Raw genomic sequence first — 57,671 nt, 5'->3', positions numbered from 1 at the left:
CCGGGAATACGGAGCGAAGACGCACGCCGTCCTGGCGTCGATCGGGGCGCGGAGACGCGCGGCGGGATCACGTTGCTGCCCGAACCGACCGTATAACCATATGCCGAAAAGCCGAAAGCCGACCGCAGGGTCGGCTTTTCGTGCTGGGCGCGAAATCGCCGGGAAACATCCGTCCCTGCGCGAACGGTCCGGGAGTCTCCCGAAAGCGGGGGAAGCGTCCGGCAGCCTATTCCGCGAACGAGAAAGCGTCCGTCTTCGGAACCAGAGCGCGGCAGTCGAAAGCGGGATACGCGGTGATTATCGGTCTTTATGACGAATTACAGCGAATTATGTCAATTAAGATAACATAGATGGCGAAAATTAAGGCGATATTTTCATGAAACGTTAAAAAAATAAATATATTGACTCTCTTAAATCCGCGAATATATAATCTTCTCATAAATTGGATAGATTTTGTCAGATTTACTGACATGATTTCCAGTTTTTCATCATCAGGGGTCGGACTCCGGCCTAGCCGGACGGTAGCCGGCAAGCCGCGGGGCGAACAACCGGAGAAGAGGTGGTCATGACGCGAAGGGCCGTGGCGAGCTTCCGGTCGGCGATGCGGGCAGCGCGCGCGGAGGGTTATTTCGCGGGCTACACTTACTAACTGGTAAGTAAGCAACTTTTCTTAAAAGCGCTTTCAAGATCGTTCGGTAGTCATTATTCATTATTAGGCGAAGGAAGTGACAGGGCTTGACCAGAAAAAGCAAGAAAATGGCGGCTGCGCTCTTCTCGGCGATGCTGGCGTTCGGAGTCGTAACGCCGGCTTTGGCCATGCAATCCCAGCACCGCGAACCGCTGCGAAAAAGCCAAATGAACGAAGAATCACCCGCGCTTGACCCCGCAAGCCCCGCGAGTTCCGCAAGCCCGAACGCGAACGCCGCGGCCGGTCAAGCGTCCCCCGGGCAGCCCGCGTTCGCGGGCACGCTGCCTGCCGAACCCGAATACGCCCCCGGCCGGGTCATCGTGAAGTACCGGTCATCCGACGCTTCCGTTCAGGCGGAATCGCTGTCCGCGCAAATTACAGGCGCCGCCCCGCTGCCGGTTCCGAACGCGGAGCTGCTGAAGCTGGCGGAGGGCGCCGACGTACATAGCGTCATCGAAGAGCTGTTGAAGAACCCGAACGTACTCTACGCGGAGCCCGACTACAAGGTCTCCTCCGCCTTGAACCCGCGGACGTTCCGCCCGGCCGAAGACGCCGCGCCGGCTTCGGCGGCGACCGCACCGGCGTCCGCCGCGCAAGCGGACGAATCCCCGATCCTGCCGAACGACCCGCTGTTCCACGAGCAATGGGGATTGAACAACACCGGACAAGACCTGAACGACGGCTCGGTTCCGGGCGGCACGCCCGACGTCGACATGGATCTTCCGGAAGCCTGGGCGATCACGCAGGGCAGCAAAGACGTCACCGTCGCCGTCATCGGCAACGGCGCCAAGACCGACGTGCCAGACTTGGTCGGCCAAATTTGGACCAACGCGAACGAAATTCCGGATAACGGCGCGGACGACGACGGCAACGGGCTCGTCGACGACGTGAACGGCTGGGACTTCCTGCACGACGACAATACGGTGTTCGATACGAGCGACGGGCTGAGCGACCTGTACGGCACGACGGTCGCCGGTCAGATCGCCGCGGCGATGAACAACGGCGAAGGCATCGCCGGCGTCGCGCCGAACGCGAGCGTCATGCCGCTCAAGGTCGTATCGCCGGACGGCGGCTACTTCACCGACGTGGTGGACGCGATCGAATACGCCGAAGCGCACGGCGCGAAGATCGCCACGCTCGGCATCGTGTACACCTACCGAAGCAAGTTGATCGAAGATGCGATCAATGCCTCCGGCATGCTCTTCGTCGCGCCGGCTGGCGAGAGCTCGGGCATGTTCGGCCAAACCTTGAACCTCGACGTGAATCCGGTGTACCCGGCCGCTTACCCGAGTCCGAACGTGCTGTCGGTGACCGGCGTCGACATTCTCGGCAACCTGGCGCTCGACAACGCGATCGGCCAACAGTCCGTGGACGTCGCCGCGCCGTCGGAGCTGATCATCTCGACCGTGCCCGACATCGATGCCGGCTACGCGGCCCAAATCGACAACGGCACGTACAAAGCCTACTACAACGGCATCGGCTTCGAGGAAATCCCGATCGACGATCCGCAATACGCCGGCCAGCGGCAGGACATGTTCGACCGCGCCATGAACTTCCTCAAGCCGGAAGGCGGCGAAGCGCCGAGCATCCTGCTCGTGAATGACAGCCAGCGCAACCAGGGCGGCGGCGTCGGCCCGATGTACGAGAGCGATCAGATGGCGGTTTACGAAGGGCTGCTCCAGCACGCCGGCTACGCGTACGACAAGGTCACGACCCAAGACGAGACCTTCGACGGGCCGCCGCTCGAGCAGATGAAGAATTATGACATCGTCGTGTGGTTCACCGGTACGGCAGCGACTCAGGACGGCGACAAGCTCATTACCGACGCGGACCAGGCCAACCTGACGGCCTACCTGAACGGCGGCGGGCATCTGATGCTGACGGGGCAGGACGCTATCGACCAAAGCGCGACCTCTCCGTTCGTGCGGGACGTGCTCGGCCTGACGATCGTGAAGGAAGGCGGGTACATTTTCAAGGGCTGGGGCGTGCCGGGCACCATCTACGACGGCCAAACGTATAGGCTGATGGATTTCGCGCTCTTCTACGATACGGTCATCAGCAATAAACCGGGCATGACGAAGATCAACATCAAGAACAGCAACGGCAAGTATTCCTACTCGCAAGGGACGCTGTTCGCGGCCGCATACGCGGCGGGCGTGGCCGCGCTGGTGCAGGGCGAATATCCGGAGCTGAGCGCCGCGGACGTCAAGCAGCGCGTCGTGACGAGCGGCAAGCCGCTGGACAGCCTCAAGATGAGCACGGCGAGCGGCAGGCTGATCAGCGCGTACCACGCGCTGGGGAACAAGGATATTCCGGGCATGACGCTGATCGACCCATCCGTGACCGGGAAGCTGGATCAGGCGGCCGATCCGAACCATGTTTACGCCGTCGAGCTGAACGCCGGCGAGGAAGCGACCTTCTCGCTGACCGGCGCGAAGGGCACGGATTTCGATCTCATTCTGTACGATTCCTCCGCCACGACGGTGGCAAGCCGGGAAGGCGCCGTGGCGTTCTCCGAGACGCCGGGGACGTCCGCCGAGACGATCAAGTACCGCGCGGCCGGGAAAGGCACGTACTACATCAACGTCTATGCCGTTGCCGGCGCCGGCGCGTACACGCTGAACGTCGACTACGGCAATACGTCGGGCAAGTTCGAGGACGACGACGCGTCGCTGACGTACGAGGGCGACTGGACGACGGTGACGGACGCTTCCTATTCGGGCGGCACCATGAAGCAATTGACCGGCGAGGGGGTCGTCAAATTCGGCTTCCGCGGCAATCTGTTCGAATGGATCGGCACGAAGGACGAGAACCTGGGCGTCGCCGAGATCCGGATCGACGGATTCCCGGCGGGCTACGCCGACCTCAGCAGCAAGACGCGGCAAACGCAGCAGTCGCTGTTCAAAATGGTCATCCCGAACGGGCATCACGACGTCGAGATCCGCGCCGCGAAGGGCGCGAACGCGGTCCTGGCCATCAATCTCGACGCGGTCGCCTTCTCCAGCTTGATCTCGCCGACGTCGAAAGCCGCGAACTATACCGGTCCGTGGGCGTTCAAATACGGCAAGAAATACCCGGACGGCTCCGAGAGCTACACGACGACGCCGGGCAGCGCGGTCGAATTCCCGTTTACGGGAACGAAGGTGACGCTCTGGGCCACGACGGGCAGCAACCGCGGCAAGGTGAAGATCTACATCGACGGCCGGTCGGTAACGCCGACGCCGGTCGATCTGTACAGCGAGACGACGCGGTACCAGGTGCCGGTCTTCACGTCGGGCGAGCTGGCCGGCGGCACGCATAAGATCAAGATCGAGCATGCGGGCGAATCCAATCCGAAGTCGAGCGGCGGCATCGTCACGATCGACGGTCTGGACGTCCTGAACCTGAGCTAGCCCGAGAGACAGCTATTATTCCGATCCGAAATGGGGTACCTGAACGTGAATCGATCACTACTCAAAAAGTCGCTTTCCCTCGCGGCGGTCTCGGTGCTGGCCGGCAGCGTCGTCTCGACGGGCGTGCCGACGGCGCATGCCGTTCCGGGAGATAAAAGCTTCATCACCGAGGAAGGCTTGCAGGCGGTCACCCGCCTGCTGCAGGAGGCCGGGCCGGAAGCCGGAGCGGGCGCGGCGGCGCCGGGCCAGGCGTTCGTGGCCGAAGACATCAATACGAAGTCCGCGGACGAGATCAACGTCATCGTGCAGCTCAGCGGCCAGCCGGCGGCCGTCGGCCGCTATGCGGCCAAGCTCGGCTTCAAAGCCTTGGCCGCGGAATCCACCGAGGCGAAGGTGCGGTCCGAGCAGGATGCGTTCGTTCGGAGCGCGCAGGCAAGCAGCGTGACGTTCAAGGTCGACCGCCGCTTCGATACCGTTCTGAACGGGATGGAGATCACGATCCGCGCGGACGCCGTCCCGCAGCTGGCCAAGCTGACGGGCGTGAAGGCCATCCATAAGAACATCCGCTATTATCCGGCCGACGTGGCCGACAGCTATCAATCCGCCGCGGCCGGATCGTCCGCGATCGACACGGTGCCGCTCGAGCAAATCGGCGTTCTGAAAGCCTGGGAGCGCGGGTACACGGGCAAAGGACTGAAGGTCGGCGTCATCGATACCGGCATCGACTACCTGCATCCCGATCTCGCCGGCAATTACGTCGAGGGCGGCTACGATGCCATCAACCAAGACGACGATCCGTACGAGGACTTGCCGGAAGGCGATTACGAAGGGTCCTACCACGGGACGCACGTATCCGGCACCATCGCCGGGACGGCGTCGAACAAGGCGGCCGACCATGTGCAGAAGGGCGTCGCCTACGACGCCAAGCTGTACGCGTATAAGGTGCTCGGGCCGGAGGGCGGCACGTCCGCGCAGGTCATCGACGGCATCGAGCATGCCGTCGAGGACAAGATGGACGTCATTAACCTGTCCCTCGGCAGCGACCTGGAGAAGGATCCGAACTCGCCCGACGCCATCGCGGTGAACAACGCCGTCCTGGCGGGCGTCGTCGCCGTCGTCGCGAACGGCAACGCCGGCGCGGGCAATCAATATTATTATTCCATGGGCTCCCCGGCATCGGCGCAGCTCGCCATCTCCGTCGGCGCGGTCACGAGCGAGAGCATCCGCGTCGCGGGCCGGGTGCGCAGCGAGGTCGGCACCACGGCGAACGAAGCGCACATGGACTTGATGAGCTGGACGACGGACAAGGAGAACTTCAACGAGATGTTCGGCGACGCCCCGATCAAGGGCGTGTACGTCGGACTCGGGTCGAACGACGAATACCAGGGCCTCACCAAGGAATACCTGGCCGACAAAATCGTCTTCATCTCCCGGGGCAACCTCACCTTCGACGAGAAGGTGAAGATCGCCGCCAAGCACGGCGCGAAGGCCGCGGTCATCTTCAACGGCAACGCGATCGATCCGAACATCAACGAACCCGATCTCTCGGAGGATATCAAGGACCGTAACGGCCCGATCGGTCCGGTAGGCTTCCTCGGGGACAGCTACGATTACATCCCGACGTTCGACATGGCGGGCAATACGGGGCGCATGTTGGCCCGCGAGCTGAAGGCGCATCCGGACGAGACGCTGCAGTTCACGATGAAGAACGATTTCGAGAAGACGCCCGCGGCGGGCGACTTCATGGCGGACTTCAGCTCGAGAGGCCCGAACTCGGACGGCAATTACGGCATCAAGCCGGACCTGAGCGCGCCGGGCGTGCAAATCTTCTCGTCCGTGCCGGCCTACGGCAAGGCGAATCCCGATGCGAGCTACGATCAAGCGTACGCCAAGCTGAGCGGCACGAGCATGGCGACGCCGCACGTGGCCGGTCTCGCCCTGCTGCTCAAGCAGGCGCATCCGGCATGGACCCCGACCGACATCCGCGCGGCGCTGGCGAATACGGCCGAGGAGATCGTCGACCAGGACGGCACGCCGTACGACGTCTATTCGCAAGGCGCGGGCCGGGTCGACGTCATGAACGCGATCGATACGCGCGCGATCATCGAATCGCTGGACGAGATCACGATCTATGACGACAAGATGAGCCAGACGGTCATTCCGAGCGAGGCGAGCAGCGTCAGCTTCGGCCTGATGCAGCCGGGGGAAGAAGCGGCGAAGCCGCTCCGCGTCAAGAACCTGTCGGACGCGTCCGTGATGTACAGCGCTGAGGTCGTCCTGCATCCGTCGGTCACGTCGGACCCGCACGACCCGATTCCGACGCCGGATACCGGCAAGATCGCGGCGAAGCTGACCGGCCTCGCGGGCGATCAAGTGACGGTGGCCAAGGACGGGGAAATCGACCTCGGCTTGACGGCGACCGTGAGCCCGGAGGCGAAGGTCGGCGTGTACGAGGGCGAAGTGCTGCTGAAGAGCGCCGGCCTTCCGTCTCTGCATCTGCCGTTCGCGATTCATGTCGGCAAAGGGTCGGAGGACAACGACTTCCCGATTCAGAACGTGACGCTCAGCAGCACGACCGTATCGAAGGACGAGCCGATCGACATCGCGGCGTCGCTTCCGCTCGGCGAAATCAACCACCTGTACGCGGCGATCTACGACCTGAACGACCAGCCGCTCGGCATTCTGGCCGAATACTACGATCTGGACGAGGACAAGGACGTCCTGAAGCCGCTCCCGTCCGACTTCGTCATCCCGGAATTCGACGGTTCGTACAACGTCGGCATTTGGCTGAACGACGGCAATAAGTACAACGAGCAGCTGCCGGAAGGGCGGTACAAAATCGTCCTGGTCGGTTCGGTCTACGACGCGAATTACAATCTCGTCGATCAATCCGCGGCGTTCAAAACGTTCTATGTGAGCGACGGAGGGACGACCCCGCCGCCGACGCCGCCGACGGATCCGGGCTCGTACCCGAGCTTCCCGGTTCAGCCTAACGGCGCGGCGTACAACAAGGACGTGGCCGCTTCCGTGATCGAGAAGGGCCAGACAAGCGTTGCCGTCGCGGCGCAATCGAGCCTGGAAGGCGCGCAATTGTCCGTCACCGTCAACGACGCCGATCTGCAAGCGGCGCTGAAGGACGCGAAGCCGCCGGTCGCGCTGACCATCGGCGCGGCTTCCAAGGACGCGTCCTCCGCGACGCTGGCGCTGACGGCCGCGCAGGCGAAGCTGCTGAAGGACGCGGGATTGACCGGCACGCTCGTCTTCGCCTGGAACGACGCCTCCGTCTCCTTGCCGCTGTCGGCCTTGACGCGCGCGGCGGAAGGCGCGGACATCGTGATGACGATCAAGCAGGACGAAGGCAGCAAAGCCGAGTTCGCGAAGCAAGCGGCGGACGCGACGGTTCTGGGGACGCCTTACGTCTTCGAAGCCGCCATGGTCAGCGGCGGCACGCCTTCTCCGCTGAAGCTGAACGCGGACGAAGCCGCGGTCCGCTCGTTCCTCGTCGCCGGCGACGCGGGCACGGCCGGCGCGCTGTACCTTGAGGGCGGCAAGGTCTATCCGGTTCCGGCCGCGATGACCAAGACCGCGGGCGGCGATACCATCGCGACGATCCGCCGTCCGGGCTTCTCGACGTACGCGGCGGCCGCGCGCCATGTCGCGTTCGCCGATACCGGCAAGTCCTGGGCGAAGGAGCAGATCCAGTCGCTCGCGGACAAATTCCTGCTGAACGGCACGACCGCGACGACGTTCTCGCCGAAGACGGACGTCACCCGCGCGCAGTTCGCGTCCATGCTCGTCCGGGCGCTCGGCCTGCAGGCGCAGGGTACGGCGGCGCCGTTCGGCGACGTGAAGAGCGGCGACTGGTTCGCGTCCGACGTGGCGACGGCGTACGCGGCCGGTCTCGTCACCGGAGCGGACGGGCAGTTCAAGCCGAACGCGACGATCGCGCGCCAAGACTTGACGGTCATGCTGGCGCGGGCGATCAAGCTCGTCGGCCTGCAGCCATCGGGCACGGCCGGCACGCGCGCCTACGCCGATGCCGCGCAGTTCGGCGGCTACGCGAAGGACAGCATCCGCATCGTCACGGACGCCGGCCTGATGCAGGGCGTCGAAGAGAAAGGCGGCACCTACTTCCGTCCGGCCGACGCGACGACGCGCGAAGCCGCGGCGAAAGTGCTGCACGACCTGCTGCAAGCCTCCGGGCGCATTCGTTAATAGCGTGAATGATTAAGCGAAGAAAAGGCTGCCGAGCTTGGCTCGGCAGCCTTTTTTGTGTTGAGGAAGGGAGGCGGTGGCCGGGTGCGTTCGGAGCCGCCGTCGCGGTTGGAACGGCGGAGCGGCCGGGGAGGCGGAGGCGCGAGGGTGGCGGGAGGCGGAGCGGCGGCCGGAGGAGCGAAGGAGGCGGGAGCCGGGCCAAGTCCGCGCATCGAGGCGGCTTACAGCGCCTCGATGATGTCGCCGGCGATCAGGGCGGCTTCCGTCGCGCGGGCGGCGGAAGCCCGGTCGCCGGCTTCGCCGTGCAGGTACACGCCGGCCGCGGCCGCTTGCTCCGCGGTCAGCCCTTGCGCGAGCAGGCCGCCGATGATGCCGGCGAGCACGTCGCCCGAGCCGCCCGTCGCCATGCCGGGATTGCCGGTCGCGTTCACGTACGCCGACCCGTCCGGCGTCGCGACGACGGTGCCGGCGCCCTTGAGCGCGAGCGTGACGCCGTGCCGCTCGGCGAAGCGCTGCGCGAGGCCGATCCGGTCGCGCAGCACCTCGCGGACGGACAGGCCGCAGAGCCGCGCCATCTCGCCGGGATGCGGCGTCAGCACGACCGGCGCTTTGCGGCGCGGCCATGCGGCGAAGGGCTCGCCGCCGCCATGTTCGCCGGCGGCGGCCAGCATGTTCAAGGCGTCGGCGTCCGCGACCAGCGGGACGCCGTCCGCCGCTTCCCAGACGGCGCGCAGCCAGGCGCCGTCGCCGTCCCATCGGCCGAGCCCCGGGCCGATGACGAGCGCTTGCTTGCCGGCGGCCAGCGCGGCAAGCGCCTCGGGCGGCGCGGCGCGCCAATCGCCGCGCCCGTCGTCGGGCACGCCGTGCAGCATCGCTTCCGGCAGCCGCCCGGCCATGGGCAGGGCGAGCGCCTCCGGCAGCGCCCAGCTGACGAGCCCGCTCCCGGCGCGCAGCGCCGCCTTCGCGGCGAGCAGCCCCGCGCCGCTCATCGCGCGCGAGCCCGCGGCGACCAGCGCGTGGCCGTACGTGCCCTTGTGCGCGTCGGCTTGGCGGCGCAGCGGCCACGCGAGGCCGAGCTTCTCGCGGAAGGCCCGCTCGCCGAGCGCGAACGCGCGCACGTCCATCGCCGCGGCCAGCGCTTCCGGGATGCCGATGGGCCGCACGACGACGCGGCCGGCCGCCTCCGCGCCGGGATGCTGCTGCAGCCCGCGCTTCGCCAGCGCGAGCGCGACGGTGACGGCCGCGCGGATGCACGGCTCGGCCGTCTCGCCGGTGTCGGCGTTCAAACCGCTCGGGATGTCCGCCGCCACGATCGGCAGCCCGCTCGCGTTCGCCGCGCGGATCAACGCGGCGTACGGCGCCCGCGGCGCGCCGGCCGTGCCGGTGCCGAGCAGCGCGTCGACGAGGCCGTCGCAGCCGTCCCAAGCGGCGGCGCCCGCGTCCGCGAACGCGCGTGCGGGGATGCCGAGCCGCTCGGCAATGTCGCGCTGCGCGGCCGCGTCGCCGGCCAGTTGCTCCGGCGGCACGGCGTAGACGAGCACGGCGTCGTGGCCGAGCTCCCGCAGATGCCGCGCGCAGACGAGGCCGTCGCCGCCGTTGTTGCCCTTGCCGACGAGAATCGCCCATTTGGCCCGGCGCTTGCCCGTCTCGGCAAGCAGCCGGATCGCCTCCTCGGCGATGGCCCGGCCCGCGTTCTCCATGAGCGCGAGGGCCGGAATGCCGAGCTCGCCGATCGTTTGCCGGTCCAGCCGGCGCATTTCTTCGGACGTGACCAGGTACATGGCAGGTCCTCCTATCGCTTCGATTGTCGCGGTTCCATCTGATTGCTGCATGTTCCCGCTTGCGCCTATTCTTCTTTTTGCGCGTCTTCTTCGAGCAGCGCGTTTCCATCTCATGGTACGCTTCATGGTTCGCGCGTTCCGTTGATTCGATCTTACTCTTTTACCCGGCCGGGAACAATGGGACGCGCAAGCCGCGCAACCGGGGGCGGCCGCGAAAGCGAGCATCGAAAAAGCCGGCCGTCTCGGAGGCTGGCTTCGTGGCGTAGCAAAGCGGAAAGCGGAAGGCGGAGCGGCGGAACCGGTGCGGAACGAGGCGGAGGAGGCGGAGGATGGGAGGATGGGGAGCGTTGAAACGCCGGACCGGCGAGGGAGCGGGCCGCCTTACGACGCCAGCGCCTCCCGGGTAATCTGCTCGATGTCGATCGGAGACTTGACGCCCTCGCGGACGAGATCGGGCAGGATATGCCGGAGGAAATAATCGACGCAGTGCAGGCGGATCGATTTGATTTTGATCAGCGCGTGCCGGTACATGACGATGAATTCCTTCTCGAGGTTGCCCCGCTGCAACTCCGCGAAGGCTTCGTAGATCTGATCGAGTTTGTCCGCGACCTCGAGGATCTGCCCTTCGACCGAGTCGTTCTTCCCTTCGCGCAGCTGCCGGCGGAAGATCGGCTTGAACGCCTCGGGGATGTGCTCGTCGATGAAGTGCGCGACCATGCCTTCCTCGACCTGCTGCAGCATCGCGCGCAGCTCCAGCGAGTAGTGCTTCACGGGCGTCTTGATGTCGCCGATGAAGATCTCGCCGTAATCGTGGCTGCTCGTGATCTCGTACAGCTTCTTCCAGTCTACGGCGACGCCGTTGCTTTCCTCGATGTCCGCCAGCGTTTTGGCGTATTGGACGACTTTCCAGGAATGGGCGGAGACGCTGTGCGCTTGAAACTTGAACTTGCCGGGGCAGCGGATGATCCGCTCCAGATCGGTTAACGATTGAAAGTACGTATGAATGCCCATCGTTCGCAGTCCTTTCCGTGTTGAAGTCGGCGTGCGGCATAGGCTCAGTATACAGGCGAACTGTTAATGGATCGTTAACGCCGCGCGGAGGAGCCGCCGATGGGGCAAATGGATATCTTTTACGTGCTTCCTTGTCCGCCTCATGCTATGATTAGGGCTATAGAACTATAATAACGGCGAGGTGATCCTGTGACTTTAGAACTTCCCGTAGCCCATTGTCCCGTCTGCGGCGACGTGTACCGGAAGAACCTGCGTGGCTTGTGCGCGGACTGCTCGTCGGCGGAGGACGGGCAGGTAGACGCGATCGAGCGCGCGCTGAAACGGGACCGCCGCTTGACGAACGAGCAGGCGGCCGAGCTTGCCGCGGTTCCGGCGGCGCGCATCCGGACGCTGATTCGCCGGGGCCGGCTGAAGCTGTACGCTTATCCGAACCTGGCCGACGCCTGCGACCTCTGCGGGGCGCCGATCCGGGAGGGCAAGCTGTGCGGCGGCTGCTTGAAGAATCTGCGGGTCCAGATCGCCGAGGACCGGGAGAAGCAGCTTAAGCAGAAGCGGGAGCACATCTACTTGACGAAGCGGATTTGAGACGCGAGGCGTCGCGTTCGGCCTTGCTTAACGGCGCGAAACGTTCATGCCAAAAACAAAAACAGGGATCTCCCCGCGGGGGATCCCTGTTTTGCGCGTTTCAGCGCTTCCGGCTCTCGCCTACGTCCACTGTTCGATCAGCCGCTGCGCGTCCGCGCCCAGCGCCGCTTTGGCGCTTTCGGACGCGTTTTTGGCCATGGCCGGGTTGTTCAGGTGCTTCAGGAAATCCTGCAGATGCTTGACCGCTTGCTTCGGCTTGCCGCCGTCCAGCTGGTGCCGCGCCTGGTCGAGCGCGTTGCTGAGCTGCGGGACGAGCGGGCCGCTCAGGTCGCCGGAGGCTTGGAAGCGGGCGACGAGCCGTTTCATGGCGTCGACGCCCGTTACGACCTGGAAGCCGAACGTCTGCCGGATCGAAACGCCGGCATAATCCGTGAAGACGATCGTCGCCGTCTTGGTGCCGGTCAGCCCGGCGAAGTCCAGCTCGGCGGTCGGATGCGCCGCGTCGACCGCGTACGTGCGGCCGTCGACCGTGATCGCGGCGGACCGAACGGCCGTCAGGCCGGCCTGCAGCCGGAACGTCAGCGGCCGGTCGTCCGGAGCCGCGCCGCCCTCCGGCAGCGCCGTTCCGTTCGCTTCGAGCGCGAAGGCCGGATCGACCGGAAGCAGCACGCCGTGCGAGACGTTCCCCGCCTGATCGACCGATTTGATCGATACCGTATACGTGCCGCCGTTCTCGATGCCCGGAAGGACGGCGCTCTGGACGCCGCGCTTCACCTCGATCATGCCGCCGACTTGCTGGCTGCCCTTCAACAAGGCAAGCTGCACCTTCTCGGCGTCGGTATCGTACGGGCCGTCCCAATACAGCTTCAACTGGTCATCGCCGCGCACGACCTGCACGTGCGTCGCGTCGCCCGGCGCGACGTGGTCCTCCGCCGGCGGCGCCGGCGGCGTCGGCGCGTCGAATACGGCAGGATCGCCGAACGTGAATTTGTCGAGGTTGTACAGATAGTCCCCGCCTTTGAACAACAGGAACACGATATGCTTGCCGGTGACCGGCGCCGTTACGTTCGCCGTGAACCGCTTGAACGTCTGCCAGCCGCCCGTTCCCGTCACGGTGCCGGTTGCGATCAGCGGGCCGCTCAAGCTATCGAGGCGCACCTCGATCGTGCCGCCGCCCGTGTCGCTCGCGGCGTTGACGGTGAACGCCGTCGGGCTCGCGCTGCCGAAATCGACGTAATTGTACATGGCGTACGGCCCGTTCGGCCCGTAGACGCCGGCGAGGTACGTTTGTCCGCCGCCGTTCTCCCGGCCGACCGCCACGGCGGTCGTATAGTTCTCCGCTTCCAGCTTGCCGTACGCGTCCCGCGCCTGTCCCTTCACCGTCGAGAAGGTGAACCAGTCGAGGTTGAGCGGGTAGTCGCTGCCGTTCGCCCCGCGGAATACGAGGTAGACGTCGTGAATGCCCTTGGCCCGCGTGTCGTCGAGATTGCCCATGATGTCGACCCACTTGTCCCACGTGCCCAGCGCCGGGATGTCGACCGTGCCGGCGACCGGGCCGTCCAAGCCGTCGAGCCGCACCTCGATCGTGCCGCCCTGGCTGCCGCTCGCGACGTGGAACGTCGCGCCGGCGGCGCCGGCGCCGAAGTCGATGCCGCGGTAGACGGCATGCGCGCCGTTCGTAATGCCGTCGAGGAAGCCGAATTCGGCGTTCTTGCCCAGCCCCGCGGCATCGTCGTAGTTGCCGGCCTTCAGCCGGGCGTAGGCGTCCGTGCGCGTCGGATCGGTAGTCGTGAACTTGAACCAGTTCAGGTTGAACAGATATTGGTCGTTCGTCTTCGTAAAGACCAGATAGACGTCATGCTTGCCGGTCACGACGCTCGGCTGTCCCTGATCGTCCGTCAGCAGCCCGACGGCGTCCGAGAAATTGTTCCAGCCGCCGGTGCCTTGCACGTTCAAGGTGCCGACCTTGGGGCCGTCCGGCGCGTCCAGCCGGATCTCGATGTTGCCGCCGCCGGTGGCGCTCGCCGCCCGGGCGATGAAGCCCTTGGCCCCGCCGGCGCCGAAATCGACGTTCCGGTACGCCGCGTACATGCCCGGCTGAATGCCGCCGAGCTGGATCGTTCCGTCCGTGCTGTCCTCCATCACGAAGCCGCTGCCGATGTTGTATTTCTCCGCTTCCATGCGGTTGAACGGGTTCTTGTCCGCGTAGCGTACCTGCGCCGTTCGCGGCTCCAGCACGGACAGCGCCTCGACGGCGCCGGAGGCCGACCACGATTCGTACGTGCCGGCGAGCAGCTGCCCCGCCCAGTTGCCGTCGACGACGCCGTCCGGATTGCGGTTGCTCCACGCCGTCTCCGCGTTGAAGGCCAGCCAATCGGCCAGGTCGCCGCGCGCCTGAACGTAGGAGCCGTCGGTTTGCGGCTTCAGCGCCTCGAGCAGATAAGCCAGGTTGCGGATCAGGATCGTTTTGCCGCCCTTCAAATCCCCGTTCGGGCCTTCGAAGCGGAGCAGTCCGTTCTCGTCGGTCAGGTCGCGCTTGGTGTAGGCCGCGGCTTTCACGGCATCGTCCAGATACGTCGGGTCACCGGTCAGCCGGTACAGGCCGGACGCCGCGCCGATGAACGTGCCTTGATTGTAGTGCGTCGCGCCGCCGGCGGTGCCGTTTGCGACCTCGAGGCGGTCGTACACCTTGCCGTTGCCGTCCGTCAGCATCGTTTTGCCCCACGTATAGATCCGGTTCGCGGCTTGCAGGTAGCGGTCGTCCTTCGTGACGTCGTACAGGAATACGGCCGCTTCGGCCGCGGGGAAGTTGATGCACGCGTTCTTGCTGTCGTGCTCGCTGTTCATCCACCAGATGCCGCCGCCCGCGAACGCGTCGTCCCACTGCGTGTCGTAGACGAAGTCGAAATAATACTTGGCTTTCTCCAGGTAGCGCGGCTCTTGGGTGATCGCATACGCCCGCGCGCTCGCCATCGCCCACCACATGATGTCGTCGTTGAAGTGGTTGTTCGTCCAGTCGGCGCCGTACTTGGCGACCGTGCCGTCGAAGACGTCGTCGATCTGGGTCCGGAGCTGGGCCTTCAGCGCCGGGTCGGCGGTGTGCAGGTACGCGTCCATGACCGTCTCCCACAGCTCCGCTTCCACCCAGAAGCCTTGATAGTTGTCGGCTTGCTTGGAATTGGTCCGGAAATACTTCGCGCCGCCGTCCCAAAAAGCCGCGTTGAACGCCTTGATGGCCGTGTCGGCGTCCGTAGACGCGTAGGCGCGCGCCTTGGGAGCGGGGCCCATGGCCGTGAGGGGAGCGAGCACCAGCGAGCAGGCGGCGGCGAGCGCCATGAACCGTAAGGATGTCGATTTGTTTCGCACCGTCATGTAACCTCCATTGCAAAAGGATTGTTCGGCTGCTTCCGCGCTGCGGATGGACCGGGTAAAATTGGGTATGAAGCGCTTTCAACAACACTATAATTCGCTCGTCAATGGGATGTCAATATATTAATGTTTATTAAAATGATATATCATTTAGTCGGGCGTGCGTCTGCATGGCGCGGGATACCGGCCGTTCTAACCCGCAGCTCCCGTCATGGTTCGCTCGCGGCCCGTGCCCGCGCGATCCGTTGAAGGCCGGCGAGCGGCTTTCGCGGAGGGCCGTCCGGCGGCCGATCCGAAACAGGCATCGCTAAATCGGGCCTGCTGTGGTATAATGTAAGTCTCGTATAAGAATCGGAATGCCGCGTACTTGAAAAGGCAGCAGAGCTGCTTTGTTTCGATAGGCGGCTTTTTTGAAGAGCGATAAGGAGGCTTGCGCCCGTGTATAATTCCCGCAAAAGAATCCCGGTGGAGTATCCGACCGAAATGACCGCCATCTGGTCGTGCACGAAGGATGACTGCAACGGCTGGATGCGCCAGCGTTATTCGTTCGAGGATTCGCCCGTCTGCGCGCAGTGCGGGTCCCCGATGGAGGCGTGCGAGAAGGAATTGCCGATTTTGTACGATTCGGGGCTCGATCGGAAAGCCGCCGAAAAAAATTCGAAGACGAAGGATCCTGAGCCGGATGGACCGCTCGATGACCGGACATAGCGCGAGAACGCGCCGAACACGCAAAAAAGACAGCTGCGCGCAGCTGTCTTTTTTGCGTGTTCGGCAGGCGTCAGGCGCTCCCGCCCGACTTGTATTGTTTGACATACCCGAATCCCCTTAATTGCTTGCGATGTTCATCCCAGATCCGGAACCGCAAGGATTTCAGGCTGGACCACAGCGTAACGGGCCGGGCGCTTTGCAGCGTCTCGTTCTCGTCATGCGTGCGTTCCAAATAATAATTGGGCACCCGTGGGCTCAGGTGATGAATATGGTGATACCCGATGTTTCCGGAGAACCATTGCAAAATCTTGGGTAATTTATAGAATGAGCTTCCGTGCAGGGCGGCATCGACGTAGCTCCAGTTCTCGTCCTTCTCGAAATAACTATCTTCGAACTGATGCTGGACGTAGAAGAGCCAGAAGCCGGCCACCCCCGAGACAAGGAAGATCGGCGCTTGAATGAGCACGAATGCCTGCCAGCCGACCGCCTGGCACAGCAGCGCGGCGAGAGCGGCGATGCCCAGATTCGTGATATGCGTATTCAGGCGTTCGGCGGTTTTCGCTTTTTTGCGATTAAACCGATAGTCGATCAGGAAAACGTAGATCGGACCTAAGCCGAAGAGGATCAGCGGATTCCGGTAAACGCGGTAGCCGATTCGCTTGAGCAAGGGCAGGGCCACATATTCGTCGACCGTCAGCGTCCAGATATCGCCCGTTCCCCGCCGGTCCAAATTGCCGTTGGTCGCATGATGGACGGCGTGGCTGGACCGCCACTGACGAAACGGACTGAAGGTCAACACGCCCGCCAACGTGCCGATGATTTCGTTTGCCGTTCGGTTCGTGAAGAACGAGCCGTGGCAGCAGTCATGGAAAATGATGAAAACCCGAACCATGAGTCCGGCGGCGACCAAGGCGATCGCGAGCGTAAGCAAGTAGGAGACGGAAAGACTTCGATACGCTCCGTACCAGAGCAAGATCAGCGGAGCGAAGGTGTTGAACAGCTGCCAGACGCTCCGCGGCAAGCTCGAGCGTTCGTAAGGGGCGAGCAATTTCCGCAAATATTTGAAACTTCCCGATATGGTCATTCAAGAACTCCTCTGCTTTAGCGAACAGCCTCATTGTATCATACCGATGCCTCGGGCGGACGAAAGGGCATGAAGGGAAATGGAGGGGTACCGTCAGCGGGCCGCGTCATCCTTCCGCGCGAGCAGCCCGACCGCCGCCGAGACGGCCTCGCGCAAGGCCGCGAGATCCTTCGTGCTGTCCGCGTCGAGCGAGGCGCCAAACGGATTCGCCGCCGTCCAGGCCGTGGCCAGCGTCATGACGGCGGTCATCAGAAAATGCGGCGGGAACGCGCCGCCGACGCGGCCAGCCCGCTGCGCCACCGCCAGCTCCCCGACCTTCGCGCCGTGCGCCGCGCTGCGTTCGGGGGGGACGGCGTTTTGCTGCTCTAGGTTGTACCAGGCAAGCAAGCGCATCAGATCGGGACGGGACATCCCGAAATCGAACACGCGCGCCGCGTAGCCCGGCAGGTCGTCGGGCGTGAAGGAGATGTCCTCGTATACGCGCAGCAGATGTTTCTGAAGCAGGGTGGCGAAGAGCGTCTCTTTATTGTCGAAATAGATGTAGATCAGGTTCTTGTTGCAGCCGGCCGCCTTGGCGATGCGGTCGACCCGCGCGCCCGCGATGCCGTGCGCGGAGAATTCCGCCATGGCCGCCTCCAAGATGCGTTCTTTCGACGCCTCGGCGTTTCGCATCGTCATCAGTCCTTGTCCTAGTATCGTCGATCGGGTCCGTTATGGCACATTATATCACTTGACGGAGCGGAGAGAAAAACGTATGTTATTTCTAACTAACCGGTTAGATATAATGGATAAAGGAAGAAGGTTTAAATTCATGACGATACGGACTTGGCTTATTACGGGCGCGAACAGCGGATTCGGCCGCCAGATGACGGAGCAGCTGCTGGAGCGGGGCGACCGCGTCGCGGGCACCGTCCGCGAGGAGCGACGCCTACGGGGCCGTCCGCCAGGCGCTGACCGAACGGCTCGCATCGCTCGAGGCGCAGAAGGAGCTGGCCGTTTCGACGGATTTCCGCGGTGGGGCTTAAGCGGTCTTGCGGGCCGAACGGCTCTGCCGATGACGGCTCGGCACCGGCTCGGCGCCGTTCGCTTGCGCGACGGCGCGACCCGTCCCGTCCGTTTCCCGGCATTCGCCAGCTTGTCCGCGCGCATGCTTTGCGGGCGGCCCGGGGACAATGGGGATTACGGTGCCGGCGCATGCCGGCTCCAATCCGGAGGGACGGTGACCGCATGGACAATACCAACCGCAACGAGACGCCGCAGACCATCTCGATCCGTACCAGCGTGACCTGGCGATTGCTGCGCAGATGCTACCGTATGATGACACGCAAATAGGCGATCGCGCAGGCGCGCATCGCCGCGATGAAGCTGCGGCCCCTGTTCGGGACGCGGCTTTTTGCATGCCGGTTCAAGCCGGCGCGAAGCGAGATCATCGAAAGGACGGCCATCCGTCGGGCAACGCATAACGGAAGAGATAAAGCCATTGATGGAAGATGCGTTAACGCGCGAGGGTTGGGAGGAGGGGACTATAACGGAAGTCCGGGAGGTCCGCGGCCGGCGCGTCCCTCCCGGAATCCGGAGGTTTCGGGAAGCTAGCAGCTGTTTCGGGGCGTTACTGAATCGCTTCCGCGATCGGATCGGTCACTTTGTTGACCATCTGGTTGCGGCTGATCATATGGCCGGCTTGTCCGCCGACCGCGCGTCCGAGACGGTCGCCGAGCACGCCGCCCACGACCGCGCCGAGCACGGTGCCGACGCCGGGGAGCAGCGCGCTGCCGACGACGGCGCCGTATTCGACGCCGGCCATGACGCCGACCGCGCCGGTGACGTTTTCGACCGTATGGGCCGTGTATTCCCGTTTGCCCATGTTACCATGCTGCAGGCTGCGCGTATCTTGAATCTGGGTCATGCCACCCGAAAGAATGCCTGCCACGAGCGAGCTGCTTTGAATCATTGCAATTGCCTCCGTTTCTCGAGATCCGATTCAGGCCGTCGTAAAAAGGCCTTCTTAGATTGTGCCCCGATTCGGATTAATGTTGCGGGCCCCGGTCGCTGGGAATGATTGTTTCGGCCGAAGCCGAGAACCTTCGCTGAACCGCCGCTCCCGCGCTCTTCGCCATATCCGTCATGTCGAGCACGCCTTCCGTGCCCTTGACCGCCCAGCGGCGGACCGTCCTTCTGGCTTCCGGCGACAGCGCCAGCAGCAACGCCGCCCCGCCGAGCAGCAAGCCTACACGCGATTTGATCATCTGTTGTTTCCTCCTTATATAGGGTCGGTCGTGAATTGCGATTCGCGAACGCGTAGGCAGATTATCCCTCGTCATTCGGCGATTTATGCACGTTTGCGGCGGTGCCTGCCCCCTGCATAAGCAGAATCATCCTGCGTATACTACGCTAAAACCATGCAGCCTTTACCCCGAAAGGAGCTCACCATGATCAGTCACACGCCTCACGAACCCTTTTGCCGCTCTTTGCCGGGGCGAATTCGCTTGGAATTCGCGGGACTGCAGCAGAACAAGCGGAAGGAAGCCGATTTGCGCAGGGCGCTCGCGCTGCTGCCCGGCATCGTCGCCGTCGACGCTTCCGCGGTGACCGGACGGGTGCTCGTCCGGTACGACGAGCGCTTGCTCCCCGAGCCGGCCCTGCGGCGCCGGCTCGAAGAATTGGAGCGCGCGTTCGCGGAGCAGGCGGCCCCGGCGGCGGGCGAACAGGCGGCAGGGCCGGGCGGGATGGCGGCCGAGCCCGCGGCGAAGCGGGATCAGATGGCGGCTCAGCGAGCGGGCGAGCCGGCGGTGACGCTGCCGTCGGCGCACGCCATGGCGGCGGCCGCGCTCGAGCTCCCGGCCTCGGAGCCGCACGCCGGGCCCGCGGAGGACGGGCCGCCGGCGCAGGCGTATTCGCCGGGCGAGCGAATGCGCCCGGACCCCGGCGAGCCCGCGAGGACGGCGGACGCGAGAACGGCGTCCCCTCTGCCGGCGCGCCGCGTGCCTCTGCCGCTCGCCGTGGCGATGGGCGGCCTGCTCGCGCTCGGCGCGAAGCAGCTGGCGTTCGGCCGATCCGCCTTGGCGGAGAAGCCGGGCTTGTTTTATATGTCCGGGGCGGTCGCGGCCGTCACCGGTTATCCGTTTTTGCGGCGGGGCTTCGACCGGTTCGCGGCATCGCGGAAGCTGAACGCCGATCTCGTGCTGGGCACGGCCGCGCTCGGACTCGCGCTTTTCCGTGAAAGCCTTGTCGTGCTCGGCGGCCTCACCGTGCTGCAGTACATGAACTGGCAGCGCAGCCGGCTCGGCGTCCGCGACATGGACGAACAGCCGCTCAGCCCGGAAATTCGGGCCTACAGCGAGCGCGCCGGCCGGCTCGGCTTCGCCGCCGCGGGCGCGACGTGGCTGCTGACGCGCAGCCCGCTGCGGGCGCTCGGGGTGCTGCTCGCGTCCAATCCGCGTCCGGCCACCATTCCCGTGAAAGCGGCTTGGCAGCAGGCCGAGCTGGCGGCCCGCGAAGCGCGCCGTCCGCTTCCGGAGGCGGTCTCGCTCGCGGATATCGCGCAGTCCGGCACGCTGCTGCTGGAGCGTACGTCGCTGCTCGCGGAAGCGGATTTCGGCGAGACGTCGTCGCTGTCGAACGACGAGGACCCGGACAAGCTCGTTTGCGCGGCCGCGAGCCTGATGGCCAAGGCGAATCATCCATGGAAGGCGGAAGTGCTGCGCAAGGCGAAGGACTCGTGCCGGACGCTGCGCACCGCCTTCCGCGTCGAACGCGAGGAGGACGGGATGCGCGGCCTGATCGGCGGCGTGCCGTACTGCCTCGGCAGCCTGGCCTGTCTGATGCGCCACGGCATTCCTTACGAAGCCTATTATTTAGAAGCGAAGCGGCTGGAGAGCAAAGGCTGCGAGGTGCTGTTCCTGGCGAAGCAGGCGGGCGGCGGCTGGCACTGCCTCGGACTGCTCTATCGCGTGGAAGAAATGAGCGCCGAATGGCGGGCGATGCTTGCCCGCGCGCGGGAAGAGGGGTTGCGGCCGGCCGTGCTGGAGGATAGCGCCGGCTTCGGTCATGAAGCGATGGAGCGCTTCGGCTTGCGCACGGACTGGCTGAACGTGCCGGCGTACGAAGTGGCGGAACGCATCGCCAAGCTACATCAGGCCGGCGACCCGGTGCTGCTGGTCGGCGAGCCGGACGGCGACGAAGACGGCGGCTTCCGGTATTTGAAGGAGGGGGGCGCGCCGGTCGTCTCGCCGGGCGAGCTCGGCCGGCTGCTGGACGCCCGGCGGTCCGCGCGGCGGATCGGCGGGGCGGCCCGGACGCATTTCAGGCTGACGCGGCTGTGGACCGTCTGCGGCGCGCTGCTCACCGCGGCGGGCGTCATCGGGGCGCCGCTCGCCAACCTCGCCGGCGATGCGATGTCGCTCGTCTTCCTATCGCGCACGCAGCGGCTGGCGCAGCGCGAGTTCCCGGCCGGCGGCGCGGCGCGGCCGGCGGCTTTCGCGGCGCACGGCGAAGCGGCTGCGGCGTCGGAGACGGCGGTCGTTGGCGCCGCGGCGATCCATACGCCGCCGGTGCCGGACGCGGCACCCGTTCCGTGGCACGGCCTCCCGTGGGAGCGCGCCGCCGAACGATTCCGCGTGCGCGTCCAGCAGGGGCTTTCGGACGGCGAGGCGGAAGCATTGCGACTGCGTTATGGCTCAAACCGGCTCGCGGAGAAGCCGCCGACGCCGTGGCTCGTCTCGTACCTCGGCCAGTTCAAGGAATTCACGACGCTCATTTTGCTCGGCACGACGGTTTTCGCCCTCCTGACGGGCGGACGGTTCGACGGGCTCGCGATGGGCGCCGTGCTGTTGGCGAACGCGGCGATCGGCACGTTCCAGGAACGGAAGGCCGAGCGGATCGTCGAGAGCTTGAACCGGTTTCAGCCGCACGACACCAAGGTGCTCCGGGACGGCGAGGAACGGCTGATCGGCGCGACGGAGCTCGTGCCCGGCGACATCGTCCGCCTGGAGCCCGGCGATCGGGTGCCCGCCGATATTCGGATCGTCCGCGCCTGGAATCTGGAGGCCAACGAAGCCGCGCTGACCGGGGAATCGCTGCCCGTCGCGAAGCTGGAGACGGAAGCGGGAGGCGACTGCCCGCTGCCGGAACGCAGCTGCATGCTTCACATGGGCACGGACATTTCCCGCGGCAAGGCGCTCGGCGTCGTCGTGCGGACCGGAATGGATACGGAGATCGGCCGCCTCATGGCCATGCTGAAGCGCGACGACCATGCGCAGACGCCGCTTCAAGCGAAAGTCACGTCCATCAGCAAGCGGTTCATCAAGTGGGCGTTCATCGCGGGCAGCGTCGTATTCGCGGCCGGCCTGCTGCGGGGCATTCCGTTTCCGGCCTTGGTCGGGTCTTCGATTACGCTGATCGCTTCGGCGATTCCCGAAGGACTGCCCGTCACCATTACGATCGGGCTGAGCGCCGGCCTCTTCCGCATGGCCAAGAACAGCGTGTACGTCCGCAAGCTGGCGGCGCTCGAGACGCTGGGCCGGGCCACCATCATTTGCACGGATAAGACCGGCACGTTGACGAAGAACGAAATGACCGTCAAGCAGATCGCTTCCGTGGGACACGCCTGGGACGTATCCGGCAGCGGCTACGATCCGGCGGGCGGGTTCCGGGAAAGGGCGGCGAGGACCGGTGCCGATGGCTTGAAAGAGGGCTTGAACGAGGGCTTGAAGGAAGGCTGGACGTCGTTCGGGGAGAACGGATCCGTCGTGACCCAGCCGGAGCTGCTGCGCGTGCTCCAAATCGCCTGCTTGTGCAACAACAGCCGTCTGGACAGAGCAGGGGACGAATGGACGATGCAGGGCGATCCGACCGAGGGCGCGCTTCTCGCGATGGCTTACAAGGGCGGCATCCGGCCGGAGCGGCTCGCCCATTGGCACCGCGGCGCGGAGGTGCCGTTCGATTCCGGCACGGGCAAGATGAGCGTCGTCTGCCGGGACGTCTCGGACGGCGGCCACGCCTGCTCGATTTTCTCCAAGGGCGCGGTGGAGTCGATCCTTCGCCGCTGCGGGCGGTACCAGCACGACGGCAAGGTATATCCGCTGAACGATCAGGTTCGGCAGCGGATCCTCGCGCAGAGCGAACGGCTCGCCGGCGGCGCCCTGCGCGTGCTCGGCTTCGCGTATCGTCCCCTGCTGGCGAACGAGCACGACGGCCAGGTCGGGCTTGACGAGAAGGAGCTGATCTATGCCGGCATGGCCGGCATGATCGATCCGCCGAAGGCCGACGTCCGCGCGAGCATCGAAGAAGCGCTGGCGCTCGGCGTGAAGCCGGTCATGATCACGGGAGACCACCCCATTACCGCGATCGCCATCGCCGAGCAGATCGGCATCGCCGCCGGCCGCCGGCCGGGCGACGTGCTGTCCGGCCACGAGCTCGACCGGATGAGCGACGAGGCGCTGGCGGAGGCCGTCGACCGCGTGTCCATCTACGCCCGCATGGCGCCGGAGCACAAGCAGCGCATCGTGGCGATGCTGCGCCGCAAGGGCCACGTCGTCGCGATGACCGGCGACGGCGTGAACGACAGCCCCGCGCTCCGGCAGGCCGACGTCGGCATCGCGATGGGGCGCGCCGGGACGGAGGTCAGCAAGGCGACGGCCGACATCGTGCTGAAGGAGGACCGGTTCGGCTCCATCGTGGACGGCGTGAAGGAAGGACGCACGATCATCGGCAATATCCGCAAGGCGATCGGCTCCCTGCTGACCGGCAATCTCGCGGAAATCCTCGTCACGAGCACGGCGATCATCCTGGGCATGCCGATCCCGCTCGTGCCGATTCAGATTCTGCTCATGAACATGCTGACGGACGCGATCCCGGCGATGATGCTGGCCGTGAACCCGGGCGGCCGGGCGAAGCAGACGGAGCGGACGGACATCGTGGACAAGCCGCTGTACCGGAAAGTCATCGCGCGCGGCGTCCTGCTGGGCGCGGGCGCGCTCGGCCTGTTCGGCCTGGCGCTGGCGTCCGGACAGCCGGTGCCCGTGGCGCAAAGCATCGCGTTCGCGACGCTCGTGGCCGGGCAGCTCGGCCAAACGCTCTCCTGGCGGCGCGAGGGCAGCATGCAGCCGGCGGAGGGCCGGTGGCGCGAGGACCGGTATTTGATCGGCGCCATGGCGTTATCCTGCGCGGCGCTGCTGGCGGCGCTGTACGTGCCGGCGCTGAACGGGTTCTTCCACACCTCGCCGATTCCGCCGCGGCAATGGCTGCCGATTTTGCTCGTCGCCGGTTCGGTATCCCGGCTGTCCAAGCCGATATTGGCGCTGCTCGAACGCAAAGGCGCCGGGGCCGCGCCCTTGTCGCCGGCCGGTATCGCGGCTTAGCGGCGCGGTCGCGTTCGGCGAAGCGCTTTTGAACCCATCGAATGGAAAACAGATCATGAATGACCTTAACGATGTTAGAAGGAGGTATCCGGCCATGCTGGAACGAAACACCGAGAAACTCATCATGGGCATGGCGTTCGCCTTCGCGGCGACGACGCTGCTGCCGATCGTCAAAAATACGCTGAGACCGCTCGCCGGGACGGGAGCGCGGGAAGGAGAGGAAGCCGGCATGGATGCGGGAGCCGGCATGGATGCGGGAGTCGGCGCAGGTGCCGCGGCCGGCGTGATCGCGGGCGTGACGGATCGGATCCGGTACGCCCTGCGGGCGGCTCGCGAAGAGGTCGAAGACATCGTCGCCGAAGCCCAATTCGAACGGATGCGCAAACGGCTGGACCGCGAGATCGCGGCGGAATCCGCGTTTGCGGCGGAGAAGGGAGTTGCGCCGCATGGCCAGCCAAGCCATTGACCAGCATCTGCGGGAGGCGCTCGCGCATCTCGAGCAGGCGATCAATCAGAGCATCGACGACGTGCAGGCCGATCCGTCCGCGAAGCAGGAGCTCGGCGGCAAGTGGCAGCATTTCCTCGGCGAGTTCTACGGCATGGTGAAGGAAAAGGGCGTCAAGACGCGGATCAATCTGCTGAGCTGGATTTCCTTCGCGCGGCTGCGATGACCGTCCGGCGGGCCTGGGCTTGGCCCTGGCGGCGTGGGACTGCAGACGGCGTGGTACTGCCGCCGCGCCTCCGCGCCCCGTCGGGGCCGTTCCGGGAACGGATCGCGGCAACAAGAATTAATGAAACCTCCGGCCGCTAGGCGGCGGCTTCGAATGGAGAATTTAACGGAACTATAGGCGGCGAATGGGCGGTTGCCGGTACTGGCTCGCCTACACGCGTCCAACCGCGATGGATTCGAGCATAAAGAGGTGACAGGCTCGCCTGTACGAGCGGAAACGTCATGAATTCGCGCGCAAGAAGATGACAGGCTCACCGACATGAGCGCAAAAACCGCAGTTTCCGGCTCCAAAGGCTGCCCTTCATAACCATAGGCGCCGAAAACCCGATTAGCGCGCGTTTTATCGTCCTGGCCGTTCGGTACGAGCAAGCGCTGCTGCACGAAGCTCGCGGCCGACTTTTCGGTTCCGGCGGGGGCTTGCAAGCTCGTTCAAATTGTTGTATAACTATCTTAATACAGGTCCGTAGCTCAATGGCAGAGCAACCGGCTCTTAACCGGTAGGTTGTGGGTTCGACCCCCACCGGGCCTATATCCCATCATCCTCCGTTCGCGATTACGCGGGCGGAGGATTTTTTATGTTGGCGGATTGGGTTGCGCATACGGTCGGAGGTCAAACATGCGGCATTCCCCGCGGATTGAACGAGGTACGCTTCTCCTTCTGCCGCAGCCGGCAGGCGGATGCTTATATAGCGTGCATCATTTTGCCCTGTCAATTATTAATGGCGAGAATCGCGGCCAGCAGCTTGCTTGGCGGTACAATTTCGCGCGCACGGCTTCAAGCGGAGGCGACCGTCGGCTGCAAGGCGGGCGTCGAATGTCTTGGAAAGCGCGCGAAGCGCGATTATTTTGCAAGTTGGTTACAAGTCGGCCGCAAACCGGATACATCGCGGCGTCAATCGGCAACAGGGCGGCGGTATACTGGAGCTAGACCAAGGCGGGGCGACGACCGCCGCCGTTAGACGAAGGAGCGCGATCCGACATGAATCCTAAATTGCTCATCCTGCCGCTGCCCTCCGCGCTGCGGATAACGTTAACGGCCGGCCGCGGCTGGCCGCTTCATTCCAAAGCCGCTTCCGTTTACGGGAATGTCCCGGGCGGACAAGCTTCCGGCAGCGACCCGGCCGAGAACGACGGTGCGGCGCCGTTCGCCGCCTCCGCGCCGGTCGGCGATACGGGGGCTGCGCGATGAGCGGGGCTCTGCAAGCAGCCGCCGCGGCGGAGCGGGACGCGAAGGAGCAAGAGTTCAATCGGCTGTACGCGCGGTACGAACGCCTTGTCCACGCGACCGCTTACGCGATCGTCAAGGACCGGTATCTGGCGCAGGACATCGCGCAGGAAGTGTTTTTGAATATCTATGCCCGGCTCGATTCGGTGCGGGACGCCGCGAATCCCGAGGCGTGGATGACGGCCGTCGCGCGGAACAAGGCGATCGATTATCGCCGCAAAGCGTTCGGGCGCGTCCTGTTGACGGACCGGGTCGAGCGCTGGAGCGCGGGGGCGGCGGACGGCCCGGACCGCGCCTCGGCCGTCGCCGACGCGCTCCGGCTGATCATGCGGCTGGATCCGCTGCTGCGCCAGCCGCTCCTGCTTATCTACGCGCACGACCTGACCTACGAGCAGATCGCGCGCGTCCAGCGCTTGACGGTGGCCGCCGTGAAGACGCGCATCCACCGCGCGCGGAAGCAGCTGCGCGCGATGGCGCGGGAGTAGGCGAGCTCGCGTCCGATAGACGTGACACGAGATAAAGCCTTTGCCCCGGAGGGGCGAAGGCTTTTTGGGTTGGGGATGGCGGCGGCGACGCCGCCATCCCGCGTTGAGCCGTGGGCTTTTGGCGCGCGGCCCGGCGCTCCCGGCCGCGGCTGCGGCCGGCATCGCCTTGCCCCATGCCACGCGCCGTGCCCCCGTCCCCATGCTCCGTGCCGCCATTAGCCGCGCCCCCTGCCGCCCTGCCGCCGCCGGCGAAAAGCCCCCGCGCGCATAGGACAACGTCCCGCGGCTATATGATGATACAAGGCGTCCGTAAAGGCATCGGCGCATTCGGCCAGGCGAGGGAGGGGCGGCGGCAATGGATACGATCGGCAAAGGCGTGCCGAGGCTGGAGTCGCGGGACAAGGTGACGGGCTTCGCCCGCTATACGAACGATACGGAATCGTCCCGCCTGCTGCACGGCTGGCTGGTGACGAGCCCCCATGCCCACGCGCGGATCGTCGGCATCGACGCGTCCGACGCGCTGAAGCTCGGAGGCGTGCGGGCCGTCGTGACCGGGGAGGCGCATCCGGAGCCGACGGGACCGCTGCTCGCCGACCGGCCGCCGCTGGCGCACGGCAAGGTGCGCTATTTCGGCGAGCCGATCGCGGTCATCGTCGCCGACACGGAGCGCCTCGCGAAGCTGGCGGCGGGGCGGATCCGCGCCGCGTTCGAGCCGCTGCCGGCCGTGAAGTCCCCGAGCGCCGCCCTGCTGCCGGACGCGCCGCTCGTGCACGCCGACCCGGCCGCGTACCGGCGGTACGGCGACGTGTACCCCGAGCCGCGTTCCAACATCGGCAGCCGCGCCCGCATCCGCAAAGGCGACATGGCGGCCGGGTGGGCGGCCAGCGAGACGGTCGTGGAAACCGCGTTGCGGTTCCGCACGTCCGACCACGGCGCGATGGAGCCGCGCTGCGCCATCGTGGAGATCATGCCGAGCGGGCTCGTGCGGATCGAGTCCTCGACGCAGGACGGCTTCCATATGGGACCGCTGTTCGAGCGGTTTTTCGGCTTGAAGCAAACCCAGGTCGCGACGCACGTCCCCTTCGTCGGGGGCGCGTTCGGCGGGAAGGGCTCCGTGCAGCTGGAATATATCGCGTACCTGGCCTCGAAGGCGTGCGGGGGACTGCCCGTCAAGATCAACAACGTCCGGGAGACGGACATGGCCGGCTCGCCCAGCCACATCGGCCTGGAAGCGACCGTGAAGGTGGGCGCCTCGCGGGACGGCAAGCTGCAGGCCGTGGACATCACGTATTTATTCGATACCGGCGGCTACACGGAGCTGGGCCCGTCGGTGGCGACGGCGGCGGCGGTCGACTGCACGGGGCCGTACCGCGTCGACAACGTCCGCTGCGACTCGTTCTGCGTGTACACGAACCATCCGTACGCGACGGCCTTCCGGGGCTTCGGCCACACGGAATCGCACTTCTGCATCGAGCGGGCGATGGATCTGCTGGCGGAGCGCCTCGGAATGGACCCGCTCGCACTGCGGCTCCTGAACGCCGTCAAGCCGGGCGACACGACGCCGACGCAGGCGCCGCTGAACCGCAGCAACCTGGGCGACGTGGAGCAGTGCATCAAGCGGCTGAAGACGCTGATCCGGTGGGAGGACGGCCGGCGGATCGAAGCGGGGGACGGCAAGGTGAGGGCGAAGGGCGCGGCCTGCCTATGGAAGACGTCCACGTCCAAGATCGACACCGGCAGCGGCGCGGTCGTCACGTTCAATCCGGACGGCAGCATGAACCTCGGGGTCGGCCCGAGCGAGATCGGGCAGGGGAACCGGACCGCGATGGCGCAGCTGCTGGCCGAGCGGATGGATGTTCCGCTGTCTCGGGTTCGCGTCAAAATGGACGTCGACACGGAGCTGACCCCCGAGCATTGGAAGACGGTCGCGAGCACGTCGTCGATGATGGCCGGCCGGGCGGTCCTCGGCGCCGCGGACGACGCGCTCGCGCAGCTGAAGCGCAACGCGTCGCTCGTGCTGAGGCGTTCGCCGGAGGAGCTGGAGTCCGCCGGCGGGGAGGTGTACGCCAAGGACGATCCGGACCGGCGGCTGACGTTCGGCGACCTCGCGAACGGCTACACGTATCCGGACGGGGAAACGGTCGGGAAGCCGGTCATCGGCCGGGGGGCGTACCGGATACGCGGGCTGCGGACGCTCGACCCCGAGACGGGCAAAGGCGTTCCCGGCCCGCAGTGGACCGTCGGCGCGCAGGCGGTCGAGGTCGAGCTCGATACCCGCGACTGGACTTATCGCATTCTGACGGCGGCGTCCGTGTTCGACGCCGGCCGCGTGCTGAACGAAGCGCTGGCGCGCGGACAGATCATGGGCGGCATGAACATGGGGCTCAGCTTCGCCACGCGCGAAGGCTTCCTGTTCGACGAGACGGGCGCGGTGCTCAACCCGCAGCTGCGCACGTACAAGATCACGCGCTACGGGGAAACGCCGGAGTACGTGGTGGACTTCGTGGAGACGCCGTATCACGACGGTCCGTACGGCGCGCGCGGCATCGGGGAGCACGGCACGATCGGCATGCCGGCGGCGCTCGCGAACGCGCTGTCAGCCGCGGCCGGCATTCCGCTGAACGAACTTCCGCTGACCCCGGAACTCATTTGGCGGCATAAGGAGGGCGGTGGACGGCCATGATTTCGTACGATTTCGAATATTTCCGGCCGGCGTCCGCCGGCGAGGCGGTTCGGCTGTACCGGCAGGCGGAGGCGAGAGGCCAATCGCCGCTCTATTACGCGGGCGGCTCGGAGATCATCTCCATGGCGCGCCTGGAGCAGCTGCGCACCGGGGCGGTCATCGACATCAAGGCGATCCCCGACTGCTGCGTCATGGAATTCCGCGGCGACCGGCTCGTCATCGGGGCGGCGGTGCCGCTGATCGCGGTGGAGGAGCATCCGCTGTTCCCGCTGCTCGCGGACACGACGCGGGACGTGGCCGACCATACGAACCGGAACCGCATCACCGTCGGCGGCAATTTGTGCGGAAAGTTCTACTATCGCGAAGCGCTGCTGCCGTTCCTGCTCGTCGACGGCGAGGCCGTGCTCGCCGGTCCGGGCGGGACGCGGACCGTGCCGGTCGCCGACATCCTGAACGGCGAGCCGCGGCTCGCGCCGGGCGAACTGCTCGTGCAGGTGATCAGCGACCGCCGGTACTTCGGGCTGCCCTACGTGACGGTCAAGAAGACGAAGATGGAGCGCATCGATTATCCCGTCGTCCGCATCGCCGCTCTGAAGACGGGCGAGGGCATCCGGATCGCGTTCAGCGGCGTCAGCGACATTCCGTTCCGTTCGGCGCGGCTGGAGGCGATCCTGAACGACGCCTCGCTCCCCATGGAGGATCGGATCGACCGCGCGACCGCGGAATGGCCGGCGCCGATTTTGAGCGACATCCTCGCCTCGGCGGCGTACCGATCGTTCGTGCTGCGCAATACGCTGCGGGATACGATGGCGGAATTGGAACGGAGGGGCTTATGAGCGAACGGGGTATCGTCAAAGGCGAAATGGAGCTGCGGGTCAACGGCAGGCGGCGGCCCGTCGTCGTCCGTTCGGCGGATACGCTGCTGCGCGTGCTGCGCGAGCATTTGGGGCTCACGGGCGCGAAGGCCGGCTGCGAGAACGGGGACTGCGGCGCCTGCACGGTCATGCTGAACGGCCTCGCGGTCAAATCCTGCCTGGTGCTGGCCATCGAAACGCACGGCATGCGCATCACGACCATCGAGGGCTTGGAGGACGCGCCGATCCAGCAGGCGTTCATCGACAAGTTCGCGTTTCAATGCGGCTTCTGCACGTCGGGCTTCATCATGAATTGCCAGGCGCTCATCGAACGGTTTCCGGACGCGGACGAGGCGGTCGTGACGGAATGGCTGCGGTCCAATATTTGCCGCTGCACGAGCTACCGGGAGATCCGCGAAGCGATCCATGCGGTGCTCGGTCGTGAATGACCGCTGCCGCATGCTGCGGGCGCTGAAGGCGCTCGGCCGGCAGCGCTGCGCGATGGCGACGGTGATCGCGGTCGAAGGCTCGGCCTACCGGCACGCGGGGGCCAAAATGCTGATCGGCGAGGACGGGGCCGCGCATGGGGTCATCAGCGCGGGCTGCCTGGAGGAGGACCTGCCGCACCGGGCCGGGGAAGTCATTGCCGTGGGCCGGCCGATGTCGCTGACGTACGACCTGCGCGCGGAGGACGATCTGTCCTGGGGGCGCGGGGCGGGCTGCAACGGGCGCGTCACCGTCTACGTCGAGCCGTGCGCCTGGGCGGACGGGGCCGGCGGCGGCGCGTCCCTCTGGGCGCGCGCGTCGGCGTGCCTGGAGCGGGGCGCGCGCCTGGTGCATGCGCGGCGGCTGCGCGGCGAATGCCTGGCGATCGGTGCCGAGGACGAGGCGAGCGGGGCGAGGCCGCATCCGAATTCCGAGGCGCCGTCTCGGCCGGCCGAGGCCGCTTTGCGGCCGGAGCGCGGGGATGATCCCGATGCCGGAGGCGTTTCCGGATGCGGGGGGAAGCGGGAAGATGTCGCCGGGTTGTTTTACGCGGAGGACGGCGAGACGTTCGGGAGCGCGGCGGGGCTTGGCACGGCGGACGGATGGCTGCTCCCGGCGCTCGGCCGGTTCCTCGCGAGCGGCGCGGCGATCGCGATCGTGCCGCTGCCGGCAGGAGAAGGAGCGCTGCTGCTGGAGCTCTACCGGCCGCCGGAGCGGCTGATCGTCTTCGGCGCGGGGCCCGATACCGAGCTGCTGGTCCGGCTGGCGGCGGCTGCGGACTTCGCCGTCACGGTCGTCGACCCGCGCGAGGCGAGGTGCAGCGCGGCGCATTATCCGGACGCGCGGCTCGTCGCCCTCCATCCGGAGACGTACCTCGCGCGGCATCCGATTCCCGCGGACGCCTTCGTGCTCGTCATGACGCACGGCTTCGCGCAGGACCGGCAGATCGTGCGGCGGCTGCTGCAGGCGCCGCCGCGCTACGCCGGCGTCTTGGGGGCGCGGGGCCGGACGGAGCGGCTGGTCGCGCCGGATCCCGTGCCCGGCTGGCTGCGCGCGCCGGTCGGCGCGGACATCGGCGCCGAAGGGCCGGAGGAGATCGCGGTCAGCATCGTCGCGGAGCTGATCGCGCACCGGAGCGGCCGGCGCCGGAGGCCGGCGTGAGCCGGGTCGGCGCCGTGATTCTCGCCGCCGGCCTGTCGACGCGGATGGGGCGGTTCAAGCCCCTCGTTCCTTTGGCGGGCAAGCCGCTGTTCCATTATGCGGCGGAGACCGCGCTCAAGGCGGGGCTGTCGCCGGTCGTCCTGGTCGGGGGACACCGCATCCGGGAGCTTGCCGCGTCGGCGGCTCCGTTCGGCGCGCGCATCGAGATCGCCGAGAACCCGGCATACCGGACGGGGATGGCGTCCTCGCTGCGGACCGGGATCGCGGCGCTGGCGGACCGGACGGAGGCGGCGTTCGTGTTCCTGGCCGACCAGCCGCTCGTCCCGCGGGCCGTCGTCGACGCTTTGCTGCGGGAGTACGGCCGGGGCCGCGGCGAGGGCGTCCGCATCGTGCGGCCCGCCTATGCCGGCGCGCCGGGCCATCCCGTGCTGTTCGACGCCGGGCTGTACGCGGCGTTCGCGGCGCTGGGCGGCGACGAAGGCGGCAAGTCCATCCTCGCCCGGCACCGCTCCGCGCTGCGGGTCGTCCCGTTCGCCGACGCGGCGTGGGGGCTGGACGCCGACACGCCCGAAGGGCTGGCGGAGCTGGAGGCGCGCTTGGCGCGGGAGGAGGGCGGGCCGGGGCCGGGTTGAGGGCTTCTGTCTTGGGCGAGCGGGAGCACGACTGGAGCTGTGCCCGCCACCGGCAGCTTGGCCGCAGGCCAACGAGCGCCGACGGCGCGCGGCCGGCTCGGCCGCAGCGCGCGGGCCGGCGGTCGTCCCGCCTGCCTTTCGAGCGGCCATCCCCGCCGCTCCGGCGCCCGGACAAGCCCTCGCGCGCGCCGTCGTGGCGTTTTTTGAAATTTTCTCCGCCGGTTTACAAACCATGGAAGTTTCTAGCAATATCTCTTATGATAGATTCATATCCTGGAACTATACGGGGGTGGGGATATGGGCTTGCTGCTGCTGGCGGCTTTGCTGGCGTGCGGTTGCGCCGCGGGCTTGGTCTTGTTTCGCGCGAATACGATTCCTCTTGCCCGCCCTTCGGACGCGCCGGCGGGCGGCAGGCTGTCCGTCGTCATCCCGGCGCGCAACGAGGCGCGCAATCTGCCTCACCTGCTGGGTTCGCTGCAGGCGCAGACGCGCCGGCCGTTCGAAATCATCGTCGTGGACGACGGCTCGGAGGACGATACGCGGGCCGTCGCGGAGCGCTTCGGCGTCACGGTCGTCGGCGGCACGCCGCCGCCGCCGGGCTGGACGGGCAAAAACTGGGCCGTCTGGAACGGCTACAAGCGTTCGTCCGGGGAGCTGATCGCCTTTCTCGACGCGGACGTGCGGCTTGCGCCGGACGCGCTGGCGTCGCTGCTGGCGGAACGGGCGAAGGCGGGGGGCGTCGTCTCCGTGGTGCCGTTCCACCTGACGGAACGGTTTTACGAGCGGCTGGCGCTCATCGCGAACATCCTCGGGCTATTCGCGTTCACGTCCAAGTTCGAGCGGGCCAATCCGAAGAAAGGGCTGTACGGATCGTGCATCCTGACGGCGCGGGACGATTACGAACGGGCGCAGGGCCACGAAGCGATCAAATCCGAGCTGCTGGACGACCTGAACCTGGGCGCCAAATTCATGGAGGCCGGCATTCCGGTCACGAATTTCATCGGCCGCGGCATGGTGTCCTTCCGCATGTACCCCGGCGGGATCCGCAGCGAGATCGAAGGCTTCAGCAAAGGCGCGGTGCTCAGCACGGGCAAGCTGAACGGACGGACGATCGCGCTCGTGGCCGCGTGGCTCGTCGGGCTGATCGCCGCGGAGGCGGCGCCCTTTCTGCTCGGCACGTCCTGGGCTTGGCCGTTCGTCGCCGGCTATGTGTTCTACACGGCGCAGATTTATTATTTCGTGCGCTATACGGGGCGTTTCGGCCGGTGGCTGCCGGCGATCCATATGCTGAGCACGGCGTTTTTCCTGGTTGTGATGGCGTACTCGGCGTACCAGGTCGTCTTCCTGGGCCGCGTCGCGTGGAAGGGAAGGCGCATCGAGGTGGGAGGCCGAAAAAATCGATGATCATCGCGTGGACGGTTCTGTCTTTTCTGTGCGGCTCCCTGATGTTCTCGTACTGGCTCGGCCTGCTGGCGAACCATAATTTGCGCGACGTCGGCGACGGCAATCCGGGCGCGATCAATTTGTGGAAATCGGCGGGCTATTCGTACGGGCTGGCCGGCATCGCGTTGGATTTTCTGAAAGGCTGCGCCCCGCTCTTCGCGCTCGCCGCGTCGGGCGCCCTGGCCGGATACGGCCTCGTGCTGCCCGCCGCCGCCGCGATTCTCGGGCATATGTTCTCCCCGTTCCTGCGCGGGCGGGGCGGCAAGGCGATCGCCGTGACGTTCGGGGTATGGAGCGGACTGACGGGCTTCGCCGCCTCGCTTGCTTATGCCGTCATTTTGGCGGCGCTGCTGGCCGGCTCCCGGCTGTTCACGCGGGGCAAGCCGACCACCTCGGCGGCGGACGGCTTCCAGGTCGTGGCCGGCATGCTGCTGCTGACGGGCTATCTGGCCGTCGCCGGCTATCCGGGCGCGACGGTGCTGTTCGGGTTTGTCAGCTTCGGGCTGCTCGCGTACTCGCACCGGCGGGAGCTGCGGCGGTTCCTCGCGCAGGTGCAGGCCAGCCGGGGGCGGTAGCGCGCGCGTGGCGAGGAGGGCGGATTCGCCGAGGGCGAGGAGGCGGACACGGGGACTGCCAGAGCGATCCGTGGACGGCGAGGAAGGCGGTTCGGAGCGCTCGTTGTGCCGAGGGAGTTAGTGAGGCATGGCGCGCGAGGAAGGTAGTTCGGGTGCGCTCGTTGCGCCGGGGCGGATACTCCTGAGCGTCGCCGCCAAAGGCGTCGGGCCGCTAGCCTCGCGCGAACATCTTCGCGGCAAGCTGAGCTAGCTGAGCGGACAGGAAAGCCGTTAATGGCGTGAAAGGTTGGGTATTCGGAGTTATGCGGCCACAGGAGCCGTTATTCGGGCTGATCGAGGGGAATTCGGCGGCCTAACCTTCAAATAGCGGAACGTGTGGCCGCTTAATGGCGAGAAACACCGTTTTCAACGAAATAACGGCAGCTGTGTCCGCCAAAGTGGAGCGCACGCCGCTTACGCCGGGGACAGTCGTGCCTATCGCAAGCGATCCAGAAATCACCCCAAAAAGCCCGGCCTGCACAGGCCGGGCTTTCGTGCGACTAGGCATCGTTCACGCCGTAAATCATCAACGGCCGTAATATCGGTGGTTCTCCCGCCTGCGATGCGAATCGAGGTGCCGTACCCTCACCCACATCGCGTCCAGCGAAGATTCAGCCGCGAACTTGCCGGCCGCGGCCATCGTCTTGCTCCCCCAGCTTTCCCAGGCCTCCTTCTGCACTTCCGCCCTACATCGCGTCCAGCGGAAAGATCGGCCGCGGCAGCCGCCGGTAGGGCAGCTCGGCGAGCAGCGCGTTGGTGTCGCCCGGCGTCAGCGCGAGGATCGCGCGCGCCGCAAGCGTTTTGTAGGCGGGGCTCAGGTAGCCGCTCTTGACGACGATCAGGTCGAACGTCTCGAGCTCCAGCCCGAGCGTCTCCAGAATCGCCGGATCGTACACGGCGACGCGCCGGTCCGAGACGACGATCGTGACGCCGGCGGCGGCCGCGACGGCATAGGCGACGCCGTGCACCGTGCCGGTGCGGACGACGCGCACCCGCAGCGGCAGCGGCGTCGGCCCGGCCGCGTACGGGTCCAGCCGGCCCAGCAGCAGGTCGGCGCTCCCGCCGGACCCGGCGGCCGCGCAAGCCTGCACGGAGCCGGGATCGCAGACGGCGGCGACGAGCGCGCGACGGGCCTGGCGGTCGAGCAGCGCCCGGACGACGAGCGAGACGTCCTGCGACGCGCCGGCCGTCGGGTTGTCGCCGGCGTCCGAGAGGACGACCGGCTTCCGCGGTTCGCGCTCGGCGCGATCGAGCGCCTCCTCGAGCGGCGCCGCCTCGGTGGAGAAGGCGAAATCGCGCCGCTTCGCCCAGAACAGCTCCGCGAGCCGGGCGGCCGCTTGGCGCAGCTGCTCGCGGTCCTCCGCGCAGCCGCTGACGACGGCCGCGCAGCCGCCGTGCGGCGAGTCCGCCCACGGGAAGCCGAGCAGGAAGGAGGCGCTGCGCACGCCCGGCGCGTCTTCTTCGCGGCGGAGCGCGTCCATCAGCCCGCGCATCGGCTCGGCGCCGGTCTCGGACTGCTCGCCCGCGAGCAGCATGGGAATGGCGGTCCACTCGTTCGCGAGCTTCCTGCCGGACGCCACGGCGCCGTGCAGCAGGTGCGCGGCGCGTGCGCCGGTGTCGTATTCGTCGACGTGCGGCGCCGTCCGGTACGCGGCGAACCCGTCCGCGTGCGCGATCATCGCCGCCGTCACGGTCGCGTGCATGTCGAGCGCGCAGACGACCGGCAGCGCCGAGCCGATCGCGGCCCGCAGCCGCGCCAGCAGCTCGCCTTCGGCGTCGTCGCAGCCTTCCGCGCACATCGAGCCGTGCAGCGCGAGGCAGACGCCGTCGAGCGGTCCGCAGCCGGCGATGCCGTCCACGATGCCGCGGCACATCGCCTCGAACGCCTCGGCTTCGATCTGGCCGGAAGGCAGTGCGCGGGCGAAGTAGACCGGGACCGGCTCGGCCCCGAGCCCGGCCAGCGTCTCGAGCGCGCCGGCGAACACGGTCCCCTTCCAACGCGCGACGCCATGCACGGCGGAGCCTTCCGCGACGGTGAAGTCCCCCAAACCCGTCCGCAGCGCCGTGAACGTATTGGTCTCGTGCATCAGGCCGGCGACCGCGATCCTCATCGCGCCGGCTCCCCGGCCGATTCGGAACGGCTCACGCGGCGCGCGGCCGATTCGGCTTCGGCCTGCAGGTAGAGCTCCGCCGCGGCTTCGTCCAGCACGACCTCGACGTTCGGATGCAGCTGCAGCACGGTCGCCGGGCATTCGGTCGTGATCGGTCCGCGCAGCGCCCGGGCGACGATCTCGGCCTTCTCCCGGCCGACCGCGACGAGGACGATCCGGCGGGAACGCGTCACGGTGCCCCAGCCGAACGTCACGGCCGCCGTCGGCACGTCCTCCAGCCGGCCGCCGAACAGCGGCGCGTACAGCTGCCGGTTGACGTCCGCGATCGGCGTCACGAAGGAACGCGCGGGCAGCGAGGGGGCCGGCTCGATGAAGCAGATGTGGCCGTTGATGCCGAGGCCGACGAGCTGGTAATCGATGCCGCCGCGCGCCTCGATGAACCGCTCCATGCGCTCGCATTCGTCCTCGGGGCGCTCCGCCGCGCCGTCCGGGATGAAGCGGCGCTCCTCGGGATGGCGGATATGGTCGAAGAAGTGGCGCTTCATGTAGGCATGGTAGCTTTCCTCGTGCTCGCGGGGGATGCCGAGCTGTTCGTCGGGGTTGACGAACCAGCAGGAGGACAGATCGGCGGCGCCCGCCTGCTCCCGCGCGATGAGCTCCCGGTAAATGCCGGTGCGCAGCGGGGTGTTGCCGGTCGTCCAGGCGATCAGGGCGTCCGGCTTCGCGGCGACGACCTCCGCGATCTCGTCGGCGATGCTGGCGCCGATCCGGTCAAGCGGCAAAACGCGAATGTTCATGTAAGGCGGCCTCCTTCGGTTAACGGGGTTAACGGCGCGCGCCGCCGGGGACCCGTTCGTCCCTTAAGCATGGCAAAGGGCGCCGGAAAAGTCGATGAAGGAAACCGAACATTTGGTGCACGGATTTGACATCCGGCCGCCCGGCGGAGCGCGGGAAGCGGGGCATGCGGGCGACAGCGGGTCCGCGGCGGCTAGGGGGCGGCGCGGCTTGGCGCGATAACGGACTGTCCGAATCCGCGCGCGGGCTTATAATGGAGTTGTCGGAAGGACGAAATAGGATGGGCCGGGGAGGATACGGGAATGAAGACGAAAGCATGGTATGCCAAGGCGCCGTTTCAATTCGAGCTGCGCGAGGGCGAGCTGGGGGCGATCGGCGAGGACGAGGTGCTGATCCGCGTCAAAGCGTGCGGGATCTGCGGCACGGACATGACGAGCGTGAAGTCGGCCGCGGCCGGCTGGGAGGCAATCGGGCACGAAATCGCGGGCGTCGTGGTCGAAGCGGGCGCGCGCGTCGGGCATGTCGGCGCCGGCGCGTCGGTGACGCTGGAGACGAGCACGTTTTGCCGGACGTGCGAATGGTGCCGGGACGGCCGGTACGACTTGTGCAACAAGGGGCCGAGCTTCTGGGGACGCCGCTTCTCCATGGGCTTTGCCGAATACGTCGTCGCGCCGAAGGAGGTCGTCGTGCCGTTCGAGGGGCTGTCCTTCGCGGTCGCGTCGCTCGTGGAGCCGCTCGGCGTCGCGGTCGACCTGACCGAGACGGTCGACATCCGCATGGGCGACGACGTGCTGGTGCTGGGCCTCGGGCCGATCGGCCTGATGGCCCTACGGCTCGCGAAGCTGCGGGGCGCGCGCAAAATCTACGCGGCGGCCCGTTCCCACTCCGTCAAGCGCATCGAGACGGCGCTCGCGTTCGGGGCGGACGAGATCATCTACACGGACAAGACGCCGCTGGAGACGTACGAGTTCGAACGCGGCGGCGTGGACCGGGTGCTCGTCACGGCGCCGCCGCAGACGATCCCGCCGGCGTTCAAGGCGGCGCGGACGGGCGGCGTGATCGGCTTCATCGGCATCGAATACGGCGCGGGCGCGAGCATCTCGTTCGACGCGAACGAATTCCACTTCAAGAAACTGCAGCTGCGGGCCTCCCACGCGACGCCGGCGCTGTATTTCCCGAAATGCATCGAGCTGCTGAAGTCGGGCGCCGTCGACGGCGACGCGCTCATCTCGCATACGTTCGCGCTGGGCGAGTTCCCGGACGCGATGAAGGCGCTGCGCGACGACCGAGGGTCGGCCATCAAGATGGTCATGGTGAACGAATAGGGAGCTCGGCAATCGAGCGCCAAAAAGCCCGGCCGAGGCGGCCGGGCTTTTCGCCGTTCATGGTCGCACGGCAGAAGCGGATGCGACCGGGCTGGCAGAGGGCGGCCGGGCTTCTTGCTGCCGGGCCGGGGCGGTCCGGAGCGGGCGGGGCGGGCGTAGCCAATCGCGCGCCCCGGCGTGCCGGCGCGCATCCCGGCGCCGGACCCATCCTTAACGGCATGAACCGTTCGCCCCGCGTTAGCGGCCGCAAGCCTTCCCGCATGTCATCGCGCAGCACGCGTCCAAATTCCAATGCCTGAAGCCTGAAGCCCGTCATTCAAAGGTCGGAATCCAAGCCGCATCGTCATCATCCATCCCAGCCGAAAACCAAGCCGCCAAGCGGCCCGGTTCTCGGCTTTTGCATGTTGGATCGCCTTAGCGAGGCCAGTCCCTGCAAGCCGGAGGCTTCGCGCCGCACGTCGAGGCGTTCAAAGCGAAGGGCTATCATTTTATCTCGATCAGCGATCATGACGTGTACGCGCGCACGGACGAATTCGACACGGCCGATTTCATCGCGCTTCCGGGCACGGAACGGGGCGAGCTGAATCCGGTTCCCGATAAAAATCCCGGCTACCACTTCGGGGTGCTGGACGACCCGACCGTCGAGCCGGCGCTGCCGCGCTACGGCCATCTGGAGCAGTTTCCGACGCCGGTGCCGTGGGTCGGCGAAGCATCGCCGCAGCTGCTCATCGACGAGCTGCGCGCGCACGGCAATCTCGTCGTGTTCAATCATCCGGAGTGGCATCTGACGCGCTTCGACGACATGGTCAAGTACGACGGATTCTTCGCCGTCGAAATCTACAACCACTCCACGGAATGGTCTACCGCCAGCTCGTACGGCGCGGCGTACTGGGATCACGCCCTGCAGAACGGCAAGCGCGTGTTCGGCATCGCGTCGGACGATTCGCACACGCACGAGCCGGATTGGAAGATTCCCGAATACGGCGGCGGCTGGGTGCGGGTGCAGGCGGAGGCGCTCACGCAGGCCGAGCTGATCCGCAGCCTGAAAGGCGGGCCGCTTCCATTCCAGCTCCGGTCCGGAGGTGCGCGATCTGCGCGTCGAGGACGGCGAGCTGAAGATCGCGTGCTCCCGTGCAAATTCATCATGTTCAAGGCGTTCCCGCAGCGCGGTCCGTTCATCGGCAATTTCGCCTCCGGCAAGCCGCTGACGGAAGCGTCGATGGTCATCGAGCCGGACATGACGTATATCCGCGTGGAATGCGTCGATTACAAAGGCAACGTCGTGTGGACGAATCCGGTGTTCGTCGCGGACCTGCTGGACTAGGAGGCGGCCGAGGATGAAACCGATCGTTTATTTGGATGGAAGCAAGCGCAAATACAAAGGCAACCTGCATACGCACTCGATCCCGGTGCGACGGCCAATACGCGCCCGAGACGGTCATTCAAGCCTATAAGGATCGCGGCTACGACTTCATGTGCCTGAGCGATCACGAGATTTATTGGAAGTCCGACGCGTTCGACGACGAACGCTTCATTATGCTGGACGGCTACGAGATGGCGTGCGAGATGAGCGTGCGGGAGACGGGGCAGCAGTACCACATTCACGGCCTGCTCGACCGTTCCCTCGGCGGCGGCAGGGCTAGCGCCGACGGGGCGGACACGCAACAATCGCAGGAGGCGAGTAGGAAATGGCATACAGCCGGGAGCAAGGAGACATCAACGCGACCGACGCGCGCGGGCGATACTGGAAACGGAATCTGTCGCCGGCCGCGCGGGCGGTATTCGAAGCGGACCATCGCTATTTTCTGCACCAGAGCTTGTCGACGCCCGTGCTGAACGTGCTGTCGCGGGCCGAGGGCATCCATATCTACGACATGGACGGCAAGGCGTACATCGACATGCACGGCAACGGCGTGCACAACGCCGGCTTCAACAACGACGCGGTCATCGAAGCGGTCGTCGCGGCGCTGCGGGAGAAGAACACGTTCGCGCCGCGGCGCTACACGAACGCGCACGCGGTCGCGCCGGCGAAGAAGCTGGTCAAGATTACGCCGGAAGGGCTGGATCGCGTCTTGTTCGCGCCGGGCGGCTCCGAGGCGATCGAGATGGCGGTCATGCTGGCCAAGCAGGTCACCGGCAAGTGGAAGACGATCTCGTTCTGGGATTCCTATCACGGCAACGGCTTCCAAGCCGCGAGCGTCGGCGGCGAGCGCCTGTTCAAGACGGGCAACGGCCGGATGGTGCCCGGCGCGCTGCACGTGGAATTCCCGAACTATTACCGCAATCCGTGGGGCTTCGCGACGGAGGAGCAGGTCGACGACGAGATTCTGCGCCAGATGGAGCTGCTGTTCGAGCGCGATGGCGATATCGCCTGCGGCATGCGCGCGCTGTCCGCTCGTCGGCCACGTGGGCGGCAAGGGGCTGCATATCGGCATCGAGCTGGTGAAGGACGGCAGCGCGAAGGAGAAGGCCGTCGCGGAAGCCGAGGCCGTCATGTACAAGGCGATGGAGCGCGGCGTCGCGTTCAAGATCATCGAAGGCAACGTGATCACGCTGCGTCCGTCCCTGCTCATTACCGAGGACGAGATGCGCGGGGAGCTCGAGATCATCGAGCACTGCATCCGCGAAGTCTCGGACGGCCGCGATTACGAATAACCGCGCAAATGCTATAATAGGCAATAAACGGATTCGAAGGGGAGAATGGCATGTCCCTGGCGGGCGAAGAACGGAAACGCGGCATTCTCTACATGCTGAACGAGAAGGGCAAAGTCAACGTCAACGAGCTGTCGCAGAAGTTCGACGTGACGACGGAAACGATCCGGCGCGACCTGGACGAGCTGGAGAAGGAAAACAAGCTCAAGAAGGTGTACGGCGGAGCGGTGAAGTTCGCGCACGAGATCGAGCCGGCGTACCACGAACGGGAAGTAAGCCGCGCGGAGGAGAAACGGCTGATCGGCCAGCACGCGGCGAAGCTGATCCACGACCACGACGTGCTGGTCATCGACGAGGGCAGCACGGCGATGCAGATCATCCATTGCCTGGAGGGCAAGCGCGAGCTGACGATTCTCGTATGCGCCATCCCGGCGCTCACCCTGCTGATCGAATACCAGAAGCGGGGCAGCTTCGACGGCAAAATCATTTTCATCGGCGGCGAGGTCAACGCCAAGCATCTGCGGGTGTCGGGGCCGATCGCCGAGAAGATGATGGAGGATTTCTACGTGAACAAGTCGTTCATCTCCGTGGACGGCGTGTCGCTGGAGGGCGGCTTGTCCGGCTTCGACTACGAGCGGGCGCTGTTCACGCGCAAGCTGGTGCGCAGCTCCGAGACCGTCGTCGTCGTGGCGGATTCGTCCAAGATCGGCAAGCGGACGGTCGCCAAGATCGCCGACCTGTCGGAGGCGCACTACGTCGTCTCGAACGAAGGGCCGCCCGCCGGCTGGGAGAAGCCGCTGCAGGACATGGGCGTGACCTGGGTGCCGTAAAGCGCCTGGCAGGAGCGGGACAGGCCGGGCCGCGCGCCGCCCGTTGATTTCCAATTCGTTGCCAATGGATTGCAATGCCCGCTCGTCCTGTGTTAGAATGGCGATACTTACAAGGAACGGAGGGTTACGTGTGATAGACTTTATCCGATTGAGAACGTTGCGCGGCTAATTGAATAGCGCCAATGCTCTGCCCTGTGCAGAGGATCTCAGGATAGGTCTGTCCGTTGAAGGTAACCCGCAGCTAGATCGACGCCTACGAACCGCCGGCCGGGAGCCGGCCCGGTTCGCGTCGTTGCCTTCGGCTTCATACCCGGCACGGCGCCGCATCCCGCTTATCGGCGGGCTTCTTCGCGGCATCCGTCGCCGAACCGACCTTTCGCCCGCCGGCGGGAAGCTTCGTGCTTCTTTCGCGGCCGGGCTCCGACACGAGTTCCTCCAATCACGCACGGGCCGGCGCGCCGTGCGTTTTTTGTTTTGTCCCCGTTTTTGTCGCAGACAAAGGAGGAATGACGTATATGATGGAACAACCTATGCTGCAAAAAGCCGTAATCGTCGGCGTCAATTTGAACGACCGGCCGGATTTCGACTACGCGATGGAAGAGCTGCGGAACTTGGCGGAAGCCTGCAATATGGAGGTCGTCGGCGAGCTGACGCAGAAGGCGGTCAAGATCAACGGCTCCCACTATCTCGGCACCGGCAAGGTCCATGAACTGTCCGCGCTCGCGGAGGGGCTCGAGGCGTCGACGATCATCTTCAACGACGAGCTGTCGCCGTCGCAGCTGCGCAACCTGGAAGGCGAGCTGCAGCTCCGGGTCATCGACCGCACGATTCTCATCCTCGACATTTTCGGCGAGCGCGCCCAGACGCGCGAAGCGCAGCTCCAAGTGGAGGTCGCGCAGCTGCAGTACATGCTGCCGCGCCTCGTCGGCCTGCGCGAATCGCTCGGCCGCCAAGGCGGCGGCTCCGGCCTCAAGAACCGCGGCGCGGGCGAGACGAAGCTCGAGCTCGACCGCCGGCGCATCGAGGAGCGGATCTCCGCGCTGCAGGACGACCTCGAGAAGCTCGTCGCGCGGCGCCAGGTTCAGCGCAAGCAGCGCCGGAAGACCGGCGTGCCGGTCGTCTGTCTCGTCGGCTATACCAACGCCGGCAAGTCCAGCCTCATGAACGCGCTGCTCGCCCGGTACATGCCGGATTCCGCGAAGCAGGTGCTGGCCAAAGACATGCTGTTCGCGACGCTGGAGACGTCCGTGCGGAGCATCGACCTGCCGGACAACAAGTCGTTCCTGTTGACCGACACCGTCGGCTTCGTCAGCCAGCTGCCGCATCACCTCGTCAAGGCGTTCCGCTCCACGCTCGAGGAAGTCGCGGAAGCCGACCTGCTGATCCAGGTCGTCGATTACGCGAACCCGGAGTACGAGCGCCTGATCGAGGTGACGAACGAGACGCTGAAGGCGCTCGGCGCGGACCACATCCCGATGGCGTACGCGTACAACAAGACCGACCTGACGGGCGAAGCCTATCCGCGCGCGGAAGGAGACGCCGTCTATCTCTCCGTCAAGGAGGAGGCGGGGCTCGAGGAGCTGGTCGCGGTCGTGAAGAAGCGGATCTTCCAGGATTACGTGCGCTGCGACGTCGTCATTCCGTTCACGGAAGGGCGGCTCGTCTCGTACTTCAACGCCAACGGCAACGTGCTCGCCACGAGCTACGAGCCGAACGGCACGCGCCTGGCGATGGAGTGCCGGCAGGCGGATTACGAGAAATACCGCCATCTGTTCGTCGAGCCGGCGGCGGTGGAATAGGCCGCTGCGGGGCATGCTCGCGGGCGCGCTTGGCCCGCACGGCCTGTCCGGCCGGATTGCGCGGTCCGGCCCGCAAGGCGCGCTGCGTAGTCCGGTCCATGCGGCCCGTGCCGCAAGGCCGCGCTCCGGCTGCGCCGCGGGTAAAGCCCGGTCCCCGAGGGGACCGGGCTTTTTCGTCGCGTTTCGCGCCGGTTTGGCCGGCCGAGGCGGCGATCGCTGGAAAAAGCGGGCATACTATCGGGAGTCTCGAGAATAGTCTCGACGATCCGCTGCCCGGTGCTCCCGGCCAAGGGCGTCCGCGCGCCAAAAAAAGGACCGGCGCTTGCGCGGCAAGCGGCCGGTCCCCGTAAAGCGCGTATAAGGCCGATGGTTTCGGATGAGGCAGCTTGGACTTGGATTGCCCGCTTACCCGAAGAACAGGAAGTGCGTCGGCACCGGCCGCGGCGTCCCGTCCGACGGATGGTTCACGACGCGGCCGTCGAACACGAGCGTCGACGAGCCGCCGCCGTCCAGGTTGTAGCCGTCGATGGCGCCGAACCGCTGCAGCAGGATCTGCGCCTCGGCGAGCGTCGCGCCCGAGCTGCCGTTCTCGTTGCGCCCGTCGATGACGAGGAAGAGCAGCTGGTTGTCCTTGTAATTCGCGATGATCGTCCGCGGCGCGCGCAGCGGGCTCGATTGCCACTTCGCGGGGATCGGCTGCGCGCGTCCGTTCTGCAGCAGCACCGGCACGAAGGAGGCGCCGAACCGCGGGTTCTCGCGGTCCAGCTGGTCCTCGCTCGCATACTTGCCGCCGATCAGCTCCATCTTGTCGTTCATCCCGACGAAGAACAGGTCCTTGAACGACGGATCGAAGCCGTTCAGGTAGCTGCCGTTCATCACCGTGGTGCTGAGCGGATACCGCTTGCCGCCGTCGTCCGCGAAGCCGCCGGCGTTCACCCCGGCGATCGCGCCGTAGCGCCGCGCGGCCGCGAGCGTCGTCTCGGCGCCGCCGTTCTTGTCCTGCCCGAGCACCATCTTCATCGCGTCCGGCGACTTCAGCTTGACCTTGAGCGCGTAGCCGGTGAAGTGCTGCGCCCGGACGACGAACAGCTGCGCGCGGATGTTGTCCGAGTCGATCTGCTTCGCCGGCGCGCCGATCTTCAGCGTGATGCGGCGGTCGTAGATCTTGTACGGCCGGTCGGCCTGCGAGTCGGCGATCGCGACGATGGCGCCCATGCTCTTGTTCGTGGCCGCGTACAGCGCGATCGACTTCTTGAGCGACTTGGCGGTCGCGAGCGCCGTCTGCTTCGCCTGGTCGAGGCCCGCGGCCAGCTTGTCGGCGTTCGCCGCCGCGGGGGCCGCGGCCGGCTGCGGGAAGGCATCGTCCGGCAGCGTGACCGACAGGTCCGCCGCGAGCAGCCAGACGACGAGCCCGATGAACGGGGCGCATGTCAGCAGGCAGAAGCGGTTAATGCGTTTAACCGTTACCCTCATGTCGCCACCCTCATTTTAGCACGTCCAAACTTTTCTGGAGCGCGGCCAGCTTCTTCTCGACCTCGCTCAGCTGCGTGAACAGCTTGTTGCTGTTGTCGGTCTTGGAGTTTGCGTTATCCTTCGTGAATTCCAGCAGCTCGTTCAAGGCGTCGACCTTGCCCTGCACCTTGCTCAGCTCGCCGGAGTATTGGGTTTGCATCTGCTTCAGCCGCGTATCGTAGTTTTGCTGCATGGCGGTGATCTGCCGCGAGGTCTGCTCGCCGATCTCCCGGGTCAGCTTGGCCTTCAGCTGGCCGGCGTACCAGACGGTGCCGGCGACGCCGCAGCCGATGAGCAGCACCCATACCGCCAGGAACAGCGGAACGGACGGCTTCGAGCGGCGCGCGGTCCGTTCCGCCGAACGCGGCGCCGTCGTCTCGATGTTCGTTTCCATGCGAATTCATCACTCCTTACCTTCTGACTGACAGGGGACTAAGCTTTCATTCCTGCTATCTTTCCTACTTTCATTCCTGCTTTCATGCTAGCAAATTCGGATACAGCGTCTACCAATGGAACCACTATTCTACCACAAAAGGCGTAGAAACGCGTAAACGCGGCGTGAAGGATCGGCAAACGCCGACGGCCGCGCGCGGGCGCCGGCGCCAAGGCTTTCCGCCCCCGGGCCGAATAGGCGAGCCTTCGGACTTAATGGTATAATGGCCGCAAATCCCAACCATTCGCGAGAGAGGGCAGCTGCGCGTGAGACTTCGGAAGATCTACAACAACTACATCCGCAACAACCTGTTCGTGAAGGTCATTCTCGTCTTCGCCGTCATCGTGAACCTGACGATCATCACGCTCTCCTATTTCCTCTTTACCCTCATGTCGGCATCCGTCGTGAACGGGGAGCTGAACAATCAAAAGCAGGCGATGGAACGGGTCAACCGCTACATGGAGCAGAAGTACGACTGGGTGCAAAACACGGTGCAGGACATTTACCGGAACAGCGCGCTCGCGAGCAACGCCTCGTATTTCCTGCGCCATTCGTACGGCGATTACGCGCAGTACCTGCTCGACCAGAATTACGCCGGCGGCAACGAAAGCGCGGTCGACATTCTGAGCTTCCTGTCCGACCGGATGGAGGCGGATGCCGACATCCAGAACATTCTGCTGTACAGCGCCGACATGCGGCAGCTGTACGCGTTCAACCGCAACGGGCCGCGGCGGCTGTATACGACGAATCCGATCCGCTCCTACATCCCCGAGATCATGGCGGCGGAAGGGCCGGTCGCGGCGACGCCGAACCTCTGGATCCGCAGGCTGATCGGCCAGTGGAACCCGCAGCTGTATTCGATGCGCAGCCAGGTCAACGACCGCAATTCGCTCAAGAACGTCGGCCAACTGCTCGTCTACTTCGACGCCGGCATGGTGAGCCGGTCGCTGGACCGGAGCCGGACGCCGCTTAAGGGCGAGATCGTCGTGCTGACGCCGGACGGGCAGGTGCTGTCCGATTCGGCGAACCGGTATTACGGCAAGCCGTTCCCGTACATGCGGCAGATCGGCTCCCTGAAGGACACGGTCGTGCTGGACGAGCCCGCGTACATCAACACGCTCGCGCAGAGCAAGGCCGGCTTCACCGTCGTGGGCATCACGCCGAAGCGGGTGATGGCCGAAGCGTACACGGGGCTGAAGCGGACGATCATCCTGATCAGCACCGCCTGCATCATCGTCGCGGTCATCGTGCCGTCCGCGGTCATCTTCAGCATCGCGCGCCGGACGAACCGCATCGTCCATTTCATGCGCAAAGTCGAGGGCGGCGACCTGTCGGCCCGCCTGCAGGACGCCCGCGAGGACGAGCTCGGGCAGATCTCCCAGAGCTTCAACGACATGCTCGACGAGCTCGGGCGGCACATCGACCGCGAGTACAAGGCCGAGCTGCGGCTCAAGCAGACGGAGCTGGCGGCGCTGCAGGCGCGGGTCAATCCGCATTTCCTGTACAACACGCTCGAGGTGATCCGCATGCGGGCGGTGTCCCAGGGGGCGACGGACGTCGGCGAGATGATCTACAGCCTGGCCGCGCTGTTCCGGGGCTCCGTCGACGCGAAGGCGGAGAGCACGCTCGGCGAGGAGCTGGAGATGTGCCGGCTGTACTTGGAGCTGTTCCGGATCCGGTACAAGGACAAATTCACGTACGCGATCAGCTGCGGCCGGGAGCTCGTGCCGGCGCCCGTGTCGAAGCTGCTGCTGCAGCCGATCGTGGAAAACTATATCGTGCACGGCCTCGACTCCCGGCGCAGGGACAACCGCCTGACGATCGCGGCGGCGCGGGAGGACGGCCTGATCGTCGTGCGCGTCCGCGACAACGGCAAAGGCATCGAGCCGGAGCGGCTGGCCGGCATCATGCGCCGGCTGAAGGCGCCGGAAGCCGAGGAATCGCAGTCCTTCGGGCTGCGCAGCGTGCACGAGCGGATCGGGCTGACGTACGGGCCCGGGTACGGGCTCCATCTCGAGAGCGCGCCGGGGAGCGGCACATCGGTGACGGTGAGCTGGCCCGCGGCGGAGTACGGAAAGGAAGCTGGCGATGTATAAAGTATTGCTCGTCGACGACGAGCCGTTCATCACGGAAGGGCTGAGCGACGCGGTGGACTGGTCCGCCTTCGGCCTCGAGGTCGTCGGCACCGCCGAGGACGGCGACGAGGCGCTGAAGCGGATCATCGAGGTGTGCGTCGACCTGCTCATTACCGATATCTCCATGCCGATCATGACGGGACTCGAGCTGATCCGCCGGGCGCGCCTGATCCGGCCGCAGCTGAAGGTCATCATCCTGAGCGGCTACAACGAGTTCGATTACTTGAAGGAAGGCATGCGCCTCGGCATCGAGAACTACCTGCTGAAGCCGATCCGCTTCGAGGAGCTGGAGGCGACGCTGGCCGACACGGCGCGCAAGCTGGACGCCGACAAGCCGATGCCGGTCTTCGGCGAGGACGAGATCGGCATCCTTCGGGACAACGTCCTGACGCGCTGGGCGAACGGGCGGATCGCGTTCCCGGAGCTGGCCGAACGCGCGGCGCTCCTCGGCGTCGACCTGACGAAGCCGTTCGCGGCCTTCGCCATCGTCCGCTTCGGGCGGGCCGCGGCCGCGGAAGAGGCCGGCGCGGACGGCGGCGACGCGGACCGCGCCGCCGAAGCCCTTACGGCGAGCGGCCGAGCGGACGCCGCCGTCCCGGCGTTCCCCGTCCTGGCGGCGGACGTCGCGGCGCTGACCGCGGAAGGCGAAGCGGACGGGCTGTCGTTCGTGCCGTTCCTGAACGAAGACGAAGACCTCACCGTCGCCTGCTGCTGCATAAACGGCGGAGAGGCGGATCATGCTAAGGTAGCGAAGGCGCTGGCACGGCTGGCGGACCGCTGGGAACGCCGCGGGCTCGCGCCGCGCGTCGCCCTCGGCGGGCTTGCGCCGGCCGCGGACGCCGCGACCGGCTTCGCGCAGGCGCGCAAGGCGCAGCAGTTCTTCCTCGTGCTGCCGGACAGCCGGCTGCTCGACTACGCCGCCATCTCGCGGGAGACGTCGGCCGTGCCGGCGGAATTGTTTGATTGGGACGCCTACGCCAAGCCGATCCTCGCCAAGGACAAGGACGAGCTGCTGGCCCGCATCGGGCGGGACTTCGCGGCGATCCGGGCGGCGGGGGGCTTAAGTCCCGCACGGGCGAGGGCCGCGGCGGTCGAGCTGATCCTTCTCATGAAGATGGAAGTGGACAAGCTCGGCCGCGTGGACGCCGCGGAGCAGTTCCGCGACGTGCTGGACCGGGCGGTGGCCGCCATCGCGCTCGAGGACGTCGAGGACGCCGTCCGGGCGGCGGCGTTCTTCGCGGCGGATTCGTTCGCCGGCGAAGACATGAGCCCCGTCATCAAGCAGGCGCTGCGCTACATCCACGAGCATTACGCGGAGGCGCTGACGCTGAAATCGCTGGGCGGACAGTTCCACATTCACCCGAACTACCTGGGGCAGCTCTTTCACAAGCAGACGGGCGAGACGTTCACGGATTACCTGAACAAGTACCGGATCGAGCGGGCGAAGGAGCTGCTGGCCGACAGCCGCCTCAAGGTAGGCGAGATCGCGCGGCAGGTCGGGTACTGGGAGACGGGCTATTTTTACAAACAGTTCAAGAAGCACGTCGGCATGGTGCCGGGGGACTATAAGGAGCTGCTGTGACGCCGCCGGCGCCGCATGTCGGTTCCTTTCTTTACTTTGTACACTTATTCTTTGTTTTCTATTATTTTTGAAAATGGTTTCATCTTCTAAGATGAAGAAGCACCAAGTCGCGACTAGGCTTCGACTCACAGACAAAAGGGAGGCACCACCTAATGGCATGGAACAGAAAAACAGCGGCGATCGGCCTGACGTCCGCCATGGCGGGGATGTTGTTGTTAAGCGCTTGCGGAAGCGGCGGCAACAACGGCAACGCGGGCTCGAACAACGCACCGGCGAACAACGCGTCCGGATCGGGCAACACCAGCTCCGAGCCGGTTGAATTGAACTGGTACACGATCGGCACGCCGCAGAAGGACGTCGACAAGGTCATGGAAGCGGTCAGCGCCTACACGAAGGACAAGATCGGCGCGACTGTAAAAATGACGATGATCGACTGGGGCGATTACAACCAGAAGATGCAAGTCCTGACGGCTTCCGGCGCGGACATGGACATCATGTTCACGGCCGCATGGGCGTTCGACTACGTGCAAAACGCGCGCAAAGGCGCGTTCGCTCCGATCGACGACCTGCTGAAGCAGCATGGCCAAGGCATCGTGGACACGCTCGACCCGGCGTTCCTGACGGGCTCCAAGGTCGACGGCAAGAACTACGGCGTACCGGCGAACAAAGAATTGCCGACGGCCGAAGTATGGCGCTTCAACAAGAACATCCTGGACCAAAACAAGCTGAGCATCACGGACGTGCGTTCCCTGGAAAGCCTCGAGCCGCTGCTCAAGACGGTCAAGCAGAACAACCCGGACGTGACGCCGCTGCAAGTGGACAAGAACTTCACGCCGTACATCCCGTACGACTACCTGATCGAGAAGTTCCCGCTCGCGGTCAAGCTGGGCGACTCGGGCTACAAGATCGTCAACGTTTTCGAAACGCCGGAAATGAAGCAAGCGCTAGAAACGATGCACAAGTACTACCAAGCCGGCTACATCCCGACGGAAGCCGCGACGCTGGAATCGTCCTCGGACGTGCAAGCGACGGGCAAATGGTTCGCCGACAAGGCGACGACGCAGCCGTTCGCGGACAACGTCTGGTCGACGAGCTACGGCTACCCGATCGTCTCGACGCCGATGAGCGACGCGCTGATCTACAACTCGTCCGTCATGGGCTCCATGCAGGCGATCTCCGCGAACTCGAAGCATAAAGAGAAGGCGATGGAATTCCTGAACCTGCTGAACACCGATCCGGTCCTCCGCAACATGGTCGACTCCGGCATCGAAGGCACGCACTACAAGAAAACCGACGGGAACTACATGGAGAACCTGCCGGAGTCCAAGAACTACGACATGCCGACGTTCGCCCTGGGCAACATCATGATCACGTACCTGAACCCCGGCGACCCTGCGGACAAATGGGAGCAGTTCAAGAAATACAACGACGCGGGCAAACCGGCTGCCCTGCTCGGCTTCAACTTCGATCCGACGAAGGTCTCGAGCGAAATCGCGGCCGTGCAGAACGCGAAAGAATCGTTCTGGGCACCGCTGATGACGGGTACGGTCGATCCGGACAAATATCTGCCGCAAGCGATCAAGAAGCTGAACGACGCGGGCCTCGGCAAAGTCATGGCCGAAGCGCAAGCGCAGCTCGACGCTTGGAAGGCGACGCAAGCCAAGTAAGCCGCTTATAGCACCGAAGGGCGAATGTTCGGCATTCGCCCTTTTTTTAGGATGACGGACGCCCGGGGCTTCATGCCCCGGCGCGTACCGGATCCTAGGCGGCGATGGCCGGCGGGACGCTGCATGCAGAGCGGCCGGCCCGAATCGCCGGGGACGAAACGAACAGCCGCAGGCCTTTCCTGGCGCTGCGAACCGACTTCGCTAGAAAGGGTGGGTGAACCCCATGAAAGCCTTAGGGCGCTTCTTCAGAGACATGAACCGCAATAAAGCCCTGCTCCTGATGGTGCTTCCGGCGACCGTCTGGTTTCTTTTATTCTCGTATCTGCCGATGCTCGGCGCCATTATTTCGTTCAAGGAATACCGCATACACGGAGGGTTCCTGTCGAGCTTCATGCACAGCCGCTGGGTCGGCTTCGACAACTTCAAATTCCTCTTCAGCACCGACGACGCGTACGTCATTACCCGCAATACGCTGCTTTACAACATCGTGTTCATCTTCATCGGGCTCGTCCTGGCGGTGGCCATGGCGGTCATTCTCTCCGAAATCGCAAACAAGAAGCTGGCGAAATGGTACCAGACCGGCATGTTCATGCCGTACTTCCTGTCTTGGGTCATCGTCAGTTATTTCGTATATAGCTTCCTCAGCTTCGACCGCGGCGTGATCAACAAAATCGCGCTCGGGCTCGGCATGGATCCGCAGCAGTGGTACTCCGAGCCGAAATACTGGCCGTTCATCATCATCGTCGTGTTCCTGTGGAAGTCGCTCGGCTACAACAGCGTCGTCTACCTGGCGGCCATCATGGGCATCGACAAGTCCCTGTACGAAGCGGCCATGATCGACGGCGCGAACAAGTGGCAGCAGATCCGCAACGTCACTTTGCCGATGCTGGCGCCGCTCATGACGATCCTGACGCTGCTCGCGATCGGGCGCATCTTCTACGCGGACTTCGGCTTGTTCTACCAGGTGCCCCGCGATTCGGGGACGCTCTACAGCGTCACGAACGTTATCGATACGTACGTTTACCGCGGCCTGAAAACGACGGGCGAGATCGGCATGAGCACCGCGGCCGGCCTGTACCAGTCGTTCGTCGGCTTCGTGCTCGTCATCACGTCCAACTACATCGTCCGCCGGTTCAACAAGGATAACGCGTTATTCTAAGACGATTGGTTTGCGTTCACTGTCGGAGACAGGGAATGCAGCATTCGTCCGCTTCGTAAGCAATTAGGCAGAAAGGAGCATCATCATGGCATCCCTTACGAAATCCAAGGACTTCCACCGGCTTACGCCCGCGTGGAACGTCGTGTTCAATCTCCTCGCCGGCCTGTTCTCGCTGGCTTGCGTGTTTCCGTTCCTGCTCGTCATGATCGTCTCGTTCACGGACGAGAAGACGCTGGCGCGCGACGGGTATTCGCTGTTTCCCAAGAAATGGAGCGTCGAGGCCTACAATTACCTGTTCAAGGCGGGCGACCAATTGCTGCGCTCGTACGGCGTCACGATCCTCATTACGGTCATCGGCACGGCGATCAGCCTCGCGATGATCTCGTTCTTCGCGTACGCGATCTCGCGCAAAAGCTTCAAATACCGCAAGTTCTTCTCGTTCATGGCGTTCTTCACGATGCTGTTCAACGGCGGCCTCGTGCCGTCCTACATCGTGACGACGCAGTTTCTCCACCTGGGGGATACGCTTTGGGCGTTGATTCTGCCCATGGCCGTCAACGCGTTCTACATCATGATCATGCGCACGTTCTTCGCGACCATGATCCCGGACGCGATCATCGAGTCCGGCAAGATCGACGGCGCCGGCGAGTTCGGCATTTTCTTCCGGCTGATCATTCCGCTCGCGCTGCCGGGCCTCGCGACGATCGCGCTGTTCAGCGTGCTCGGCTACTGGAACGACTGGTTCAACGCCCAGCTGTACATCGAGAATCCGGATCTCGTGCCGCTGCAGTCGATGCTCATGCGGATCGAGAACAGCATGCAGTTCATCCTGGCCAACTCGAACAACACGTCGCTCGGCGTGGGCGTGCTGCAGTCGATGCCGCAGGACACGTCGCGGATGGCGATGGTCGTGCTCGCGACCGGTCCGATCGTCCTGGCGTACCCGTTTTTCCAACGCTACTTCGTCCAAGGCTTGACCGTCGGCGCCGTGAAGGAATAACGCGTTCGGCGACGAAAGGTATTTAGGTTAAGCTTTCGTGCAGATAAACGTTAACGAAGCTAAACGATTGCGCGAAGCAAACGGTTTGCGGCATAAAGGATCGGCGGGCGGGAGCCTTGCGCGGAATTGCGCAAGGCTCCCCGTTCGCCGCCGGAACCGCGCGCCTGATCGCGGCGGCGCCTCGCCTGGCCGCTGCCGTGCCCGCGATCGAGAACTGACAAAGGGGAAAAACGACCATGGAACAATTCAGACTGCCCAAAATCGACATGCCGCATCTCCCGGTGCCGCAGGCGGTGCGGGACGTGCTGGCGGAAGCGGAGACGCGGCTGGCGCACCGGCCGAAGCTGCTGCGGCTGTTCAAGAACTGCTTCCCGAACACGCTGGAGACGACGACGAAGCTGCAGGAAGACGGCACGACCTTCGTCATCACGGGCGACATCCCGGCCATGTGGCTGCGCGATTCCGTCGAGCAGGTCATCCACTTCGTGCCGCTGGCCAAGGACGACGCGGACCTGCAGCGCGTCATCGCCGGCTTGATCAAGCTGCACATGCGCTACATCGTCATCGACCCGTACGCCAACGCGTTCAACGAAATGGCGAACGACTGGCACTGGAACACCGACGACAAGACGGACATGTCGCCGTGGGTCTGGGAGCGCAAGTTCGAGCTCGACTCCATCTGCTTCTCGATGCGCCTCGCGTTCGCGTATTGGAAGGAAACGGGCCGCGCGGACATTTTCGACGCCGACTTCAAGGTCGCGATGCGCGCCGCGGTCGACCTGTGGAAGCGGGAGCAGCACCACTTCGAGCGCTCGCCGTACCGCTTCGAGCGGGATAACGGCATCATGACGGATTCGCTGCAGAACGACGGCTTCGGCATGCCGGTCAACTACACGGGCATGGTCTGGTCGGGATTCCGGCCGAGCGACGACGCGTGCGACTTCCACTACAACATCCCGGACAACATGTTCGCCGTCGTGACGCTCCGCCAGATGCGCGAGATCGCCGAGTTCGTGTTCCGCGACCTGTCGTTCGAGAAGGAGATGGCCAAGCTCGAGCGGGAAATCGACCACGGCATCCAGCTGTACGGCATCTACCGCCACCCGGAGTTCGGCCCGATCTACGCGTACGAGACCGACGGCTTCGGCAACTACTGCCTGGCGGACGACGCCGGCACGCCGGGCCTGATCTCGATTCCGTACCTCGGCTACGCGGACCTGAACGACCCGGTGTACCAAAACACGCGCCGCTTCGCGCTCAGCTTCGAAAATCCGTTCTACTACGAAGGCAAGGCGGCGAAGGGCATCGGCAGCCCGCACACGCCTCCGGGCTACATCTGGCACATGGCGCTGTCGATGCAGGGCTTGACCGCGTCGACGGACGACGAGAAGCTCGCGATGATCGCGGCGCTCGAAGCGACCGACGCCGACACGGGCTTCATGCACGAAGGGTTCCACGCGGACGATCCGGCCGTATTCACGCGCAAATGGTTCGCCTGGTCCAACAGCTTGTTCTCTCAGCTTGTCTATAAAGCGATGAAAGCAGGGCTGCTCGATGCCTAATTCGACGATTATTTTTCATGACGGCGCCTTTCCGGGCGCCTCTGCCATGGACGGGGCCTCTCTCGAGCGGCTGCGCGCGGCCGGCGAGGTCTGCGGCGCGGACGAGCTCGCGGCCCGTCTCGAAGGCGCGGAAGGCGGCGTGTTCCTCACGCTGCACGCGCCTTATTTTCCTGTCGCGGCCTGGGAGGCGCTGGTCGGCTTCCTGAAGCGCGGCGGCGGCCTGATCAGCGCGGGCGGCGCGCCGTTCCGCGTGCCGGTGCGCAAGGAAGCCGGCGCGTGGCTCGCCGGTCCGGAGCAGACGGCGTATCATCGGCAGCTGCGCATCCACGAGATGCTGCCGGTCGCCGCGGCGCCGGTCAAGGAATACGCCGCGTCGGCGGACATTCCGCTGTTCCTCGGCCGGGAAGCGCTGCTCGGCGCGGCGGACACGTGGAACCTCGTGCCGCACGTGACGAAGGCGAGCGACCTGCCGCAGCAGATGGGCTCGGCCGGTCCGATGGACGCGCACATCCACGCGCTGCTGAAGGGCGTCTCGGCCGAGGGCCGCGAGGTGGCCGCGCCGGCGGTGCTGTGGGAGAACACGAAGGGCGACTTCGCCGGCGGCCGCTGGCTGTTCGTGAACCAGCCGCTCGGCGCGGACTTCTTCGCGCGCGGCGGCGCGGACGCGCTGCTCGACTGGGCGGCGTTTTGCGCCGCGGGCGTGACGGAGCTGTGGCTGAAGCCGGGCTACGCGTCGTACGAGCCGCATGAACGGCCGATGCTGACGCTGCAGGCGCAGAAGCTGGGCCGCTCCGGCGCGGACGCCGGTTCGGGCGCGTCCGCCGCGAAGACGCGATGGACGTTCGATATCAAGGTCCGCCGCCGCGGGGACAGCGCGATCGTGTTCACGTACCGCCACGAGGCGGAGGTCGGCGCGGCGCTCGAGCTGAAGCGCATCCCGCTGCTCGGCGACGTCCGCCCGGGCTTCTATGAGGTGGACTGCGTCGCGGCGTCGGCGGACGGCGAGACGCGCCTGCTGCGCCAAGGCTTCTGGGGCGCGGACGAGGCGTTGCTGCGCGAGGGCGAGCCGCTGAAGCGCGGCCGCGATTATTTCGAGAAGGACGGCCGGCCGATGCCGGTCGTCGGCATGACCTATATGACGAGCGACGTCGCGCGCAAGTTCCTGTTCCTGCCGAACGCGGCGGTCTGGGACCGCGACATGGCGCAGATGCGCAAGGCCGGCATCAACTGGATCCGCACGGGCGTCTGGACGGCGTACCGCAACATCATGCAGGTGGACGGGCACGCGTCCGAGGAAGTGCTGCGCTCGATCGACGCGTTCTTCCTGACCGCGAAGAAGCACGGGCTGCAGGTGACGTTCACGTTCTTCTCCTTCACGCCGGAGACGTGGGAAGGGGTCAATCCGTACCTCGATCCGCGCAGCGTGGAAGCGCAGAAGCGGTTCATCCGCGCCATCGTCAGCCGCCACCGCGAGACGACGAACGTCGATTGGGACTTGATCAACGAGCCGTCGATGTTCGATCCGCCGCGCATCTTCTCCGACGGGCCGCGCTCGAGCCGCGACCGCTTCGAGCGGGAGGCGTATACGGCTTGGCTGGCGGAGCGCCACGGCACGGTCGAGGCGCTGCGCGAGCGCTGGGGCATGACCCCGGGCGAGCTGCCGGACTTCGCCGCGGCTGCGGTTCCGGAGCCGGAAGACATCAACTTCGACGTGCAGGACATGCACCAAGGCAAACGGGGCACGCGCTGGCTGGACTACGCGCTGTTCTCGATGGACATGCACAACCGCTGGGCGAAGCAGCTGGTCGGCGCGATCAAGGAAGGCAACCCGTCGCAGCTCGTGACGGTCGGCCAGGACGAGGCGCTCGGCGCGCAGCGGCCGTCGCCGTTCTTCTACGGGGAAGCGGTGGACTACACGACCGTCCATTCCTGGTGGCTGAACGACAACCTGCTCTGGGACGGCATCTTCGCCAAGACGGCGGACAAGCCGAACGTGGTGCAGGAGACGGGCATCATGTACGTCGAGACGCCGGCCGGCTTCGCGAAGCGGTCGGAGGAAGAGCTGCGCGCGATGCTGGAGCGCAAGTACGCCTACGCCTTCGCGGCGGGCGGCGCCGGCGCCGTGCAGTGGATCTGGAACACGAACTTCTTCATGGACAATGCCAACGAGTCGCATATCGGCGCGCTGCGCGCGGACGGGACGGAGAAGCCGGAGGCGGACGTGTCGTACCGGTTCGGCAGCTTCATGGGCGAGATCCGCGACCTGTTCCGGGAGCGGGCGCTGGAGGACGTCGCCGTCGTGTACCCGTATTCCAACGACTTCTCGAACCGCAAGCTGGCGTTCGACGCGACGACGCGCCTGACGCGCGTGCTGGGGTACGAGCTGAAGGTGCCGTTCCGCGGCGTGTCCGAGTACGATCTGGCCCCGCTGGAGACGAATCCGGCCAAGCTGATCTTCGTGCCGTCGGCGCATAACTTCGCCGACGAGGCGTTCGCGCGGCTGCTCGGCATCGTCGCGTCGACGGGCGCGACGCTGGTATTCACGGGGCCGCTCGGCCTCGACGCGTACTGGCGCGAGACCGATCGGCTGGCGGACGCGTTCGGC

Annotated in this window: 40 protein-coding genes and 1 tRNA gene (1 of these 41 only partly in view); 29 read left to right on the top strand and 12 right to left on the bottom strand. The window is 65.6% G+C overall.

What is annotated here, in order from left to right; all coding sequences use genetic code 11:
• Positions 1–735 precede the first annotated feature (735 nt).
• Both BMZ79_RS11470 and BMZ79_RS35495 read left to right on the top strand, forming a co-directional pair.
• Entirely contained in the window at positions 736–4,080 is a 3,345-nt protein-coding gene (locus tag BMZ79_RS11470; protein ID WP_143088934.1) for a S8 family serine peptidase, read from the top strand.
• Between the two features lie 45 nt (positions 4,081–4,125).
• Positions 4,126–8,295 carry a S8 family serine peptidase gene (locus tag BMZ79_RS35495; RefSeq protein ID WP_177222107.1) on the top strand — a complete coding sequence of 1,390 codons (4,170 nt, stop codon included), beginning with the start codon at positions 4,126–4,128 and terminating at the stop codon, positions 8,293–8,295.
• A gap of 221 nt (positions 8,296–8,516) precedes the next feature.
• Here the strand turns inward: BMZ79_RS35495 and BMZ79_RS11460 are convergent, their stop codons facing one another.
• The gene (locus tag BMZ79_RS11460) at positions 8,517–10,076 is read right to left on the bottom strand and encodes an NAD(P)H-hydrate dehydratase (RefSeq protein ID WP_090639960.1); all 1,560 of its coding nucleotides are present in this window, start codon (positions 10,074–10,076) and stop codon (positions 8,517–8,519) included.
• 381 nt (positions 10,077–10,457) lie between these two features.
• Positions 10,458–11,087, bottom strand: a complete 630-nt coding sequence (locus BMZ79_RS11455) for a YfbR-like 5'-deoxynucleotidase (protein WP_090639956.1) — start codon at positions 11,085–11,087, stop codon at positions 10,458–10,460.
• Between the two features lie 189 nt (positions 11,088–11,276).
• On the opposite strand from BMZ79_RS11455, the gene BMZ79_RS11450 reads away from it, so the two are divergent.
• A complete protein-coding gene (locus tag BMZ79_RS11450) occupies positions 11,277–11,672 on the top strand; it encodes a hypothetical protein (RefSeq protein WP_143088933.1) in 396 nt (131 codons plus the stop codon).
• Between the two features lie 120 nt (positions 11,673–11,792).
• On the opposite strand, the gene BMZ79_RS11445 is transcribed toward BMZ79_RS11450, so the two are convergent.
• Positions 11,793–15,044 (bottom strand): carbohydrate-binding protein, encoded by a 3,252-nt coding sequence (locus BMZ79_RS11445; RefSeq protein ID WP_090639949.1) that lies wholly within the window; start codon positions 15,042–15,044, stop codon positions 11,793–11,795.
• Between the two features lie 435 nt (positions 15,045–15,479).
• Here BMZ79_RS11445 and BMZ79_RS11440 point away from each other — a divergent pair, with 435 nt between their 5' ends.
• The gene (locus BMZ79_RS11440) at positions 15,480–15,749 is read left to right on the top strand and encodes a cold-shock protein (protein WP_090639947.1); all 270 of its coding nucleotides are present in this window, start codon (positions 15,480–15,482) and stop codon (positions 15,747–15,749) included.
• A 70-nt stretch (positions 15,750–15,819) separates the two neighbouring features.
• Here BMZ79_RS11440 and BMZ79_RS11435 read toward each other — a convergent pair whose 3' ends face one another.
• The 4 genes from BMZ79_RS11435 to BMZ79_RS11415 form a co-directional block, all read right to left on the bottom strand.
• The gene (locus BMZ79_RS11435) at positions 15,820–16,833 is read right to left on the bottom strand and encodes a Delta(5) desaturase DesA (RefSeq protein WP_090639945.1); all 1,014 of its coding nucleotides are present in this window, start codon (positions 16,831–16,833) and stop codon (positions 15,820–15,822) included.
• Between the two features lie 93 nt (positions 16,834–16,926).
• Positions 16,927–17,511, bottom strand: a complete 585-nt coding sequence (locus BMZ79_RS11430; RefSeq protein ID WP_256252670.1) for a TetR/AcrR family transcriptional regulator — start codon at positions 17,509–17,511, stop codon at positions 16,927–16,929.
• Positions 17,512–18,442: 931 nt separating this feature from the next.
• Positions 18,443–18,784 (bottom strand): hypothetical protein, encoded by a 342-nt coding sequence (locus BMZ79_RS11420; protein ID WP_090639938.1) that lies wholly within the window; start codon positions 18,782–18,784, stop codon positions 18,443–18,445.
• 76 nt (positions 18,785–18,860) lie between these two features.
• Positions 18,861–19,079, bottom strand: a complete 219-nt coding sequence (locus tag BMZ79_RS11415; RefSeq protein WP_090639935.1) for a hypothetical protein — start codon at positions 19,077–19,079, stop codon at positions 18,861–18,863.
• A gap of 153 nt (positions 19,080–19,232) precedes the next feature.
• Here BMZ79_RS11415 and BMZ79_RS35490 point away from each other — a divergent pair, with 153 nt between their 5' ends.
• The 13 genes from BMZ79_RS35490 to BMZ79_RS11350 all read left to right on the top strand — a co-directional run bounded on the left by BMZ79_RS35490 (position 19,233) and on the right by BMZ79_RS11350 (position 34,465).
• Positions 19,233–24,191, top strand: a complete 4,959-nt coding sequence (locus tag BMZ79_RS35490; protein ID WP_371263670.1) for an HAD-IC family P-type ATPase — start codon at positions 19,233–19,235, stop codon at positions 24,189–24,191.
• A gap of 94 nt (positions 24,192–24,285) precedes the next feature.
• Positions 24,286–24,657 (top strand): hypothetical protein, encoded by a 372-nt coding sequence (locus tag BMZ79_RS11405; protein ID WP_090639930.1) that lies wholly within the window; start codon positions 24,286–24,288, stop codon positions 24,655–24,657.
• A complete protein-coding gene (locus tag BMZ79_RS11400; RefSeq protein WP_090639928.1) occupies positions 24,638–24,862 on the top strand; it encodes a hypothetical protein in 225 nt (74 codons plus the stop codon). Before BMZ79_RS11405 ends, BMZ79_RS11400 begins: the two co-directional genes overlap by 20 nt.
• 516 nt (positions 24,863–25,378) lie before the next feature.
• Positions 25,379–25,450: transfer RNA gene (locus BMZ79_RS11395), tRNA-Lys, on the top strand.
• 450 nt (positions 25,451–25,900) lie between these two features.
• Positions 25,901–26,110 carry a hypothetical protein gene (locus BMZ79_RS11390; protein ID WP_090639925.1) on the top strand — a complete coding sequence of 70 codons (210 nt, stop codon included), beginning with the start codon at positions 25,901–25,903 and terminating at the stop codon, positions 26,108–26,110.
• Complete coding sequence (locus tag BMZ79_RS11385; RefSeq protein WP_090639923.1) at positions 26,107–26,631, top strand: RNA polymerase sigma factor; 525 nt, start codon at positions 26,107–26,109, stop codon at positions 26,629–26,631. The genes BMZ79_RS11390 and BMZ79_RS11385 overlap by 4 nt, the downstream gene beginning before the upstream one ends.
• A gap of 355 nt (positions 26,632–26,986) precedes the next feature.
• Positions 26,987–29,314, top strand: a complete 2,328-nt coding sequence (locus tag BMZ79_RS11380) for a xanthine dehydrogenase family protein molybdopterin-binding subunit (protein WP_090639920.1) — start codon at positions 26,987–26,989, stop codon at positions 29,312–29,314.
• Positions 29,311–30,150: an FAD binding domain-containing protein gene (locus BMZ79_RS11375; RefSeq protein WP_090639918.1), complete on the top strand. Its 840-nt coding sequence runs from the start codon at positions 29,311–29,313 to the stop codon at positions 30,148–30,150. The genes BMZ79_RS11380 and BMZ79_RS11375 overlap by 4 nt, the downstream gene beginning before the upstream one ends.
• Entirely contained in the window at positions 30,147–30,617 is a 471-nt protein-coding gene (locus BMZ79_RS11370) for a (2Fe-2S)-binding protein (RefSeq protein ID WP_090639915.1), read from the top strand. The genes BMZ79_RS11375 and BMZ79_RS11370 overlap by 4 nt, the downstream gene beginning before the upstream one ends.
• Positions 30,610–31,815, top strand: coding sequence for an XdhC family protein (locus BMZ79_RS11365; protein WP_177222106.1), 1,206 nt, complete (start codon positions 30,610–30,612; stop codon positions 31,813–31,815). Before BMZ79_RS11370 ends, BMZ79_RS11365 begins: the two co-directional genes overlap by 8 nt.
• Positions 31,812–32,447: a nucleotidyltransferase family protein gene (locus BMZ79_RS11360; protein ID WP_090639910.1), complete on the top strand. Its 636-nt coding sequence runs from the start codon at positions 31,812–31,814 to the stop codon at positions 32,445–32,447. Before BMZ79_RS11365 ends, BMZ79_RS11360 begins: the two co-directional genes overlap by 4 nt.
• 297 nt (positions 32,448–32,744) lie before the next feature.
• Positions 32,745–33,851, top strand: a complete 1,107-nt coding sequence (locus tag BMZ79_RS11355; RefSeq protein WP_090639908.1) for a glycosyltransferase — start codon at positions 32,745–32,747, stop codon at positions 33,849–33,851.
• Positions 33,848–34,465 carry a glycerol-3-phosphate acyltransferase gene (locus BMZ79_RS11350; protein WP_090639906.1) on the top strand — a complete coding sequence of 206 codons (618 nt, stop codon included), beginning with the start codon at positions 33,848–33,850 and terminating at the stop codon, positions 34,463–34,465. Before BMZ79_RS11355 ends, BMZ79_RS11350 begins: the two co-directional genes overlap by 4 nt.
• 565 nt (positions 34,466–35,030) lie before the next feature.
• Here BMZ79_RS11350 and BMZ79_RS34685 read toward each other — a convergent pair.
• From BMZ79_RS34685 to BMZ79_RS11340, 3 genes are read right to left on the bottom strand one after another with little or no spacing between them, the layout of a single operon-like run.
• The gene (locus BMZ79_RS34685; RefSeq protein ID WP_218154685.1) at positions 35,031–35,183 is read right to left on the bottom strand and encodes a hypothetical protein; all 153 of its coding nucleotides are present in this window, start codon (positions 35,181–35,183) and stop codon (positions 35,031–35,033) included.
• A 7-nt stretch (positions 35,184–35,190) separates the two neighbouring features.
• A complete protein-coding gene (locus BMZ79_RS11345; protein ID WP_177222105.1) occupies positions 35,191–36,615 on the bottom strand; it encodes a M81 family metallopeptidase in 1,425 nt (474 codons plus the stop codon).
• The gene (locus BMZ79_RS11340; RefSeq protein WP_090639902.1) at positions 36,612–37,412 is read right to left on the bottom strand and encodes a glucosamine-6-phosphate deaminase; all 801 of its coding nucleotides are present in this window, start codon (positions 37,410–37,412) and stop codon (positions 36,612–36,614) included. The genes BMZ79_RS11345 and BMZ79_RS11340 overlap by 4 nt, the downstream gene beginning before the upstream one ends.
• 300 nt (positions 37,413–37,712) lie before the next feature.
• Here BMZ79_RS11340 and BMZ79_RS11335 point away from each other — a divergent pair, with 300 nt between their 5' ends.
• From BMZ79_RS11335 to hflX, 5 genes are all read left to right on the top strand, one after another.
• Entirely contained in the window at positions 37,713–38,735 is a 1,023-nt protein-coding gene (locus BMZ79_RS11335; RefSeq protein ID WP_090639900.1) for a zinc-dependent alcohol dehydrogenase, read from the top strand.
• A gap of 511 nt (positions 38,736–39,246) precedes the next feature.
• Positions 39,247–40,059: a CehA/McbA family metallohydrolase domain-containing protein gene (locus BMZ79_RS11330; RefSeq protein ID WP_090639898.1), complete on the top strand. Its 813-nt coding sequence runs from the start codon at positions 39,247–39,249 to the stop codon at positions 40,057–40,059.
• Positions 40,060–40,423: 364 nt separating this feature from the next.
• Complete coding sequence (locus BMZ79_RS11325; protein WP_090639895.1) at positions 40,424–41,407, top strand: aminotransferase class III-fold pyridoxal phosphate-dependent enzyme; 984 nt, start codon at positions 40,424–40,426, stop codon at positions 41,405–41,407.
• A gap of 33 nt (positions 41,408–41,440) precedes the next feature.
• Positions 41,441–42,217 (top strand): DeoR/GlpR family DNA-binding transcription regulator, encoded by a 777-nt coding sequence (locus BMZ79_RS11320; RefSeq protein ID WP_090639893.1) that lies wholly within the window; start codon positions 41,441–41,443, stop codon positions 42,215–42,217.
• Positions 42,218–42,735: 518 nt separating this feature from the next.
• Positions 42,736–44,016, top strand: coding sequence for a GTPase HflX (gene hflX, locus BMZ79_RS11315; protein ID WP_090640214.1), 1,281 nt, complete (start codon positions 42,736–42,738; stop codon positions 44,014–44,016).
• Between the two features lie 405 nt (positions 44,017–44,421).
• Here hflX and BMZ79_RS11310 read toward each other — a convergent pair whose 3' ends face one another.
• Together BMZ79_RS11310 and BMZ79_RS11305 are read right to left on the bottom strand one after the other, a co-directional pair.
• The gene (locus tag BMZ79_RS11310) at positions 44,422–45,489 is read right to left on the bottom strand and encodes a phosphodiester glycosidase family protein (RefSeq protein WP_090639890.1); all 1,068 of its coding nucleotides are present in this window, start codon (positions 45,487–45,489) and stop codon (positions 44,422–44,424) included.
• Between the two features lie 10 nt (positions 45,490–45,499).
• Positions 45,500–45,922, bottom strand: coding sequence for a flagellar basal body-associated FliL family protein (locus tag BMZ79_RS11305; protein WP_090639888.1), 423 nt, complete (start codon positions 45,920–45,922; stop codon positions 45,500–45,502).
• Between the two features lie 305 nt (positions 45,923–46,227).
• Here BMZ79_RS11305 and BMZ79_RS11300 point away from each other — a divergent pair, with 305 nt between their 5' ends.
• The 7 genes from BMZ79_RS11300 to BMZ79_RS11270 all read left to right on the top strand — a co-directional run.
• Positions 46,228–48,057, top strand: coding sequence for a sensor histidine kinase (locus tag BMZ79_RS11300; protein WP_090639885.1), 1,830 nt, complete (start codon positions 46,228–46,230; stop codon positions 48,055–48,057).
• A complete protein-coding gene (locus tag BMZ79_RS11295) occupies positions 48,050–49,678 on the top strand; it encodes a response regulator transcription factor (protein WP_090639883.1) in 1,629 nt (542 codons plus the stop codon). The genes BMZ79_RS11300 and BMZ79_RS11295 overlap by 8 nt, the downstream gene beginning before the upstream one ends.
• A 152-nt stretch (positions 49,679–49,830) precedes the next feature.
• Positions 49,831–51,345: an ABC transporter substrate-binding protein gene (locus BMZ79_RS11290; RefSeq protein WP_090639880.1), complete on the top strand. Its 1,515-nt coding sequence runs from the start codon at positions 49,831–49,833 to the stop codon at positions 51,343–51,345.
• A gap of 223 nt (positions 51,346–51,568) precedes the next feature.
• Entirely contained in the window at positions 51,569–52,504 is a 936-nt protein-coding gene (locus tag BMZ79_RS11285; RefSeq protein WP_090639877.1) for an ABC transporter permease, read from the top strand.
• A gap of 85 nt (positions 52,505–52,589) precedes the next feature.
• The gene (locus BMZ79_RS11280) at positions 52,590–53,504 is read left to right on the top strand and encodes a carbohydrate ABC transporter permease (RefSeq protein WP_090639874.1); all 915 of its coding nucleotides are present in this window, start codon (positions 52,590–52,592) and stop codon (positions 53,502–53,504) included.
• A gap of 236 nt (positions 53,505–53,740) precedes the next feature.
• Entirely contained in the window at positions 53,741–55,066 is a 1,326-nt protein-coding gene (locus BMZ79_RS11275) for a glycoside hydrolase family 125 protein (RefSeq protein WP_090639872.1), read from the top strand.
• Positions 55,059–57,671, top strand: the 5' portion of a protein-coding gene (locus tag BMZ79_RS11270) for an alpha-amylase family protein (protein WP_090639869.1). 570 nt of this gene lie beyond the right edge of the window; the window shows 2,613 of its 3,183 coding nt (coding positions 1–2,613); the start codon lies at positions 55,059–55,061; the stop codon falls past the right edge of the window. Before BMZ79_RS11275 ends, BMZ79_RS11270 begins: the two co-directional genes overlap by 8 nt.

The organism is Paenibacillus sp. UNC496MF (assembly GCF_900113915.1).
Taxonomy (GTDB): Bacteria; Bacillota; Bacilli; order Paenibacillales; family Paenibacillaceae; genus Paenibacillus_Z; species Paenibacillus_Z artemisiicola.
This window is presented reverse-complemented; position numbering and strand designations above follow the sequence as displayed.

Bases quoted from the DNA above. Each gene is read 5' to 3' on its own strand.
- BMZ79_RS11460 (WP_090639960.1), bottom strand. From the start codon at position 10,076: ATGTACCTGGTCACGTCCGAAGAAATGCGCCGGCTGGACCGGCAAACG.
- BMZ79_RS11455 (WP_090639956.1), bottom strand. From the start codon at position 11,087: ATGGGCATTCATACGTACTTTCAATCGTTAACCGATCTGGAGCGGATC.
- BMZ79_RS11445 (WP_090639949.1), bottom strand. From the start codon at position 15,044: ATGACGGTGCGAAACAAATCGACATCCTTACGGTTCATGGCGCTCGCC.
- BMZ79_RS11435 (WP_090639945.1), bottom strand. From the start codon at position 16,833: ATGACCATATCGGGAAGTTTCAAATATTTGCGGAAATTGCTCGCCCCT.
- BMZ79_RS11430 (WP_256252670.1), bottom strand. From the start codon at position 17,511: ATGACGATGCGAAACGCCGAGGCGTCGAAAGAACGCATCTTGGAGGCG.
- BMZ79_RS11420 (WP_090639938.1), bottom strand. From the start codon at position 18,784: ATGATTCAAAGCAGCTCGCTCGTGGCAGGCATTCTTTCGGGTGGCATG.
- BMZ79_RS11415 (WP_090639935.1), bottom strand. From the start codon at position 19,079: ATGATCAAATCGCGTGTAGGCTTGCTGCTCGGCGGGGCGGCGTTGCTG.
- BMZ79_RS35490 (WP_371263670.1), top strand. From the start codon at position 19,233: ATGCAGCCTTTACCCCGAAAGGAGCTCACCATGATCAGTCACACGCCT.
- BMZ79_RS11405 (WP_090639930.1), top strand. From the start codon at position 24,286: ATGCTGGAACGAAACACCGAGAAACTCATCATGGGCATGGCGTTCGCC.
- BMZ79_RS11400 (WP_090639928.1), top strand. From the start codon at position 24,638: ATGGCCAGCCAAGCCATTGACCAGCATCTGCGGGAGGCGCTCGCGCAT.
- BMZ79_RS11390 (WP_090639925.1), top strand. From the start codon at position 25,901: ATGAATCCTAAATTGCTCATCCTGCCGCTGCCCTCCGCGCTGCGGATA.
- BMZ79_RS11385 (WP_090639923.1), top strand. From the start codon at position 26,107: ATGAGCGGGGCTCTGCAAGCAGCCGCCGCGGCGGAGCGGGACGCGAAG.
- BMZ79_RS11380 (WP_090639920.1), top strand. From the start codon at position 26,987: ATGGATACGATCGGCAAAGGCGTGCCGAGGCTGGAGTCGCGGGACAAG.
- BMZ79_RS11375 (WP_090639918.1), top strand. From the start codon at position 29,311: ATGATTTCGTACGATTTCGAATATTTCCGGCCGGCGTCCGCCGGCGAG.
- BMZ79_RS11370 (WP_090639915.1), top strand. From the start codon at position 30,147: ATGAGCGAACGGGGTATCGTCAAAGGCGAAATGGAGCTGCGGGTCAAC.
- BMZ79_RS11355 (WP_090639908.1), top strand. From the start codon at position 32,745: ATGGGCTTGCTGCTGCTGGCGGCTTTGCTGGCGTGCGGTTGCGCCGCG.
- BMZ79_RS11350 (WP_090639906.1), top strand. From the start codon at position 33,848: ATGATCATCGCGTGGACGGTTCTGTCTTTTCTGTGCGGCTCCCTGATG.
- BMZ79_RS11345 (WP_177222105.1), bottom strand. From the start codon at position 36,615: ATGAGGATCGCGGTCGCCGGCCTGATGCACGAGACCAATACGTTCACG.
- BMZ79_RS11340 (WP_090639902.1), bottom strand. From the start codon at position 37,412: ATGAACATTCGCGTTTTGCCGCTTGACCGGATCGGCGCCAGCATCGCC.
- BMZ79_RS11335 (WP_090639900.1), top strand. From the start codon at position 37,713: ATGAAGACGAAAGCATGGTATGCCAAGGCGCCGTTTCAATTCGAGCTG.
- BMZ79_RS11325 (WP_090639895.1), top strand. From the start codon at position 40,424: ATGGCATACAGCCGGGAGCAAGGAGACATCAACGCGACCGACGCGCGC.
- BMZ79_RS11320 (WP_090639893.1), top strand. From the start codon at position 41,441: ATGTCCCTGGCGGGCGAAGAACGGAAACGCGGCATTCTCTACATGCTG.
- hflX (WP_090640214.1), top strand. From the start codon at position 42,736: ATGGAACAACCTATGCTGCAAAAAGCCGTAATCGTCGGCGTCAATTTG.
- BMZ79_RS11310 (WP_090639890.1), bottom strand. From the start codon at position 45,489: ATGAGGGTAACGGTTAAACGCATTAACCGCTTCTGCCTGCTGACATGC.
- BMZ79_RS11305 (WP_090639888.1), bottom strand. From the start codon at position 45,922: ATGGAAACGAACATCGAGACGACGGCGCCGCGTTCGGCGGAACGGACC.
- BMZ79_RS11295 (WP_090639883.1), top strand. From the start codon at position 48,050: ATGTATAAAGTATTGCTCGTCGACGACGAGCCGTTCATCACGGAAGGG.
- BMZ79_RS11290 (WP_090639880.1), top strand. From the start codon at position 49,831: ATGGCATGGAACAGAAAAACAGCGGCGATCGGCCTGACGTCCGCCATG.
- BMZ79_RS11285 (WP_090639877.1), top strand. From the start codon at position 51,569: ATGAAAGCCTTAGGGCGCTTCTTCAGAGACATGAACCGCAATAAAGCC.
- BMZ79_RS11280 (WP_090639874.1), top strand. From the start codon at position 52,590: ATGGCATCCCTTACGAAATCCAAGGACTTCCACCGGCTTACGCCCGCG.
- BMZ79_RS11275 (WP_090639872.1), top strand. From the start codon at position 53,741: ATGGAACAATTCAGACTGCCCAAAATCGACATGCCGCATCTCCCGGTG.